The following is a 57,671-nucleotide window of genomic DNA, read 5'->3' as shown; positions in this document are numbered from 1 at the left end:
CTGAAAAGTGGCCTGCAAACCTACCGCCAGCCATATCGAAACATGTCAGCCATGTTCAGGAAACCCGCTTTAATGATGCGGACATACTCTCTGCGCATCTGTCGGTTCAACGCTCGGCAGGCCCGTTCACGCAACGCCGCGAGATGGACATTGTTCGCTTTCCGCTGCTCATGAATGTGCCCCCCGCCCCACTTGTCATGTTTTCTCACCTTCATCACCAAAGTGGCTTTACCCTTTACCTTCCGCCATCGAAGCAAAATCCGGCTTATCGTTATTCATTGTGGTCTTCGACTCCGGTGTTAAGTGCGTCTAACCGGCTTACCTGTGAAACTGAAATGATTAACCTTTTACATTGCAAAGCCTCGGCACTCAGTTCAGATATTCATCGCGCATCAGATATTGTCGAAAATGACACTCAACTGAACATTCCTATAGCACATTACCTTTTTGCTTCTGATCTCGATGGCAGTCGCGTTGCTGATTATCAGAAACTCGCATGGGTAACAGCCACCAGTTGTGACCCGCTCCCATCGCCAGCAAGCTTTATCTGGATTACTGGGCATTGTCGAATCAGGGCAAAACAAATGATAGGGAGTCGCGCCGCGCCAGCGTTACTGGTGGTTGAAAATGGACATCTGGAGTTGGAAGACCACGCGTCGATTTTCGGTATGGTAGTGAGCCTGCGGGTGAACAACCAATTTAGTTGGAAAGTGAAAATGGCAGAAAATACGAAGATAACCGGAAGTCTACTGGTGAATCATCCGACCTCATCTGACAGCCACTTTAATGTGGTTTATGACCATGCATTGCTCAGGCAACTGCAGCACAGTCCCGCACTACAGCAACTTGCAGTTATACCTGGCACAGAGAAGCCCGGCACAATGAATTAAACACAATGAATTAAACACAGTGAAATAAACACAGCTCATTTACCATGAACCAAGAGAGTGAAAACGTATTTATGCACATTCGAACTTCGCCACTATTGGGCTATCAGACCGGTTTTTCGATGTTTGAACTGATCCTCACCATTATCATATCGAGCAGTGCAGTGTGCAGCACAGTGACATTGCTTTACCAGCTACAACTTACATCACAGGCTCTGCCTGAGACCGGTGAGATGACATCACGTGCTGAAAACGCGCGGGTAATACTGCAATCATCAACGGGCAATGGTATGCGAGATGTGGCTGAGTTCAGCGTTTTCACAACAAATCAGGATGGAAGATTAAGCGCGAACACACAGAGTATCGATCCTGGCTCTGCATCAGGTAAGATAAACTATTCACTTGGCTGGACAACCACAGATATTTTCTCCGACGGCATTTCCCTAGACACCGCCAGGCAAACCAATGCACCACCATTCCCCTTATTGAAGTCAGGAAACATTACCGTTGCATGGAAAGATCATGATGGAACATCAAAGGCAATTACCACGCCTTTCAACCGACGGCATCCATTAACCAACGCGCTGGTTGATAAGATCTCGCGGCTTAATACTATTAGGCCATGATGCATCAAAGTGGTTGAATCGTTAGCAAGACCAACAGAATTCGCTGCTTTCAACGCTACCGCTATTATTTTCGTCCCACCCTTTTCGGCCATCGCTGAAATAAACCAGGATGCCGTCAGTCGCCTGACTTGAACCGGATACAGGTGTCGCTCTGAGTTCGTAAGCTACGCCATTGGCTGCTTCAATGGTGAGATTATAGCGCTTGTTAGCTGCATCCTCTGAAGCCGGAGACCAGGATGAAAACACTTCAGGACTTCCCGTGTCAGAACCACTGGTAGCAGCTCCGGCATAACTGAAGTTTCCGGTGTGATGCCGTTCCATTGCCGCAGCAAAGGCCATCAAGTCTGCCTGCGCCGACTTTCTATAACTCTCCTTAATGACGTTTTGGTATGCCGGATACCCTACTCCCACTAAGATACCCGCTATCGCAACGGCAATCATCAGTTCGATTAGCGTGAACCCCTTATTTTTACTGCCTTTTACTGCCATTTCTACTGCCTTTCTTTCTCTGTCGTCCAGCTATTTTGTTGTACCCGTTCGAATCGACCAAAAATGTTCTGCGCCAAACAGGCAAACGCTGAAGTACATGGTTGTTCATTACCGTCGCTATCGACGTCGATGACCGCCGAAACACATTCCGTACCCAAGCACACCACCGGTTGAACAATTTCTTCAATCAGTATTTTCGTTTCCGGCGCAATGCCCGTTTGCTTAAGTTCGGCATAGCGATCGCTTTTATCAATGTCACCATTGTTATTGAGATCATCCACTGCACTTCCGGTTAGCATATCCACAAGATACGCTCGACTATTCCCGGTTGGCGGCGCGCAGGCACTTTCCGAACTGACCGCGGGCACATAGGTTGTGAAGAAAATCTTGTAATCAATGATCAACGGTGATGAAAGTACTTTTTCACCCGCCGTAGTTAAGCGGATAAACCATCCATCTTTACTGGCCAATTCAGCGATGGCTGCCGCTTGCGTATTGGTATCACTGCTGCTAAGCAGTGACTCAGTGCCATCGTACAAGGTACTTTCTGTTGCCAGCGTATCGAACACATAATGCCCGTCGGCATCATGCTTAAAAACACCTTTGTCTTTGAGGAAATAGAATCTGTCATTCACATCGGTGTCCAGCGGCGCAGCTCGCCAGCCTGAACCAATCGCAACACCGTAAAATAACTCATCACCCAGGGCGACTTCAGACACATCGGCGCCATAATAGAAGCGACGATTTTCAGGCTTGAGTGTGCCGCCAAAATCAGCAATCCGGGCACCTTTCATAAAGTCAGAACCCGTTTCACCATTGTAGATATCCATACGGAACAGTTGCCCGCCCATATCAGAGACATACATATGGTCGGCAAACCCGTCGTTGTCGCGGTCAATCACTGAAATACGGCTGGGAATGCTGTATTGCATTTCCGCAATATTAAGATTCGCATCTTCATTGCTCACTTCCCACAGCAATGCGCCCGTATCAGCGTCAAAAATGTACACCGCGTTACCTAGTGCATCGCCATCACGCTCATCTTTTGTGTCATGACCTTCTTCATAACCACCACCGATAATCATCACGTTCTTTTCGGTACTACCGTATCGAACCTTTGTAATCGTGGGGCGCGACCAGGTTTGGCCAAGTTTCTCAAGACCGGGGGAGCCCCCTTCAATCTTGAACAACAATTTAGGCGAGTACTTACTGGTTACATCAAATGCGTAGTAATTATTCCCGCCTCGACGCATGCCGACATACAAATAGGTACTGTTGCCTACGGTGCGCAGAACCATGTCACCATCTAAACCATAGATATGATTAAAACTGGAGGAATTAACATAGAAATCGTGCAGGTTAGAAAGCAGATCCCGCGGGATGATTGCAAAATTTTCTTCGCCGGTTTCTGTATCAAAAGAGTGAAGAAAACCTTGGTTTGTGGCAACAAAAATAGCTGAATCTGTGGCCGAGTAGTTCACAATTACCGGTTGCGAGTGAATAGGATCGCCCATCTGTAAACGCACATCGGTTGAATCGCCGTCGCCATCGGAGTCCTTTACGTCCACCCCACGCGACCATTTCAGCAGTTCGTGCCGCAGAGACAAGGGGTCTGGCTGCGCATCAATGGCCAGATCACTGGTGGTGATTAACGGATTGTTTTCACTCAATTCATTCAGTGTAGAAGCGATAGTTCCCGGTGTATCGAATACATACAGATTTCGACTAATATTCATCTGACTGGCTGCACCGCCCTGGCGCACATCGTTTCCATCTTTCAACGTTGACCAGTAACTGTGAGAAGCATCCGAGAAGAACCCGGTTACAGAATCAACTGCATTGGCATTATTCTTATCCAGAACAGTTTCACCACTGATTTTGTATTTCTTCAGGTTGCCCGGCCAGATAGTGCCTTCAGAGGGTTTGAATAAGGCAAAGTAAAGCTCATCTTTGTGGGTAAGACGATTGAGTTGGTTAACAGCAACACCTGGCGATACGAACGTGGCATTAATGTCTTTCACCGAACGTAGAATGGTTTGAAATGCGGTGAGCAGGTCGGCACTGTTGTCCACCTGATAAAAACCACCGCCACTTTGCAACGCTAACTGATTTAAGAAGTTATTCGCCTGTGTATTGGCCGCAAAACCAATGGTGTGAGTGATAACCCGGCGGTCAATTACCGAGGTTTCTGATTTGCTGATATTGTTGACTAAATCAAGACCGCATTTTTCTCCACCACTCCCAGTGCAGCTTTTGCCCAGCATTGACTGAATCTTGCTAACACTGTGATTACTATTGGCCTCGCCATCTGAAAGCAAAACGATGTGGTTGTTGGTTTGACATTGTAAATCCACCACCGGTGAAATATAGGTGGCACCCGCTGGAATGTATTCATTGATACAGTCTGAATCGCTTAGGTTCTCTTCATCACAGCCGTTAGGTCGCACGGGATCAGCACCGGTATAGGAAGAGCGGTGGCTAACGCGGGTATTGCGTCGCACGGTACCACTCACTGAGTAATTACCCCGGGTCAGACCATAGTCTACAGAAAGTCCACCGTAGTAACGGGCGGCTTCGTACAAGGTATCAACGATGGGTGTGTAACCACTGGCAGATAACTCGTCAACTTTACCAATCAAGTGCTCACGAACGGTGGCAGAAACGCCCGGTGTCGCATTACCATTGAACTCAATATACAGTTGCGGCGCTCTGGACGCACTGCCGTTAACTGAATAGGCACCGCGGTCGCCATAGAAATCGCTGAGTATCATCATCATATCGTTACCCGCGCTCCAGCCGCCACGGTTTACAATTGACTGAACAATCGAGGTAATATCCGGGGTCTGGTATGTCCAATTCTCATAGAATCGAGGCACCGTCCAGTTCACGCTGCCCGTTTTAGGCATATTACGCAGCATGTATCGGCTGTAAGGGCTGAAGTCATCGGCATCATCTATTGCTGCACCGGAAATCTTCAAGGACGCGTTACCGCCATGATAGCTGTAACCCGTGAACAGCATGTAGGCGCGGCTGATCACGGCATCTTTAGGCACATTGATATTGGTGAAACGCATACCGATGTAGCTGTTGTAGTTGGCATTCATCGTCAACTCTGTGCCCGTAGACTGGCGGCCATTATTTTTCTCTTCGGCGTTATCCTTAGTTGATGAAACCTGATAGAGCCCCTCCCCCGAAATACACCCGGTGGCGGTAGATTCATCATAAGTCACCACTAACTGAGGCGCATCGGTGGTGCCATAATCAGCTGCCCGGGCACGACGCTCACTGGAAGGATCTGAGCTCGTGCCTTCAATAATTAAGCTTAACGCTTGCCCACCGCACCATGCGGCCTGCCCGACAATTTCCTGAATGACCGGAGAAAAATCTGGCGTAATCACCATCTCGTCCGTTACTGGAAAGGCATTGTCTTGATCCCAGATCACTTCTGCTGCTGTTGTAGGGCGAGCCGTAATGTTGCCACTTGACGCTGTAAACGGCTGGCTATTTGCAACTTTTTCACCCCGAATGGTGATCACTGATGCTGCGGAATTCAGTTGGCTGGAGGTCAAACGCAAAAAGGCGCTGGTGATGGTTGCTCCCTGAGGAATATTCAGATCAGTAAACCGCAAGCCCGAGGTCACGGTCGAGGTGCCGTAGGTTAGTCTTAGGGAGTTGGCAGTGGTATCTACAGAGCCTGAGCGCTCTGAAGCATCATCGCCACTATCAGCTGTCGATGTTATCAGTTCAGGATTAACAGAAGAATCGATGGCCTGAAGTGGGTACAGCACGGGGCCACCATAATCAGAAAAACGCATTAAACCCGCGTTGATATTCGTAGATTCGCGCAGTGCGTCTTTAAGCGCATTTTGTACTCTGAGCATGCGGGTCTGACTGGTATTGTCATACGCTTGCATACTGCCCGACGTATCCATGATAAACATCACGTTAGGCTGATACGTTTTCGCCGAATTCGCTGTGCCCAGATAAATGTCTAAGTCGTCTCCCCACGCAGCAAAGCCAATGCATGACCACATCAGAAACGAAACTAAAAAGCGATAAATGTTTTTCATGGTCATTACTCCTACTGCGATGCGGGGGCTACAACGGCAGCCGTGACCGTATTGGCTACGACACTGTTTCGCTCGGCAACTGCGCCACATCCTTTAATCACGAAAACGTGACAGTTTACATTGCTGCCACCAATGACATTGCTCGAACCGCGACAAGCTTGTTCGCGGACAAACGCAGTGCGCGACCAACTGTCGGTGCGCATGTCATTTTGATAGTTGCCGGTATTGGTATGCTCTGCGCCAACAGACAAACCTGCTGCGGTTACCCGGCGGGTTGTCCAGCGCGCGTCATTGCACATGAGGGTATCGTTCTCAGGGTCGAAAACTGCAGCCTGCCGGGCCTCAGAAAGCGGATCGGTTCTGGCCGGGTCAACCAGCAAAATTTCATCTTCAGCTTCGAAAAACACCCCGGCCAACGCCGCTTCGGCGGCGTCAAAGGCCATACCTGAACGCTGCATCGTCACGGCCATTTTATTTTGGCCAAGACTGGATGACACTGCGCTGACCCCTAAGATGGTAAGAGAAATCAGCACCAGCAATGCCAGAATAAGCACCATTCCCTGCTGGCGACCATTAACGTGCATCACAGACTCCTCACAAAATTCTTCATGTTGCGCAGTGCCAGGGTTTGGGTAAACACCTGATAGTACCGGTCGTTATCGGTTTCAATGGCGGCTTCATTCAATACAGCGATGTCACGAGGTGCAATCTGACTGACTTCAGAGCGGTCGCTCATCAATAAAATTCCAAGCCTGATCGCCACTGCCTGACGCCCGGCTGTTCGCAATGCGGGTAACTGGCTTGCAGTCACATAGCGCACCGCTTGCCCTTGTGAAGTGGTCACCGAATCGGTCACCCCATACTGCACCTGAAAACTTTCCACGTTATCCATCAGGATCACCGAACGACTTGCAATAGTGGAAGCACGAAGGCCCCTCAACACTCGGCCGTCATAACCGGTGCAATAAAGTTTGTTGTCATTAACGTAATAGCGGTTAACGACATGAAATTGCGTACCATCAGGATAACCAAAGCGATTACCTGTGCAGTCTTCGCTGCCCAGTTGATTTACCACCAGTTCGTCACTGACGCCTGATGCACCTTGTTTAGCCCCTAAGTTGATATCAGACAGATAGTCTCCCGACAGGCCGATGGGGCGATTTTGTACAAATGCGGCTTCAATCGCAGAATCCACAGTGCCGTCAACCGTCGTTACAATAGAATCATATCGCCCTACTTCCATCAGCTCGCGGCCGAAACGCGCCATGATAAAACGTCCAGACTCTTGCACCTGTCCCACCGATTGATTAAGAGAGTTGGTGACTCTGGAGCTGATCATGGTTTGAATTACCGCACCACTTATCACTAGCCCTAAAACCAAGGCAATCATTAACTCAACAAGTGAAAAGCCGCGCTGGTTCATAGGGTGACATCCTTAACCACGCAGGCATTACTGGTATTTGTATCGTTGCATCGATTATTCAGAGAGTATTTCTGATTGGCAGAGTTTGTTACTGGCCAGGTGAGTATGATGTGAATGCGGGATCCGGCTGAGCAGGTATCCGTATCGCCGCCGTTGCTGTCGGTACAATTCACATTAAGCGTAATCGTTTTGTTGGTCTGCACTGCAGAGCAAGACAATGACCACGCGTCGTACTGCGCCATTTGCGCTTCACTACACGTTCCACCTTCACAGTCTGGTATGGCAGAAGGGCGCGCTAAACAATGGCAAGCGTAGGGATCATCAGAGCCGCAGGAAAGCTCTGCAAAGTTATAATTGTTGGCAACAAAATATTCGTTGTTAACCACCAGGCCATCGCCAGCCACCGCAGGACGTGTGGCTGCCCGAAGGCGTTCGGCTACCTGCTCTGCAACCAGTTCAGACTGTGTTCGACTAATTGCATCGCGATTAGCAAATGAGCCAACAAACTGTAATGAAGCAACGCCGAGCAGGCCAATGGCGAGCACGAACAGGGTAATGAGGACTTCAATGAAGCCCACACCAGACTGACGCTGTTGCAACGTATGCTGACGCATAACCTGAATACCTATGTCGAAGTTGCCGAAAAATAAACCTTTCCCGCAATAATCCTACATTAAGGGCGGTGTTTGATAAGTATCAGCAGGGGGTAATGGGTATTGAATAGTATAATTCACGGGGCGAAATTCGCCCCGTTGGAGGGGAAAAACAGAAAAATTATTTAGCTAACTTGTTTTACGCGTAGCTCTTTAGGTACTGCAAATTCTACGTTTTCTTCGCGTCCAGGACGCTCAGATGCAGTTTCTGCGCCCCATGCTTTGAGTTGCAAAACCACACGCTGTACCAATACTTCAGGCGCCGACGCACCAGCTGTTACGCCAACATGTTGAACGCCTTCCAGCCATTCCTGTTGAATGCTGGTTTCATCAGCAATCAGATAGGCTTTAGCGCCAATCTTCTCGGCTAACTCACGCAGCCGGTTGGAGTTAGAGCTGTTTGTCGCCCCCACCACCAGCAGCACTTCGCAGTCACCAGCCAGTTCACGCACCGCATCCTGACGATTCTGGGTCGCGTAGCAGATATCATCTTTACGGGGGCCGGAAATCGCCGGGAATTTTTCACGCAGCGCATCAATCACGTCTGCTGTGTCGTCCACCGATAACGTGGTCTGGCTGCAGAAGTACAGGTGCTCAGGGTCTTTCACTTCCAGTTTTGCCACATCGTCTGAGGACTCAACCAGATAAATGCCACCTTCGTCATTGTCGTACTGACCCATGGTGCCTTCCACTTCCGGGTGTCCGGCGTGGCCGATGAGAATGCACTCGGTGCCGGTTTTACTGGCCCGGGTCACTTCCATATGCACTTTGGTTACCAGCGGGCAGGTGGCGTCAAACACTTTCAGACCACGAGATTCCGCTTCCTGACGCACCGCCTGTGACACCCCGTGGGCAGAGAAAATCACAATACTGTCATCAGGCACTTCATTAAGTTCATCAACAAACAGCGCACCGCGGTCTTTTAAGCCATCTACCACAAATTTGTTGTGTACCACTTCGTGGCGCACGTAGATAGGCGGGCTAAACATTTCCAGCGCACGTTCTACAATGGTAATGGCACGGTCTACACCGGCGCAGAAACCACGGGGATTAGCGAGATGAATTTGCATTACTGACTCCGTTACGCCTGTTCGGCGCTGTTGATCACATCAACAATTTCAACATCAAAAATTACTGTTTGCCCTGCAAGCGGGTGATTGAAGTCTACGGTAACAGAATCTCCCGCAATGCTGCGAACAATGCCAGGGACTTCCGCACCATTTGGTTGCGCAAACGCCACAATCATGCCTTCTTCCAGCTTGAGTTCGCTGCTAAAACGGCTGCGTTCCATATGATGAATGCTGTCTGGATTTGAATGACCAAACGCATCTTCAGGGGCCAGTGTGAATGCTTTTTTGTCGCCCTTGATCAAACCAAGCAAACAAGCTTCGAAATTTGACGTTAAGCTACCGTCGCCCATAACCAGTTTTGCAGGCTTATTGGCCAGACGCGTGCTGTCAGCGGCAGAACCATCTTCTAGCTTAAGATCGAAGTGCATAATCACTTCAGATTTTTCATTGATCACGTTATCTGTCATTACAAGCTCCTACCACTCATTTTGCGCGGGTTTGTTCGGACGATTTATTGCTGTCTTTATTTGTCAGCATGTCCCAAACCAGCAAGGCCGCACCGATAAAAATCGCACTGTCAGCCAGATTAAACGCAGGCCAGCTCCAGGAGCCCACGTAAAAATCAAGAAAATCAATTACAAAACCATGTACCAGCCGGTCGTAGACGTTACCAATAGCACCGCCCAAAATGAAGCAGAATGCCACGGGCAGCAAACGCTGCTGTTTGTCTGACTGCTTCAGCCACCACAGGATAACTGCACTGACCACAACAGCAATGCCGGTGAAAAACCAGCGTTGCCAACCTGAGGCGTCATGAAGAAAGCTGAACGCCGCACCGTAGTTACGCACATAGGTGAAGTTAAAAAATGGCATGATCTCAACAGATTCAGACAATGCCATGTTGCCGATAATTTCGTACTTGCTCCACAAATCCAGCGCGATAACCACTGCGCTAATCCATAAAAAGCGCAGCCCGGTATCGGTGAGTAATTTAGGCATACTGACGCGTTTCCCCTTCGCCGTCTACGTTGGTCACACAGCGACCACACAGTTCAGGGTGTGCTTCGTGGCTGCCCACGTCTTCGCGGTGGTGCCAGCAGCGCACGCACTTCTCGCCAGCGCTCTTTTCCACTTCAATGAACAGACCATCCACATCAGTGGCTACTGCAGACTCAGGCTTATCAGCAAGCGGTGCCAGCGCTACACCAGAAGTGATAAGTACGAAGCGCAGTTCGTCTTCCAGCTTACCAAGGACATCAAGCAACGCTTCATCAGCATACAGTTTGATGTTGGCTTCCAGTGAACCACCCAGCTTACCGTCTTTACGGGCCTGCTCCATGGCCTGGTTAGCGGCATCTTTTACCGTCATAACTTTGTGCCAATAAGGGTCGTCGAAAGCACCTTCGGTGGCAAAACCGCTCAGGCCTTCATACCAGGTTTCGGTGAACACAAATTCACTGCGCTCACCGGGCAGTGCTTCCCAGATTTCCTGTGCAGTAAAGCTGGTGATTGGTGCCATCCAGCGAACCAGTGCTTCAATGATGTGGTACAGCGCGGTCTGACAGGAACGGCGGGCATTGCTGTCACCCTTAGCGGTGTACTGACGGTCTTTAATGATATCCAGATAGAAACTGCCCAGCTCAATTGAACAGAAGTGCATCAGCTTCTGGGATACCACCAGCATGTCGTAATTACTGTAGGCTTCGATGAGTTCCTGTTGCAGTTTTTCGGTGCGGGCAACAATCCAGCGATCCAGTGCCACCATATCTTCTGCGGCAACCGCATCGGCTTTCGGATCGAAACCATTGAGGTTCGACAACAGGAATCGGGCAGTATTGCGCAGACGACGATAGGCATCAGCAGCACGCTTAAGAATTTCGTCAGATACCGCAATCTCACCGCGATAATCTGTTGATGCCACCCACAGACGCAGAATGTCAGCGCCCAGTTTATTCGTTACCTGCTGTGGTGCAATCACGTTACCGATAGACTTGGACATCTTACGGCCCTGTGCATCTACGGTGAAACCGTGGGTCAGCACTTCTTTATAAGGTGCGTGGCCGTACATGGCAGTTGAAGTCATCAGTGAAGACATAAACCAACCACGGTGTTGGTCTGAACCTTCCAGATACAGGTCGGCACTGGCAGGAAGGTCATCGCGACGCTCTACCACAAAATAATGGGTTACACCTGAATCGAACCATACGTCCAGGGTATCCAGTACTTTCTCATACTGGTCTGCATCGGCACCGAGCAGTTCTGCATCGTCCAGATCCCACCAGGCCTGAATGCCCTTCTCTTCCACCGCTTTTGCTACAGTTTCGATGATGGAATCAGTTTGTGGGTGCAATTCGCCGGAAACGCCATGTACATATAAAGGAATAGGCACGCCCCAGGTGCGCTGGCGGGAAATACACCAGTCAGGACGACCCTCTACCATTTTTTCAATGCGGTTCTGACCCCATTCTGGGATCCACTCGGTTTTTTCAATTTGCTCCAGTGAGGCTTTGCGCAGACCTTTCTTATCCATGCTGATAAACCACTGCGGGGTTGCACGGAAGATGATTGGCGTTTTGTGGCGCCAGCAGTGCGGGTAACTGTGCTCGTAATTCACGTTCAGTAACAGATTGCCGTTTTCTTCCAGCTTCTCAATAATAGGCTTATTGGCTTTAAACACGAACATGCCGGCGAACAGCGGCGTCTCTTCGTTGTACACACCGTTATTACCCACAGGATTGTACACTTCGATGCCGTACTGTTTGCAAACATTGAAGTCGTCCACACCGTGAGCAGGCGCAGTGTGTACCAGACCGGTACCGGAATCCGTAGTGACGTGATCGCCGAGAATAAACGGCACGGTGATATCCAGGAACGGATGATTAACAGTAAGTTTCTCCAGCGCCTGACCAACACAAGTCGCAACAGTTTTGTAGTTTTCCACGCTGTAACGGGACATACAGCTTTCAACCAGGTCTTCCGCCAGGATGATCCAGTCGCCGCCATTAAGTTCAACCAGCGAGTACGTCAGTTCCGGGTGCAGGCTGATGGCGCGGTTAGCAGGCAGTGTCCATGGCGTGGTGGTCCAGATAACCGCTGACGCTTTATGCGCTTTTAAGTCATCGGCAGACACGCCAAACGCAGCAGCAATGGCGTCTGTATCAGCTACCGGGAATTTCACGTCGATAGCTGGCGACACTTTATCTTTATATTCAACTTCCGCCTCTGCCAATGCAGAACCACAGTCTGTACACCAGTGAACTGGCTTGAAGCCTTTTTCCAGGTGGCCCGAGTCTACGATTTTGCCCAGCGCGCGAATGATGTCGGCTTCAGACTGGAAATCCATGGTTTTATAAGGCTTATCCCAGTCGCCAAACACGCCTAAACGGATAAAATCTGCCATCTGACCATCGATTTGCTTTTGCGCGTACTCACGGCACTTCTGACGGAACTCGGCGGCAGACACTTTTACGCCAGGTTTACCGACTTTCTTTTCTACCATCAGTTCAATAGGCAGACCGTGACAGTCCCACCCTGGTACGTAAGGCGCGTCGAAATCAGACATACCTTTGGCTTTAACGATAATGTCCTTGAGGATCTTGTTTACCGCGTGACCAATGTGAATATCACCGTTCGCATAAGGAGGGCCATCGTGCAGAATAAAAGGTTTTTTACCTGCCTTTGCTTCGCGAATTTGCTTATACAGGCCTTTTTCCTGCCAGCTTTTAAGCATCGCCGGTTCTCTTTGCGCCAAGTTACCGCGCATAGGGAATGGCGTTTCCGGTAAATTCAATGTCGGTTTGTAATCGCTCATAAACTCGTTATTTCCGTCCACCTGCCGTTGCGAGTTGCCCGCAACAATTTGATTTAAAACTCAGGCGATACCGAAAAGGGCTTTTGCCGCTTCCGCATCGCGCTGTATCTGTTGTTTCAGTTCGTCGAAAGAGTCGAACTTTTGTTCATCACGGAGTTTTTTCACCGGATAAACCTTGATCTGTTCACCATACAGGGTGCCTGTATAGTTGAAAATATGCACTTCTAACTGGGTGCGCTTGCCCTGCACCGTTGGCCTGGCGCCCACGTTAGCAACGCCATAAAAACGCTCGTCCTGGACATCCACGGTTACCGCAAATACGCCGTTAATGGCCGGGCGGGACCGTTTCAATAATACGTTTGCAGTAGGAAAGCCAATAGTGCGACCTTTCTTGTCACCGTGCACAACCCGGCCATCGATAACAAAAGGTCGTCCCAACATGTTACCGGCTTTTTCAAATTCACCTTTGGCGAGCACTTCACGCACTGCGGTAGAGCTTATGCGGCAATCATCCACCATAAAGCTCTGCGTACTGACCACATCAAAGCCCATGGCTTCACCGGCACGTTCTAGCATGGAGAAATCGCCGCGACGACCACGGCCGAAGCGAAAATCATCTCCCACAACGAGAAATTTTACGCCAAGACGCTCAACCAACAATTCTTCAATGAAGGTATCCGCTGTTTGGCTGGCAAAATATTCATCGAACCGAACGCACAGCAAACGGTCTACCGACTGTTCTTTGAGTAACTGGTATTTTTCCCGTAAGGTGCTCAGTCTCGCCGGTGCCGTGTCCGGGCTGAACAGTTCTTCTGGTTGTGGCTCAAAAACCATTACAGCGGATGGCAGCCCCAAACGTCGGGCCTTTTCATGTACATTCGCCAGCACAGCCTGGTGCCCACGGTGTACGCCATCAAATTTACCAATGGTGAGAACACACCCACTATGTTCGGGGCGCAGATTATGAAGACCGCGAATTAATTCCACTTGCTGCAGGTTTCCTGTTCACCGAAGGCTAATTTACAAAGCTCGCGATTATAAACGACCCGCCACGTAATACCAATCGTTGCGCACTGTTTATCCGCCAATTGCCTTAAAGTGGCGAATTCGAACGCCCAGAATCAGCAAAATGGTGAAAAATACAGCAGCGGCACAGCCAATTGTCAGTGCCACGTGAAAAATCTGCTCGGTGAGCGCAAAGTCATAAAAGGCATCGCCCACATCGAAGTACAAAATCACCGCCGCCAGCGCCACACTCGCCAGTATCACTTTTACCAGGAAGAATACGGTTTCCTTCGACGCCTGATACACCCCCATTTTATGTAAGGTAACGTATAACAAGCCGGCGTTTAGCGTAGCGGAAAGTGAGGTGGCAATGGCCAGACCGATATAACCATACGGAATGGCGAAAATCAGGTTAAACACCATATTGGCAATCATGCACCAGATGCCGAATTTCACCGGCGTTTTGGTATCCTGTCGGGAATAAAACCCGGGCGCTAATACTTTCACCCACATGAAGCTGATCAGGCCGCAGGCATAAGCAATCAATGAGTAAGATGCCATTTTCGCGGTTTCCACGCTGAATTCGCCGCGCTGGAATATCACCGTCATCAAGGGTTCTGCCATAAAAGCCAATCCCACAGCAGCAGGAATGCCCAGTAGCGACACCATACGAACACCCCAGTCCATATTGCCACTAAAAGCCGCGGGATCTTTTGCCACATGATTGCGGGACAACGTGGGCAAAATGACAGTGGCGATAGCAATGCCAAATAAGCCCAGTGGGAATTCCAACAAACGGTCTGAGTAATACAGCCAGCTGATTGAGCCGGTTACCAGGAAACTGGCTATTAAGGTGTCGAACAGCAGGTTGATCTGACCCACCGACACACCGAATAAGGCAGGTATCATTAATGTGCGTACTTTGACGACCTGAGGGTCATGCCAGCCCCACTTCGGCTTAACCAGTAATCCTGCGCGGTACAAAAAGGGGATCTGAAACGCCAGTTGTACAATGCCGCCTAAGAAAACGCCCCAGGCGAGGGCAAACGCAGGCTGGGAAAATACCGGCGCAAGAAACCAGGCGCAGGCAATAATACATATGTTCAGCAGCACTGGCGTAAAAGCCGCCACCGCAAAGCGATTCATAGTGTTGAGAATCGCGCCAGACAATCCGGTAAGGGTAATAAAGGCCAGATAAGGAAACGTAATTTTCAGCATCACTGATGCTAACTCAAATTTATCCCCAGCCTCCTCGCCTTCCAGCCAGGCAATAAACCAGCCGGTACCAAATAATGCCGTTAACACTGGTGAGGCGATAACACCGACAATAGCTACCACAAAGACTATCGCGCCCAGCGTTCCGCTGACCCGGGCAATAAAAGCACGCATTTGCGCTTTGTCTTCGTCATGGTGAACTTCGGTTAATACAGGAATAAAGGCTTGGGCGAAGGCCCCTTCGGCAAAGAGGCGACGCAAGAAGTTAGGTATTTTATTGGCGAAGAAAAACACGTCGGCCGCCGCACCATCTCCCATGAGCCTGGCCACCACCACGTCTCGGACCAATCCCAGAATACGTGACAGGAACGTCATGACACTCACAATAATTCCTGATTTTAATAATTTTCCTGACACACTCGCCCTGCTTTTACCTGCAAAAATTCAGACCGCCACTATAACGGAAGCAAGGGTCAGGCGAAATCTCCACGATTAAATAATCTACGTCGAAACAGCGTGTTAAATTAAACATGAAAAAAACATGACAGACAGATGAATTCCCCCATTTGCCCTGCTATAATCCGCGCATCTCACGGGGGATGCCTTTATTGCGCAATCTCAATAACTATTTTTCCTGCGGTGTCGGGCAAAATAGTTTGACATTTGGTCGCCGGATGAGCATAATCCGCACCCTATTTTTTAGACATGTATTTATTTTGGGAGTTACACCTTGGCTAACATTAAGTCTGCTAAGAAACGTGCAATTCAAGCCGAAAAGCGTCGTCAGCATAATGCCAGCCGTCGCTCCATGACTCGTACAAGCATCAAGAAAGTTGTTGCTGCTATCGCTGCTGGCGATAAAGAAGGTGCACAATCTGCACTGGCAGCTGCTACTCCGATTCTTGACAGAATGGCAACCAAAGGTTTGATTCACAAGAACAAAGCTGCTCGTCATAAGAGCCGTCTGGCTGCGCAAATTAAAGCGCTGTAAGACATCTGACGAGAAGAAAAAAAGCGCCGCAGGCGCTTTTTTTATGTCTGAAATTCAGCATCAGAAAGCCCTTCCCCTCTTCGGCTCTGTTCATTGAGTGCAATGATTGCCAATGGATGCCAGCGCGTGTCATCGCTAGTTAAATATCCTCATGGTTTTCTACATGTAAAAAAAAGCCTCTGCAAAATGCAGAGGCTTTCTATTTATCGCTATAGCGAATTACGAAGTCAGATTAGAAATCGTAAGATGCAGTGAACTGCACGCGACGCGGTGTTTGGTACGTCTGCGCCAAGCCAAATGATGCACTATCATCGTTAGCCGCAATCTCAGCCACTTCGTTGTAACGTGTTGCTGTGGATGCGTTGAAGACGTTAAATACGTCTACAGCAAAGCGGATTTTCTGGTCCTGGATATGCAGGTTGTAAGTGAAGTTTAAGTCTAAACGTGCAGTCCATGGCGTTGTACCCATGCTGCCACGTGGGAAGTATTTGTCACCCACCCAGTAAGTATCACCGTATTGGTAAAGATCTGAATCTGGCGTGTAACCGGCGCCCAGCGCAGTCCATGGACGACCAGAAGCAATGTTCAGGTTAGCACCAATCAGGAAGTCTTCCGTTACAGCGAAAGCACCGTAAACTTTGATGTTGTGACGACGATCCGCAGGCAGATTACCGTACGCACCATCCATCAGGTATGGGTAGTCCCAATCCTGCGTTAAGCCTGCATCGTCCTGACCATTATCAGATTTAACAAAACCTTCGGTATTACCGTAGTTGTGCGACCAGGTATACAAGGCTTTCAGTGACCACACTTTGTCCCATGTTTTTTCGATGGTTAAATCAACTGCAGTGTAACGACGTTTAGCATCTGGGTAACCTAGTTCTTCAGCCGTAAAGCTATACTCTTCAGTAACACCATCGCCATCGAGGTCGAAGTTGAAAGTGGCACCACTGCCCGGGTTAAACAGGAACCAGTTTTCACCCAGGTAGTTTCCGTCTTCATCAGTAAAGATATAAGAACCATCGTCAATCTGGTTGCCCAGATCGCGATAAGTCGCCTTGATGCCCCATGACCAGTCATCATTAATTTGAGCCTGGTAGCCAACAATCACTTCATCATTGTACATTGGGTCTAGGTTCTTATCCGCCAGGGTGTTAGACGCTTTTGCAGTACCGTCACCGCCGTTAGAGATAGCAGGATCACCCAACTGATTGCTTAATCCTACTGGCGTACCGTCTGCATTCAAACCTTCATACTCGTACCAAGTTTGAATATAGGTTTCTGCACCTGCCAAACGAATGTTGGTATTGGCAGCAACAGGCAAATAGTAACGACCTGCCGTCATGTATAACTTGCTTTCGCCGTCGCCATTAATATCCCAGGACGCGCCAAGACGTGGTGCAATCTGGTTATCGATAGATACGAACTCGTCGCCTTCCGCATTATAGTTGGTGAAGCTGTCGTTACGCAGACCCAGGTTCAGCGTGACGGTATCAGTAACAGCCCACTCATCTTCAATGTAGATAGCCCAGTTTTCTACTTCAAACTCGCCGATATTCTCATAGTTACGAACGCGAGTTGTCTTCATGGTTTCAGGTAACACATAGCCGTTAGGCAGTTGTGAACCAGCTTCATACGTACGGTAGTAGTAGTAGATGCCACCCGAGTTAAGCGTTGCGGCATTTGCTGTGTTGGTTTCAGAGTCGTAACCAAACTTCAACGTATGATTGTCACCCACGTACCAATTGAAATCTAAACGCATTTGTTCACGTTTGTCTTCATTTGCGCCAACGGTAGTAGTTACATAACACGTTGTACGAGAAGCAGTATCTGCGTCGTAGCCCACCGGACAATCATCAAAATCTGAGTAATCCGTTTCTGAGAACTTCACCACACCGTACATAGCAGACATACTGAAATCATCAGTCAGGTTACCGGTATAGCGCAATGCATAACTTTCACCACCACGGGTATGGTAAGCAACACCGCCTTGTTCATCAAAGTTGCCGTCGTCGTTGCTATCGTTGTAAATGGTTTCTGAATACGTACGTTTATCGCTGAAACCCCATAACATCAACTGGTGGTCATCGTTGATATTCCAGTCGATTCTCGCCAGATAATACGGGTCATCATCTTTCTCTACGCTCAGCGTGCTCACTGAATCATCGTTACGAGTATCGTTATCACGAGCGGTGTAGATACCATAGAAGAAGAGTTTGTCTTCAATCAGTGCACCGGAAGCATAAATATTCGTTTCCAGTGAACGGGAATAATCACCACCGTTGTTTAGGTACAGATCGCCAATACACTGGCCATCAGCATCACCACAACGATCGTTCTGACGGTAAACCGAGTTTGGTGCCTGCTCAGTGAGTGACGCTGGAGAATAAATGGTTTGAACGCCGAAGTGGAAGTCGTTAGTACCTGATTTAGTTACCGCAGAGATAAGGCCACCTGTTGAACGACCAAACTCAGACGAATAACCACCGGTCTTAACCTGGAAACCATCATAAGCAGTAAACGGAATCGTAGCACCACCCAGACCATTTCGGAAGTTGGTCAAATTAAGACCATTCACGTAATACGCGTTTTCAGCAACAGAGGCACCACCAAACGATGCTTGATCGCCAAAACGGCTATCGCCTTCAGTCGCACCCGGTGCAAGCAGCGCTACAGAAGTCACTGAGCGAGCAATAGGAAGAAGATCAAGCTCTTCGGAACTGATGTTTAACGATGACTCTGTAGACGATACATCAACGGCACGAATTGCCGTACCCACCACACCAATGTGCTCAACATCACCTTCTGTCATAGGAACAGATAGCTGAGCGGTTTTACCAACACCGATAATCACGTCATTGATTTGCGCTTGCTGGAAGCCTGGCTTTGACACGGTAATAGTATATTTGCCAACGGGAACGGTATTGAGGTTGAACTCGCCGTTTTCATCAGCTTCCAGGATTCTTGAATAACCCTTTGATGGATCCGCAATGGTAATGGTTGCGCCTGCCAGCGAGCCGCCGGATGCTGAGACAACGCTACCTTTGATAGCGCCGTCAACGTTATCTGCCATGGCAGGCATAGAAGCACTTAAGGTCATCGCCACGGCTACGGCGGTCAATGAACCCTTAAATGACCCCTTAAATGAATTGGAAAAGCTTTTTTTCATTATTGTTTCCCTGTGAAACTTTATTGTTTGTTCGTTGTTATTTCTTACACAGTAACTGCGTACCCCTGGTTTATTAATTAAGCTAAATTTTAAACTCAACTAAAACGGGGCGAATAATTAACACAGCAATCCAAATAAGTTCAATTTTTGAATTAACATAATCGACAAAACAACAAGAAAACAGCTTGAAATAAAAAACTAATTCACTATTAATAATTTATAAAATAACTATAAATAAAAATAAAGCGCATTTTTTAATCGATTAAAATAAAACTACCACAAAAGAAAAAATCATTTAAAATCAATGAAGTGAAAATTTTAAGTAAAGGTTATAGACTTTAATGAAAAACGAACAAATATAAAAAACAAGCTTAAACAAAATTTAAAATAAATATACATAAAAAATTAAAAGACTAAATTTAGAACAACAATTAAAACCTAAAATAAAAATGAATCACCACAAAAAATCAAATAGGAATCATTTGAAAAATCAGAAATAATAACGCCATTTGCTGTTGTCATTAATCCGTCATTCAACCTTCACCTTGTTGTCAACGAACAGTCACCTGACTGTAAATTAACCAACCTAAGATATCCTTCCAAAGTTACTGCTTTGGAAATGATGATGAAACCTACCCACTACCGCACACTCTGGTTGTCTGACATCCATCTTGGCAATAAAGATTGCAAAGCCGAGTATCTTCTCAACTTCCTCAATAACGTCACCGTCGATACGCTCTATCTGGTTGGCGATATTGTTGATATGTGGGAAATGCGTCGTCAGTTCCGCTGGCCAGAAGCGCATAATCAGGTGCTACATACTTTTATGAAAATGAGTCGTGAAGGCACCAAAGTGGTATACCTGCCGGGTAATCATGATGAGCCCTTGCAGTCATACTCAGGCATGGACTTTGGCGAAATTGAAATTCGTCGCGAGTATGTACACACCACAGCGCAAGGAAAGCAGTACCTCATTCTTCATGGCGATCAATTTGACGCCGATGTCACCATTGGAAAGTTTCACGCCTGGATCGGGGATAAGGGCTATGACTTGTTGCTGTTTCTAAACCGCTGGTACAACCGGTTTCGCCAGTGGCGTAATAACGACTACTGGTCGTTGGCAGGCTACATCAAAAAACACATTAAAGGGGCAAATACTGCCATTGCTCGTTACCGTGAAGCGTGTTGCAACCGAGCTCGAAAATTACAGCTTGATGGCGTGATTTGCGGCCATATTCACCATCCCGAAAGTACCATGGAAGACGGTATTCACTATATTAACGATGGAGACTGGATTGAAAACTGCTCAGCCTTGGGTGAAGACATGAGCGGCAATCTTAAACTCATCAGTTGGATAGAGCAGATGCAAGCACAAAGTACAGTAACCGAATTCAAACCACAGACGAAATCGACTAAAGCAGCCTAGCCAGATCAGGCACGCGGCTTCGACAAAATGATGCGCTTGTCACTGAAGTGACACGAAAGTGCTCAAAAAACGTCACAGTCGATTGCTAACGTACGGTTAAAAATATAGGAATAGAATTATGTTTACTGTCGATGATGTACTCACCCAGCATTATCCGCAGGTGGTGGATAAGCCCTGGTTATTCAAGTCGCTCTCATTTGTTTTACGCCATCTTTTGCACGAGCGGGAGATCACTGAATTCGGCGAAACCTACCCTCACTACGAAGACATCGATTTTGTTGAACAGGTGCTTGAATACTTTAATGTAAGCTACTCCACCCGTGACGTTGAAAAAGAACGGATCCCCAGCGACGGTCGTGTAGTAATTATCGCGAACCACCCTATTGGCTCCCTCGACGGCTTGGCCTTAATTAAGCTGGTAAGTGAAGTGCGCCACGATTTGAAAGTCGTTGCCAATCAAATGTTGATGGCGATAGAGCCTCTGCATAACATGTTGCTACCGGTAAACAACATGCAGGGTGGCACGCCCAAACAGCATCTCGAAGCCATTCATAATCACCTTGCCGGTGAAGGTGCTGTTCTGATATTTCCTGCCGGGGAAGTGTCGCGATTACGTCCTCAAGGTGTGCGTGATACACGCTGGCACACTGGGTTTCTGCGAATAGCAAAACAAACCAAATCACCAGTGTTACCGGTGTATATCGATGCGAAAAATTCGCCGCTTTTTTACAGCGTCTCTATGGTGTACAAACCCCTGGCTACAGCGCTACTGGTGAAGGAAATGTTCAAGCAGCGTAAGAAGCACCTGCCTATGCGCATTGGTGAAGTGATCCCTTACGAAGCTTACAGCCAGCTTACACTGCCGCTGAAAGAACAAGTGCAACTGTTTAAGCGACACCTTTATCGCATTGGATCTAACCGTAAAGGTGTTTTGGCGACACAAGCGCCCATTGCTATGCCGGAAGATCGCAAAGAGCTTTCCAGAGCTATTAAGCAATGTGAACATCTTGGCCACACGTCAGACGGAAAACACATTTATCTCTATCAGCATCAGGGTTACTCGCCCATCATGCGCGAGATTGGTCGATTAAGAGAAATCGCCTTTCGTGCTGTAGGTGAAGGCACTAACCGTCGCCGCGACATAGACCAATATGATTCCCATTATTATCACCTGGTCTTGTGGGACGAAAGTGATTTAGAAATTGTCGGGGCTTATCGATTTGGCGACGCGAAATTATTGAGTGCTGAAGGCCATCCTACCGGGCTTTATTCCGCGACCCTGTTTAACTACAGCGGCGATAACGAAAAGCTTTTTACTCAGGGCTTAGAATTGGGACGCAGCTTTGTGCAGCCCCGTTACTGGGGAAAGCGTAGCCTTGACTACCTGTGGATGGGAATAGGCGCATTTCTGGCCCGCTACTCACAATACCGATATCTGTTTGGTGCTGTGTCTATCAGCAACGCCTACCCCCAACCCGCTAAAGATTTACTGGTACAGTTTTATCGTCAGCATTTTCCGGCCAAATTCGGCGAAGCGACATCCCGGCTGCCCTACCAGGTATCTGCAGACGTGATTGAAACGTTCAGCGGTGAAGACTATAAAAAAGAGTTCACCCTGCTGAAACACTTACTCGCCAACATGGGCGTGAACGTGCCAACCCTCTACAAACAATACTCTGAAGTGGCTCACGATGGCGGTGTCGCCTTTCTCGACTTCAACGTAGATCCGGATTTCAACGATTGTATTGACGGGCTTGTGGTAGTGGATATGGATATGCTCACCGATAAGAAGCGCAAGCGCTATTTACAATACACCGGGCTTTCAAAAACAGCCTGACTTGACGGCTGCTCAGATCACGCGCCCAGCTATGCTGGGCGCAGTGCTTTTACCGCTGTAAACCTCTCAAGATAACGCTTAATAGTTTTACTCAAGATATTTCTGCGTTCGACGTTTTAACCCACGTCATTTCAGTGAACAAAAATTAAACTTGCAGTTTACTATTACACATGTAATCTTAATTAAGACTACAGACGTAATCGGTAAACAAACATGAGTGAAAAACACAATAAGCCAGATATTTCCAATGCAGAATATGACGTACTTGACGTGCTTTGGGAAGGTTACCCCGCCTCAGCTAGCGAGATCATAGGTCGTTTAAACGAACGCAAAGCCTGGCATGAAAAAACCGTAAAAACCTTGCTTGGACGACTGGTAAAAAAAGGCGTTCTCAGTTTCGTGAAGCAACAGCGACAATACCTCTACACCCCGTTAATAGCACGACAAGCATACCGGGAAAGCGAAACCGAAACCTTTGTAAGCCGCCTTTTCAAAGGCAAAGTCGCCCCATTGGTCGCAGGTTTTGCGAACCAAAAAAATCTGTCTAAACAGGATGTGGATGAACTCAAAGCACTCATAGCAAAATGGGAAAAAGACAATGACTGAATGGTTGATTGCCCAGCAGTACATTATTTCAGTAGCGGCATTACTCTTGATAGCGATAGAGAAATGGCTACCCGGGAAAATCGGCGCGCTGCGCAGTTATCAACTGTGGTGCTTGTTCCCCGCCATGCTTCTGGCAAACAACCTGCCGCTTGATTTCATACCTCACAGTACAAGCGGTATAACAAACTATGTGGTTGGCATGAAGCCCACGACTACAATGCCAACGGCATTTCCCTTTCTGACTCTATGGGCTTTAGTTGCGTCATTAATATTTACCTCGGTGATTATTCAGTATTGGCGATTATCCCGTTCAATCAATAAACGCGACATGACGGTATTCGGAACCAACATAAAAACGTCTGAAAAAGTCACCTCTCCCCTGCTGTTCGGCATCGTGTATCCAACGATAATTCTACCTGCCGATTTTGCAGAGCAGTTCAGTACCTCGCAGCAGGAGTTGATCATTAAACACGAAACGGTTCACCTGCGCCGGGGGGACAGCTTATGGAATGCATTGGCTTTACTCACCCTTTGCCTGTTCTGGTTTAATCCCCTCATTTGGCTGGCCGTGAGAGCATTCCGAATGAGCCAGGAATTAGCGTGTGACGAAACCGTTCTAAAAAATTCGACCAAAGAAGTAAAAGTCGATTACGCCAAAGCACTCGTTCAGTGTGCGGGCAACAATGCTTACAGCAGCTCGCTGTACCCTACTCTCGGAGATAAAAAGACCATGATGAAACGACTAGAAATGATATCTGCACCGATAAAGACAAATAAACGCATCACAGTAGCGACCATGCTCACCGCACTATTGCTTCTGGGTAATACTGCATTAGCGAACATGCCGTCACCGTCAGAACATGACGATAAAATTAACATGGCCACGCCGGTTATTCGAATCGACCCGGTGTATCCTCAGCAAGCCCTCAGTGAGCATATTGAGGGAGAAGTTGTCCTTAAGTTTGATATTAGCGCCACAGGCAAAACAGACAATATTACGATTGTCAGTGCTTCGCCCGCAGGCCTGTTCGATGAGAGTGCTAAAACAGCCTTGGCGCAGTGGCATTACAAACCCCGTGTTCAAGGAGGAAAAGCCATGGTTCAAAAAGATTTACTGGTAAAAATGAAGTTTAAACTGAAGCAAGAGCCTGAAATTGTCCGGGTAATGCCTAAGCAAGACTAACCATAGTAAGAATTGATAAAGGGGCTATATGCCCTTTTTATCATATTGGATTTTCATCACTCAGCATAATCCACGATTTCCCGGGTATCAGGCCGGATTTCTACGCGGTGGCCCGACACATCCAACTGCACGTTTCCCGTCGTTGGGTCCCGCTCGATTACTGTACTTTTGCGGTAGGTATCGTAACCAAGAATACTGCCAGGCTTTAACAGCATGGCTAAGTCGATATTATTAGGCGCGTCCTGAGCAATCTGCGTCAGTGGCATACTGTAGTCGTCGATGCCAATATTTTGTGGTCGGTCAGCGGCATGGGTCAGCAGTGGGAGAAATGCCAGGCTTGCAGCAACGATTCCTGTGTACGCTTTCTTCATCTGGTCGTTCTCCTATATATACCGTTTAAGCGCCTCTACAACTTTCGTATAACACACTTTGCTTGATACATGTTTCAGCAAGAACTATTCCAATCGGAAAAAACCTTTAAGATCAATGGCTGGTAAAAATCAGGTTAGCACTATGGTGTTTTTTACCGTATTTTTGCATCATATTTGCAACACCTCAGGGAAAATTTTACCGTGATAAAAATTATTGTACTTGTTCCTCTACTACTGAGTTTGCTGTGGTTTGCTTATTTAAGAGCAAATAAGTGGTCACTCTCTCAGGGCAAACAGGGATTCCTGTATATTCTCGTCCTCTCGGCGGTGATTGCTGCGTTCTACACAGTGATGATGGTTCTCACCCACTAGCGATGCCAGTAAAGGGCAATTGCGTTTTCTACAGGCGAAAAAAAGGGTGCGAATATCGCACCCTTATTCATTTATTCGCGGCAATGCTATGTTTCTTAGCAAAGCGCCTCGTATCGATAGTGTTTAACGAGTGGCCGCCGTCTCAATATCAGCACCTTCACGCAAAGATTTTACAAACGCAGCATAAGCCGTTTGACTATTCGCACCGGCAAGGCGTTGTTGGATAGCTGCTACTGTTGCATCGTCTGCGGCTTCTGGCGCTTTCACGTCGAGCAGTTCAATCAAGGCAACATCGCCACTGCCAAGACGTGCGACGCGACGAGATTTGCCTTCTGCTGGCGCAAGCGTAAACAGCGTGCTTACCACATTGGCAGGAAGCTGCTGATTAGCGCGATTCACGTTTTCTGCAGTTTCCCAACTCAGCGAACGGTTTGCTAATGCGTCATCAATCGTATTACCTGCATCCAGTTCAGCAAGCTGCGATTCGGCCCAACTCTCAGCAGCCTGCTGAGACTTTTCAGCACGCAGTGAGGCTGTGATGGCATCGCGCACTTCGTCAAGCGCTTTGGTTCGCTGCGGCTCATGCTCGCTCACACGCACAACCACAACGGTATTCGCATCCATTTCAATCAAATCGCTGTTAACCTGCTCTTCAATTAACTCAGGAGAAAATACGTCACTGACAACCTGAGGGTTATCAATAGCGGCGGGTACTTGATTACGACTGAATTGCTCTGTGGTTTCGATTGATGTATTCGCCACGGCAGCCACTTCGTCAAGTGTGTCTGGCACTTCAAAAGCAACCTCGGCCATACGAGACTGTAGTTCGTAGAACTTATCTGTGGCACGTTCGGTGGTCAGGCTTTCTTTAATGCTATCTTTCACTTCCGCTAGCGTTTTAACGGTTTCCGGCTGAAGCTCAGTCAACTTGATAATGTGGTAACCATACTCTGTGCGCACCACGTCAGTAATATCACCAACGGATTCGAGAGCGAATGCTGCGTCATCAAATGCATCATCCATTTGGCCCGGCATGATAAAGTCTAAATCACCGCCTTCTTCTGCAGAGCCAAAGTCATCAGAATTTTCTTCTGCTAACGTTGCAAAATCAGCGCCGTCTTTCAGCTCAGCAAGCAGAGATTCCGCTTTTTGCTGGGCTTCTTCGCTGTCTTCTTCTGACGCAATTAAAATGTGCGAAACACGACGACGCTCTTCGGTACGATACTGATCTTTATTCTCTTCATACCAGGCAGCAATGTCTTCGTCAGAAACCGATACATCGCCTTTAAGATCATCAACAGACAGCTTCACATAAGAAACAGCGACTTTCTCTTCGGTATCAAACGCAGTGATATTAGTATCGTAGTAGCTTTGAATATCGGCATCAGTAATATCTACTTCATCAGCAAACGGGGCTGAATCGATGACAAGATATCGGGCATCACGTGTTTGTGCCTGAAGCGCATATACACGCTTGGCTTCGCCCGGTAGGGCAAAATCAGATACACCCAACGCGCGGGTCAGTTGCTCACGGGTTAACTGTGTGCGCAGCAAATCTCTGAAATCACTCGGCTGATAGCCGTTCTGACGCAGCAGCATCAGATAACGATCGTTGTTAAATTCGCCGCCGCTTTGAAACTCAGGCATATTACGAATGGTGTTACGAATTTGCTCGTCACCCACTCTCAAACCCAGCTCTTCCGCTTTTTGTAAAACCAATTTCTCGTCTATCAGGCTGTCTAATACGCCGCCACGAAATTGCTGAAGATAACCTTCGTCAGCAAACAGTGCTGATACGCTCTCACCGTACTGCGATTCCATGCGACTACGCTGAGACTGATAAGCTCGCTCTAATTCATTCAGACTGATTTCTTCGCCATTTACGGTTGCGGCAACTGTCTCGCCTGAGCTATTCAGGTAGCTGCCAACGCCCGCGAACACAAAGCTCAGCACGACCAAACCAATGATGATCATCGCCCAGGGGCCCTGCGAACCTTCTCGGATTCTTTCTAACATGACTTACATTCAACTCCGTTGCTTACTTCTCAAAGCCCACGGTCCGTACGATGCGGTGTGGACAAAATATGCCAGATTATATCGATTCCCCCCGCCAAACGCGACATTACCATCAGTCTATTTGCAAGAATCATCGATTAATCCAGTCAATTTGCCGGGATGGACTGCGGGAGCTTAGGGGTAGGACAAATAAAAAAGGCGATGGTTCTGACCATCGCCTTTTGTCAAATCTTGTTTGCTTAGTTACAAGCGTCTTTCAGAGCTTTACCAGCTTTGAAAGAAGGTACTTTAGCAGCAGCGATTTGGATTGTGTCACCAGTCTGCGGGTTACGGCCAGTGCGCGCAGAGCGCTCACGAACCGCGAACGTACCGAAACCTACCAGTGCGACCTGATCACCTTCTTTAAGCGCTGCGGTAACTGCATCAGTGAATGCATCTAATGCACGGCCTGCAGCAGCTTTAGAGATATCTGCACCAGCAGCGATTTGGTCGATTAGTTGAGACTTGTTCACAATTATGATCCCCTTCGATTGTTATTATACTGTTTGTCCGAAAACAGTGATTGTCTTTTCGAACGTTATAACAAGCTTGATTAATAGATTCAAGTACAGTGTTACAATTATTTAACGTTTAATGATTCGCTGCAATCCCTTTAGAGACAAGGCTTCAAGCGAGTACGTTGTAAAGGTAACACAACTTCTGAGAGTTGAAAGCCCTAAATTTGAAAAAATCATCGAATTTAAGGCTTCAACGTTTATTTTTTAAGCAAAAACAAAAAAATGACGCTGGATCCCGCGTGTTTACTGCGATCCAGCTTTCTCTAGCTGTCACTTTTCAGTGACAACCTTAAACGACTCAACAGGCTCCTGAAGCGCAATATCGAGCACCTCATCAATCCATTGAACCGGATGTATCGACAAATCCGCTTTCACGTTGTCTGGAATTTCTTCCAAATCACGCTCATTGTCTTTAGGAATAACCACCGTTTTAATACCGCCTCGGTGAGCCGCCAGTAACTTCTCTTTCAAACCACCGATGGCCAATACTTCCCCGCGTAGCGTAATTTCACCCGTCATGGCCACTTCACACTTCACCGGATTACCCGTAAGCGTTGATACGAGCGCCGTACACATAGCAATACCCGCGCTTGGCCCGTCTTTTGGTGTCGCACCTTCAGGAACGTGTACGTGAATGTCACGTTTTTCGTAGAAATCTGCATTAATACGCAGTTTTTCTGCACGACTTCTTACCACCGTCATCGCAGCTTGAATAGATTCCTGCATCACATCGCCCAGTGAACCGGTAGATGTCATTTTGCCCTTCCCTGGAACTGCAGTGGTTTCGATAGTCAACAAATCACCACCAACCTGAGTCCATGCAAGACCAGTTACCTGACCAATCTGGTTGTCTTTGTCTGCTTTACCGTAATCGAAGCGCTGAACACCGAGGTAGTCTTTCAGGTTTTCCTGCGTCACCACCACTTTGTCTTTACTCTTGCTAAGCAAAATGTCTTTCACGGCTTTGCGGCAAACTTTCGAGATCTCACGCTCAAGACTTCGCACACCCGCTTCACGGGTATAGTAACGAATCATACCAATGATGGCAGACTCAGTGATATCTAACTCTTTCGCTTTAAGACCGTTTCTTTCCATCTGTTTTGAAATCAGATGACGGGTAGCAATATTGAGCTTTTCATCTTCGGTATAACCCGATAAACGAATCACTTCCATACGGTCTAACAACGGACCTGGAATATTCATGCTATTTGAAGTTGCCACGAACATGACATCAGACAGGTCGTAATCGACTTCCAGGTAATGGTCGCTAAAGCTGCTGTTTTGCTCGGGGTCGAGCACTTCTAATAACGCAGACGATGGGTCACCACGCATGTCAGAAGACATCTTGTCGATTTCATCTAATAGGAACAGCGGGTTTTTCACCCCTACTTTCGACATTTTTTGAATCAGCTTACCGGGTAAAGAACCGATATAAGTACGACGATGTCCACGAATTTCCGCTTCGTCACGCACACCACCCAGTGCCATACGCACATATTTGCGACCAGTCGCTTTGGCGATAGACTGACCTAATGAGGTTTTACCTACACCTGGAGGGCCCACTAAACAAAGAATTGGGCCTTTAAGTTTTCTGACGCGCTTTTGAACAGCCAGATACTCAACAATGCGCTCTTTGACTTTCTCCAGACCGTAGTGGTCTGCATTCAGTACTTTTTCAGCCAGTGACAAATCTTTCTTTACTGCACTGCGTTTATGCCAAGGAACATTCGTTAGCCATTCAATATAGCTACGTACCACTGTGGCTTCCGCCGACATTGGTGACATCATCTTCAGCTTCTGCAACTCAGCTCGCGCCTTGTCTTCGGCTTCCTGAGGCATCTTCGCTTCTTCGATCTTTTTACTCAGTGCTTCAAATTCGTCAGGGGCGTCGTCAAGCTCACCCAGTTCTTTCTGAATGGCTTTCATCTGCTCATTCAGGTAGTACTCACGCTGGCTTTTCTCCATTTGCTTTTTCACACGGGTACGAATTTTCTTTTCGACCTGTAGCAAATCAATTTCACCTTCCATCAGTGCCATCAAATATTCGAGACGTTCGTTCACGCCTTTCATCTCTAACACCTTTTGTTTTTCAGCGAGCTTCAATGGCATATGCGCCGCCATGGTGTCTGCCAGGCGAGCCGCATCTTCGATACCATTTAAAGAAGTGAGCACTTCAGGCGGGATTTTCTTATTCAGTTTGACGTAACCCTCAAACTGCGACACTGCCGAGCGAATAAGCACTTCCTGCTCGTTCTCAGGAAGCAGTTCGTCTTCAACACGGTTTACCTGAGCAACAAAGAATGGCTCAGCTTGCTCATAGCTGTGAATTTCTCCACGCACGTTACCTTCAACCAGCACTTTAACGGTACCGTCGGGTAACTTGAGCAATTGTAAAATCGTCGCCAACGTACCTACTTCAAAAATATCATCCGCCTCAGGCTCATCAACACTGGCGTCTTTCTGAGCGACTAGAAAAATTTGTTTATCATTTTCCATTGCCGCTTCAAGGCAACGAATGGATTTTTCCCTACCAACAAATAGCGGTATGACCATATGGGGATAAACGACTACGTCCCGTAAGGCAAGTACGGGGATCTCAATGCGATCTTCACGCTCTACTGTCATACGTGTTCTCTGTATTGTTCATAATGTGAATTGATATGGGGATGCACAGGCAAAGTTCAATCAATCCTGTGTTAAACCTTGTTACTTTAACCATTATCGATTTTTAATGATGGTGCAACCTTTTTGTGTGGTCGACAGAAATGAAGTCAGCTAACTGTTCATTTATCCAACTTTGTACTGCTTAGTTATTAATAAAGACAACTATTATTAAATAAATAGAACCTGTTTATTACATGTAAAATACAAAAATGCGTTAATATTTAGTCATATCCCAGACTTTATATTTGTACTGAAACTTGTTATGAAATTGTCATCATCCTCATCTCAAGCTGGCTTCTCTCTGATTGAACTGGTTCTTGTTATTATCATACTCGGTGTGTTGGCAGTAACAGCGGCTCCGCGTTTTGTTGACATTCAGGATGATGCACAGGCAGCCAGCGTGCAGGGTGTTGGTACAGCGTTTGGTGCCAGTGTCAGACTCGCGCGTCTGAAATGGCAGGCTAGTGGTTACGCCGGAGCGGTCGATGATCTTGATGTTTTTGGTAATGGCGAGAGACTGGTAGACTTTAACGTTTACGGGTGGCCAGTACAAAGTTACTGGGTGTCTGAAGAAAGTCCTGTGCTGGATAACAGCTGGGACTGCACTTCTGTTTGGAATACGCTTTTAATAGAGGGCAGCCCCACAGTAGCAGAAGATACTTCTGCGGACTATCAGGCAACCTACGTTGATGGCACCTGTACATTTATTCTGGTGAACCAGCCGGCATTTTCTATCTTTTACAGCTCAGTGACGGGCGAAGTCACTGTTGATGCTGCACTGTAACACCATCGTGGACTGCAACGCCTTACTCTAAAGAGTTTAAGGCTAATCCGCACAAACAAAAAAGGCCCTTTCGGGCCTTTTTCATTCAAATACTAAACGCCGTTATTCAGACGCCGCTTTTTTCTCTTCACTCTTGTACATCAAAATAGGCTTCGACTCGCCTTTAATAACAGACTCGTCGATGACTACCTTACAAACATTTTCCATAGAAGGCAGTTCGTACATGGTATCAAGAAGTACAGCTTCTACGATTGAACGCAAACCACGAGCACCGGTTTTCCGCTGCATCGCTTTTCGCGCAATAGCATTAAGCGCATCGTCACGGAATTCAAGCTCTGTTTCTTCCATGGCAAACAATGCTGCATACTGTTTAGTAATCGCATTTTTCGGCTCACGGAGAATTTGAATTAACGCTTCTTCGTTCAGCTCTTCCAGACTGGTTACCACTGGCAAACGACCAATAAATTCTGGAATAAGACCGTATTTCACCAAATCTTCCGGCTCAACACGTTTGAACAAATCGCTCAGTTCACGTTGGCTTTCTTTAGACTTCACTGACGCACCGAAACCAATACCGGTATCTTTGTTGGCACGTTGCTCAATCACTTTATCGAGACCCGCGAATGCGCCACCACAGATGAACAGAATCTTCGACGTATCGACCTGCAGGAACTCCTGCTGCGGGTGTTTACGACCGCCCTGAGGAGGCACCGAAGCGACAGTACCTTCAATCAGTTTCAGTAGCGCCTGCTGAACACCTTCACCAGACACATCACGGGTGATCGATGGGTTGTCAGACTTGCGGGAAATCTTGTCGATTTCATCGATATAGACAATGCCGCGCTGGGCTTTTTCTACGTCGTAATCGCACTTCTGAAGCAGCTTCTGAATAATATTCTCTACGTCTTCACCTACATAACCCGCTTCGGTCAGCGTTGTCGCATCGGCCATAGTGAAAGGCACATCCAGCAATCTTGCTAAGGTTTCTGCGAGTAGGGTTTTACCACTACCTGTAGGACCAATCAGCAGGATGTTACTTTTACCTAACTCCACGCCTTCATGAACATCACCATTACGCAGGCGTTTGTAGTGGTTATATACCGCTACAGACAATACCTTTTTGGCATGCTCCTGACCAATAACATAATCATCGAGATGAGTATGAATTTCCTGAGGTTTAGGAAGCGCATCCTGTTTTTGCTTAGGTGCAATTTCCTTAATTTCCTCACGAATGATGTCGTTACATAACTCGACACACTCGTCACAAATAAAAACGGACGGTCCTGCTATCAGCTTACGTACTTCATGCTGGCTTTTGCCACAAAAAGAGCAGTACAAAAGCTTGTTATCGCCGTCGCCGTTCTGCTTGTCACTCATTACACTTTGCCTCTGCCTTTCCTGAACAAATAGATTTCGTGCGGGTACACGAGTTCAGGCTATCTATAACTATACTACTTAGTGGCGGCTGCGTCAGATCGATTTGTTAAAATCTGATCGATCAGGCCATATTCCTTGGCTTCTGCTGCACTAAGGAAGTTATCCCGATCCGTATCGCGTGCAACTTTTTCATAATCCTGACCAGTATGTTCCGCCATCAGACGGTTCATTTTTTCTTTAATAGACAGAATTTCTTTCGCGTGGATTTCAAAATCCGACGCCTGTCCCTGGAAACCACCTAGCGGCTGGTGAATCATCACGCGAGAATTAGGCAGACAAAAACGCTTGCCCTTCGCACCACCTGACAACAGGAACGCGCCCATACTCGCAGCCTGACCAATACATACTGTACTTACGTCTGGTTTAATAAAATTCATGGTGTCGTAGATTGCCATACCGGCAGTCACTGAACCGCCTGGAGAGTTGATATACAGGAAGATATCTTTCTCTGGATTCTCGGCTTCAAGGAATAACATTTGGGCGACAATCAAATTCGCCATGTGGTCTTCGACCTGGCCCACTAAGAAAATCACATTTTCTTTCAGTAGACGGGAATAAATATCGTAGGAACGTTCACCTTTAGACGTCTGCTCGACGACCATCGGCACCAATGCATCTTGTGGTTCAAATGGGTTTATCATATCTACCTTGATTTCTTAGCGTTAAAAACAAAAATGCCCGGAAGGTTCCGAGCATTTAAGCAGTTGCTGACAGGTTAAGTCAATCAGAGGGTAATAAATTACGCCTGTTTGTTCATAACCTCGTCAAAAGCTTTGGTGACATCCTGAGTTTTGGCATTTTCCAGCACCCAATCAATCGCCTGCTCTTCCAGTGCGACGTTGCGCATCTGGTTCATCAGTTCTTCGTTAGCTTTATAATAGTCCACAACTTCCTGAGGATCTTCATAAGCTGACGCTGCAGACTCAATTAAAGCCATTACTTTTTCGTCATCTGCTTTCAGTTCGTTCTGCTTGATCACTTCACCTAACAGCAGACCGATGCGAACACGACGTGTTGCATTGTCAGTGAACAGTTCAGCTGGCAGTTCTGGCATGTTGGCGCCGCCGCCCTGTTGGCTGAAACGTTGTTTAGCCTGTTCACGCAGTGCGTTTACTTCTTGATCGATCAGTGCTTTAGGCACGTCAAATTCGTTCTTTTCAAGAAGTTTAGTAATAACATCTTCTTTTACGGTAGTTTTCAGTGTTTGAGTCAGTTCGCGTTCCATGTTTTTACGCACTTCCGCTTTTAATGCCTCAACACCACCTTCTTCTACACCGAAGAGCTTAGCAAATTCTTCATCAACGTCAGGTAATTGCTTACCTTCAACTTTTTGAACTGTTACGTCGAATACCGCTTCTTTACCTTTCAGGTTTTCCGCGTGGTAGTCTTCAGGGAAAGTCACTTCAACTTTCACTTCTTCGCCTTTCTTCGCGCCTACCAGTGGCTCTTCAAAGCCTGGGATCATGCGGTTCTGGCCCAGTTCCAGTGTAAAGTCTTCTGCTTTGCCACCTTCAAATTCTTCACCGTCAACCTTACCTACGAAGTCGATAACTACACGGTCATCTTTTTTCGCTTTACGCTTAACTTCTTTCCAGGTTGCGTGTTGCTTTTGCAGTGTCTCCATCATGTTATCGAGGTCAGCGTCGGAAATTTCAACCACTGGCTTCTCAATTTCGATGTCTGCTACGCCCTGAACTTCAACTTCAGGATACACTTCAAATGCTGCAACGAACTCTAAATCCTGGCCATTTTCATCTTTAACCAGTTCAAAAGAAGGCATGCCTGCAGGATTAATTTTTTCCTGAACAATTGCCTGGTAGAAGTTTTGTTGCATTACATCGCCAGCAACTTCCTGACGAACAGCTGCGCCGAAACGCTTCTGGATCACGCTTACTGGTACTTTACCAGGACGGAAACCGTTGATGCGTTGCGTTTTTGATAGTTGTTGAAGACGCGCTTTAACCGCAGAATCAACAGAATCTGCTGGAACGGTAATAGTAAGACGGCGTTCTAAACCCTGGGTCGTCTCGACTGAAACTTGCATTTTGTTACCTCAACTGTGCGTCTTAAAGTGACGCTTTGTTTGAATCCCCTTCCCGTCCTTGCCTGATTCGGCGCGTAACACCGGGGTTAGAGGGACTGTTATTCAACAGTGTTAAACCGTTGTTTAATCACATTGGTTAAAAAAAGACGCGGTAGTATACAAGCAGCTTTTTGCAGAGTCGAGAGGGTTTGGCAACAAATCACAGGAAATTAGTCTGTTGACGCAAGATTTCTGCGAAGATGTAGAAAATACAGGGAAAATTGGGAAATAAATGGTCGGTGAGACAGGATTTGAACCTGCGACCCCTTGGACCCAAACCAAGTGCGCTACCAAACTGCGCCACTCACCGAGCAGAATTTTTTCGAAGACGTAAGGAATGCGTCAAAGAAAGCCAACCGATATTGGCTAAAGGTGATTTGCACTATTCTTCCCTATTAAAGGAAGAGTGGGGTGGACGATGGGACTTGAACCCACGACAACCGGAATCACAATCCGGGGCTCTACCAACTGAGCTACGCCCACCACAGGATAGTGCATTTACAAACATCGCTATTCTACGACATAAATAACTGTTTGTCAGTCATTTTTTCCTGCCAGCTCGCTATGGCGCGTCCGGCAGGATTCGAACCTGCGACCCACGGCTTAGAAGGCCGTTGCTCTATCCAGCTGAGCTACGGACGCCCGACGAATCGACGTTTGTAAAAGTGGTCGGTGAGACAGGATTTGAACCTGCGACCCCTTGGACCCAAACCAAGTGCGCTACCAAACTGCGCCACTCACCGACTGTGTAAGGCAGTAATGTTCCCTGCCGTTACGGGGTGCGAATACTATAGCCAACATCCCAACTCGTCAAACACTTTTTTCAATAAAATTACTGACCGCTCACAAACCGCGCAATCCTCTTTTTTTTTGACCAATCTGCTGCTCTTTTATGCACATATTCACTTTGGCAAGGTGTCGCAACATGTGAAACAATATAGAGAGTAACGTAATGATATGAGAAGAATACATTCATGAGTGCCCACCTTATTGATGGCAAGGTCATTGCCAAACAAGTTCGCCAGGACGTAGCGACTTATGTTGAATCACTGAAAGAAGCCGGAAAGCGATGTCCGGGTCTGGCGGTTGTATTAGTAGGAAGCGATGCAGCTTCTCAAGTTTATGTATCGAATAAACGTAAAGCTTGTGAAGAAGTCGGTTTTGTTTCCCGCTCATTCGATTTACCTGCAGATACTTCAGAAGAAGAATTGTTATCTGTCGTCGATAAGCTGAATGACGATCCTGAAATCGACGGTATCTTAGTACAGCTTCCATTACCTGCCGGTTTGAATGCTGAGCGTGTGCTGGAACGTATTGAACCGCACAAAGACGTAGACGGTTTCCATCCCTACAACATTGGTCGTTTAGCGCAGCGTATCCCCGCCCTGCGCCCTTGTACGCCCAAAGGCATCATGACCATGATTGAAGCCACAAAACGTCCTGTGAAGGGATTAGACGCGGTTATTGTGGGTGCCAGTAATATTGTTGGTCGTCCAATGGCCCTTGAATTACTGCTTGCAGGCTGTACGGTGACAACGTGCCATAAGTTTACTCAGGATCTGAAATCCCATGTGAGTCGTGCAGATCTATTGGTGGTTGCAGTGGGCAAGCCTAACTTTATTCCTGGCGACTGGATTAAACCAGGTGCCATTGTGATTGATGTGGGCATCAATCGTGTTGCTGATGGCTCTTTGGTTGGAGACGTCGACTTCGAAAACGCCAGAAATCGCGCAGGTTATATTACCCCTGTTCCAGGCGGCGTAGGCCCGATGACGGTTGCAAGCCTGATCGAAAATACTTTAGAAGCTTACGTTAAGTACCATTCATGAAGCTTGAAGACCGGGTGGCCATTGCCACCCGCGAATGGGTAGCTAGCGTCGTTATTGGATATAATTTTTGTCCTTTCGCCCGCCCCGTTTTTGAACCTGACCGAATAAAATACGCCGTAGATCATAGCGATAACGTTGGGGATGTATTGGAAACCCTCTACCAAAGCTGTCTCGAATTGCGTGAGAATGACAACATCGCTACCACGCTGGTCATATTCGACAACTGCGCCCAGAACTTTGACGACTATCTCGATGTGCTGGCCATGGCAGAACAACTTATGGAGCAAAGCGGTTTTAGTGGTGAGTTTCAATTGGCCAGTTTTCATCCTGACTATCAGTTTGATGGTGAGGATGAATCGTCACCGGGGAATTTCACCAACCGGAGCCCTTACCCCACCCTGCACATCATTCGTGAACACGATATTGAACAGGCTATGCGGGGTAAAGAAGATTCATCGGCGATATACGAACGCAACATGCGTAAAGCCGAATCCCTCGGCTGTGCACATTTCGCCGGCATTCTTGATGACCTAAGAAAGCGTTAATACTGATATACCGTACGACAACGCTTTCTATCGATGTATCGAATTAACCTTGAACCATCATGTCGCGGCTAAGTAAAAACGGCCGCGCCTGACTTTCTGTTAAAACGAATTTCCACTCCGTAAACCAAGGCTTCGCACCTGGCACCTCAAAACGAAGTTCGTAACCGGCTTGTTTACCTGACGCGATGTAAGCCATTACCTCAGTGCCATCCTCAAGAGTAAATACAAGTTGGCTTAGCTGGGCCTGTTGATCCCATTGCGCAGGGACATATGGCGAAACGGCCTCAAAGTTAAAAGCCAGCATTTTATCAACGGCCTGACCAATCACAGTGGGGTAACGTAGCGTTTCAGTTGGTGCTAGATCAGATATTTGCCAACCATCCACACTTTCACCATGGCGATCAAGATTAAGCAACGGCGCACCATTCAGCGCGATAACGATGTCACGAATTGCCGTACTGGTGAATGGCAGTATGTCTCTAGTTAACCAACTGCTGCGATTTTCAGGCAACCGATAGTTTTTATCCACCAGCACACTGGTCTGGCTCTCCGGTTGGCGAACATAGGTACCTCGTCCTCCTGCTGCCTGACGTCCCACTAACAGTGATGTGGCATCATTGGCACCACCGGTTTCAATCAACACAGATTGCGCGTCTTCGTCACGCACACTTTCGACCCCTAGGCGATGATAGAAATCAGGTTGAGAGGTTTTTAATTCCACCACACCAGTTTGTGACAAGTCGATAACCAGCCTTGCCAGTTTTTTGGTGTCGACGGGAAAAGTCATCACGGTATCTAAGTGGGTCGCTATCCAGCGATCAGTGTCTTTCACCGCGGAAAAAAGCACGCCTTGGTGATTCTCAATTTTTATCCTTTGAAAATCTTTCGCTGCATTTTCCAGCTCCAACTCCAGCTTGTGACCTTCAAACGCCATCACTTCGTTATTGCCACTTTGCAAATAAAGCCACACTGAAGCACCGGTGCTGACTATTACTAGAAGCAATAAAATGATAATACGTAGATTCATGTGCTTGCTCCTTTCATGTAGGCCTTACCAGCACGGCGTTTAAATAAAAATGCCAACAACCAGATCAGGATTATCAATATGGCGGGAGCCACGACAATGTTGAACAACTTCAATTTGTCGCCGAGTTTGTCGATTTCGCGGTCTAACTGAAAACGCACTTCCCTTAGCGCCTGACGGATCTCAAGTCGCTTAGCTAAGTGCTCGTCGATGGTAGCCTGCTGCTGTTCGGTATAAACAATAGCTCCGCTCATACCTTGTTGCCCTTGCATCTCACGCAGCCGCTGTTCTGTTTTGGCCAGCTCTGCCTGTAGCCTTTCTTCTTCTTCGCGATAAGAAGCCTGCGCCGCGGTTTCCAAACTATCCACCCGGCTGAACGGGCGTGCAAAGGTTCCACGGGAACGAATACTGATTAATGCATCACTGCCTGCCAGATTTTCGATAGCGTTAACCACAAAATCCCCGTTATTCGCAAACGGCGTAAACACGGTATCACCGTAAAACGCCGATTGCTGCACCCAGAAACGGTCTGCCAACATATCGGCATCTGCAACAACAATGAGGTTCAGATTCTCGGTCTCTGCAACATAGTTTGCCGCGCGTTGTGGGTTTTGCGGGCGCTGATAAAACGACTTTGCTTTGCCTTGGTATCGTGCTGCTAACGTGTAGGTTTTCGTATTACCGCCAAAACCCCGGTGTAATGCCGAAGGGTTGGCAGTTTGCGCATAATTATCGGCATTAGTGAGGCCTGCATTCAACGTCGAGCGCATTAAAGGTTGCATCTTCAGTCCGCCGCCACGAACAGCCTCTAAAGCACCAAACGATGCACCGTTTAGGGAATCAAGGTTTGCGGTTACCACATCTTGTCGATCAAGCTGATTAGCCGTTAATCCAAGGATCCCAAAGTGCTTTACCATTGCACCATTTTCTTCCTGCAAATCGAACGCGAGTTGCGCGTCGAGCACAACATTTGTGAGGTCGACTTTCACGCCCCACCCCCGCAGTAAGGGCAATGAAGAGCGATTTGCCCCCACTTCCCGCAATGCAGCTAGCGCGCCGGTTTCATAATGAGGGTCAACGAAAGCTACAACCCGCCCGTTGTGCATGGCAAACTGATCGATGGCATACAGCAACTCATCCGATAGTGCCTGTGGGTGCATAAGCATGACAACGTCAGTGTCTTCCGGCAATTGCCTGTTTTTGCTACTGACCAACTGCACATCGTAAAGCTGAGAGAGTTGCTGATAAAACACTGTTGGCGCGGCAAATCGCCCGCTCAGAGGGTCCTGCCCGCCCGCGACGGGCAGGTCAGTTACCAACGCTAAACGAATCTCGTCAGGCTGGCTAAGTTGATAAATTAACTTACTAATTTCGTATTCGAGGAACTGCGCATTTTTTTCATCAAAAAAGGGAATCGCGAACTGATCATCAAGTAAATTGGTACCGGCCAGCCCGAAATAAACGGATTCACCGGCATTCCCTACGGCAGCGCTGGTAAGCCCGAACTGGTTAGCGCGGTCTTCATTTTCAGAAAACGGAATAGGGTCAACAACCTGCAATTTCACTTTACCATTCGACGCTTGAGCATATTCCCGTAACAAGCTCTGCACCCGGTTTGCATAGTTACGAAGGCGAGTTTTCCCGGTAGTGGTCGTGTCTGAAAAGAAAAAGTACAGTGTGACCGGCTCGTTTAGCCCCTCAAGTACATTTCGTGTTCCCTGAGACAGGGAAAACACCGAATCCTCGGTTAAATCAACACGATGTCGACTTAGCAGCTGGTTGTTCAAATAAACCAACATGACAAACAGCACGGCCAACAGAAATAGGCTGATTAAGGCAGAAATCTTTTTCATCGTCATGGTTAGTCCGCCTTATTCTCGTCAATGATAATAACACTGGCAAACAGCCACGAGGCCGTCACAAGAACGAAGTAAGCCACATCAGAAGCAGCGAGGACGCCCTTCGCCATCGCATCAAAGTGAGTAAGAAAACTGAACGAAGCCACCGTATCCACGACAAGATTGCTTGCCCAGTTTTTAAACGCATCGATGACGATGTCTGATCCACTCACCACAAAGATAAAACACACTACGACAGACAGTACAAACGCCACCACCTGACTACGACTTACTGCAGACAGGCACTGACTGATTGCCAAAAAAGCGCCAGACATCAACCAACTGCCAATGTAAGCCGCAACAATAATACCGTTGTCCGGTGAGCCAAGGTAATTCACGGTTAACCACAGTGGGGTTGTCATGAGTAAGGCCAGACCAAGAATCGTCCAGCAAGCTAAAAATTTACCGATAACCGTTTGTGTAGTAGAAACCGGTAATGTCATAAGCAATTCAATGGTGCCGGATTTCTTTTCTTCTGCCCAACTACGCATGGCGATAGCAGGCACCAGAAACAAATATAGCCAGGGGTGGAAATCAAAAAATGGCAGTAAGTCTGCCTGTCCACGGGCATAAAAATCGCCCATAAAGAATGTACAAACACCGCTTAACACAAGAAAAATAGCGATATACACATAGGCAATAGGAGTGGCAAAAAAGCTACCGAATTCCCTGCGGGCAATAGTTAGACTGCGCATTACAAAGCCCCCTTGCCAATGGTGATTTCGCGGAATACGTCGTCCAGGCGACCGGTTTCAATAGTGAACTTATCAACCGGCAGGCGGAAATGGCTAACGTGTTCGGTCACCGGCGCCATGATGAGTTTACCTGGCTCGGGGAACAAGGTGATATCACCGGTTTCGCGGTCGATTTCCATTTCTTCCACCCCATCGATTTCGGCCAACCCTGAGATATCTGCGGCATAACTGAAATGGAGCGTGATTGCCTGATGATACCTTGAGCGACACTGCAGCTCGTAGGGCGTACCGTCGAACAATTTTTTACCCTCGTGAATGATCATTGCCCGGTTACATACCGCACTCACTTCTTCGAGAATATGTGTTGAGATAATTACAATTTTTTCTTTTGATAGTTTCTTAATTAACTCACGCACTTCATGCTTTTGATTGGGGTCGAGGCCATCAGTGGGTTCATCAAGGATGAGAATATCGGGATCATGAATAATGGCCTGAGCAAGACCAATGCGATGACGAAAGCCTTTAGATAATTTGTCTATCTGGCGATTCAATACATCGCGTAACTCAACCTGCTCAATCACATTCTGTAATCGCGCTTTGCGACGTTTGCCTTTAAGGCCCCGAACGCCAGCGATAAAACACAGGAACTGAAACACCGTCATATCACCGTATAACGGCGCGCCTTCAGGTAAATACCCGATCACTTCCTGCAATGCTTTCGCATCACCCGGCATATTCTGCCCGTTTATTTCGATGGAGCCAGAAGTGGGTTCGAGGAAACCTGTCAGCATTTTCATGGTTGTGGATTTGCCGGCACCGTTGGGTCCTAGAAATCCTACAATTTCACCGGGCTTTATGGTGAAAGACAATTCATCAACCGCTTTCAGGCGATGAAAATGTCGGGATAGATTGTCTACAACTATCATAGCTTTCCGTCTGCTACTGCATATTTGTTCTGACATCTGTAGGAAACAGATGATGTTTGATGTCGTTTGAGCTGCAACTTTTATGCTCTGCGCACAATCGGGCCATCAGTTTGCCATATCTGTGCGCGTCTGACACGACCGGAATAGGAATTCAGAAATAAAAAAAAGCCTTACCGGAAAACCGGTAAGGCAGAGTGTCTGGGTTCCAGGGAGACCGAGAACCAACCCAGAAAGGCCCTCGGGGAAATAACCAGGCACACGTTACCGGCAAATTGTGAGATAATTATGACAACTGATAATTTTCACTAATGAGATGCTCCGGCCATGGCGCTACCGACAGATATTCTGCCAATCGGTACCATTGAAACCCCGTTCAAACAGAAATTTGCAATTCCCAGACAGCCAAATCTTACCGACGCCCGAGGCACGATTACGTTTGGCGATGAATTCGCCGATCCCCGCGCCTTCGATGACATAGAAAACTACAGCCACCTGTGGCTGCTATTTTATTTCCATGAAACCGCAGAGCGAGGGTGGAAGCCCGCAGTGAAAGCCCCTCGCCTGGGCGGGAATGCCACTACGGGTGTTTTTGCATCTCGCAGTACACACCGGCCTAACAGCATTGGTATGTCAGTGGTGAAGAATAACGGTGTAACAATAAAAGATGGCAAAGCAATACTGTGTGTTTCCGGTGTTGATTTAGTAAGTGGCACGCCAATTTTGGATATTAAGCCCTACATTGCTTACGCGGATGCTATTTCTTCAGCCACCGACAGCATCACCGCCGTTGCCCCTATTCCCGCGCTCGAGGTGACCTTATCTTCTCAGGCACAACAGCGCTGCCAGCAGGTGCGCAACGACTTTCCTGACCTGGAATCACTGATTTGCGAGGTACTGGCACAAGATCCCCGCCCCGCGTACAAACAAAAGTTACAAAGCGACCCAAAAACCTACAAAGTCATGCTCTATAATTTTGATATTAGCTGGCGTGTAACAAACGATGGCGTGGTCGTTGAAGCTATTGATCGCACGGCATAACCGGCGTTAAACACTAAACCGGAAAAACGACTTTTTCGGACATTTTTATACTGCTAGAATGGCGCCGTTTTTTATTTCTGTATAGGATGAACCACCGTAATGCGCACGAGCCAATATTTGCTGTCTACGCAAAAAGAGACGCCTGCAGACGCTGAGGTTATCAGCCACCAGCTGATGATCAGAGCAGGCATGATCCGCAAACTAGCTGCTGGTCTCTACACCTGGTTGCCTAGCGGTCTGCGTGTACTGAACAAAATTGCTGATGTGGTACGTGACGAAATGAACAAGGCCGGTGCCGTTGAGGTACTGATGCCTGTGGTTCAGCCTGCCGATTTATGGGAAGAATCCGGACGTTGGGAAGAATATGGCCCGGAGCTGTTACGGATTAAAGATCGTAATCAGCGTGATTTCGTTTTAGGCCCGACACATGAAGAAGTGATCACAGCCCTGGTACGCAATGAAATTAGCAGCTACAAACAGTTGCCGCTCAATCTGTATCAAATTCAGACAAAATTCCGTGACGAAGTTCGCCCGCGCTTCGGTATTATGCGTGGCCGCGAGTTCACCATGAAAGACGCTTACAGCTTCCACATGGATGAAGCGTCATTGCAAGAAACCTACGATAAAATGTATCAGGCATACAGCAACATCTTCACTCGCTTGGGCCTAGATTTCCGTGCTGTTATCGCAGACTCGGGCTCTATCGGTGGTGCAGTTTCTCACGAGTTCCACGTACTGGCTGATTCCGGTGAAGACGATATTGCCTTCTCTACCGAGTCTAACTACGCCGCGAACGTTGAAATGGCAGAAGCCGTTGCGCCAGCAAAAGCGACAGCGTCTGGCGCCCCAGCAGAAGTAATTGATAAACCTTCTGGTATCAGCGTAGAAAACTTCCTGGCTAAGCAGGATACCGCACTGAAAGTGGTATTAGTAAAAGCGAAAAGCGAAGAAGATGCGGCGGATAAATGGGTTGCATTAGTACTGCGTCAAGAGCACACCCTGAACGATGTAAAAGCTGAAAAGCTTCCTCAGGTAGAATCACCTTTAGTGGTGGCCAGTGACGAAACAGCCAAAGAAGTGTTCGGCTGCTTCCCTCTTTTTGCCAACCCGACCAACCTTAACCTCGACGTTGTGGTTGATCGCAGCGCTGCTGCCGCCGCAGATTTTGTTTGTGGTGCGGGTGAAAATGCGAAGTTCATTGTTAATGCAAACTGGAACGGTGACATTGAAGTGGCGGATATTCGTGACGTGGTTGCGGGCGATCCATCACCTTGCGGCCAAGGCACGCTGGAAATCAAACGTGGTATTGAAGTTGGCCATATTTTCCAACTAGGCGACAAGTACTCTAAAGCCATGAACTGTGGCGTACTGAGTGAAACCGGCAAACACCAAATCCTGACCATGGGCTGTTATGGTATTGGTGTATCTCGTATCGTGGCCGCCGCCATTGAGCAAAACCACGACAAAAACGGCATCATCTGGCCAGAGCCTATTGCACCGTTCACTCTGGCACTGATCCCGATGAATATGCATAAATCTCAACGCATCAAAGACGCAGCCGAGGCGTTATACTCTACACTTACCGCTCAGGGTATTAATGTATTGTTTGACGACCGCAAAGAGCGTCCGGGTGTTATGTTTAATGACATGGAACTCATTGGTGTGCCGCACAGTATCGTGGTTGGTGAGCGTAATCTCGATAACCAGCAGGTTGAATATAAAAATCGCAGAACCGGTGAAACCGAATTACTTGACCTGAGTCAGGTTGCGGAATTTATCGCTGCTCTGTAAACGGTCAGTCACGCCGCCGGGCAAGGTCTGCCCGGCTTTCGAATGCACCAGGAGAACGCATGCAGATAACCTTTTATGGTGTTAGAGGGTCAATTCCTACGCCAGGTCCTGAATACGTGCGCTACGGCGGAAACACAGCTTGCGTGCATGTCGAGCTAGACGATGGTACCGATATCATTCTTGACGCCGGTACCGGTATCCGTCGCTTAGGCAACCAATTAATTCAAAAGAACACGCCCATTCATCTTCTGCTTTCCCATAATCATTGGGACCATATTCAAGGCTTTCCATTCTTCACGCCCATTTACCAAGAAGATCGGGAAATCAATATTACGCCCGGCCTTACCAGCCTTCCAGAATACGACCAGATCCTGCAGCAAATGCAGGGGTCGGTTTTCCCGGTTCCGGCCAGCGCACTGAAGTCGAAAATAACCGTTACCCCGCTACCAGACAGCACCACCAGCTGGCGTATTGGTAGTGCGCACATCTCACGACTGCCGATGAATCACCCGGGAAGAGGCAGCGCCTACGCAATTACCGAAAATGGTAAGAAATTCGTTTACATGACCGACAACGAATTGTATCCCCCATATAAGAAAGAAACCGACTTTTTAACGTTTGTAGAATTCACCCGCGATGCTGAGGTGATTGTGCACGATGCCCAATACATGCTCTCAGACATGCCGGCAAAATCCGGTTGGGGACACTCAGTCGCAGAAGAAGCGGTTAAGCTCGCCATGGGGTCGAATGCGAAACGGATTGCGCTGTATAGCCACGATCCTGACCGTACCGATGATGACATCGATAAAGTTGTAGAGCACTGCAAAGATTATATTGCCATTGCAGAATCGGAACTGGAATTGTTTGCCGCTTTTGAAGGACAAACGCTGAAACTTTAAAAAAGGAAATTGCTGATGAAAGCACGCGTTTTTACTGCCGCGCTTTGTATTGCATATTTGTCTGCCACTACCGTTTTTGCGCAGGAAAGCGAAACCGAACAATCCAATTCTGATGCACAGAAAAAAGCGCCGGGCATTTTAAGCTCGCGGTTTGAAGCTGACCACAGAGCCTTGGATAATTACTTCGCGATTACCCAACACCGCCAGAATTATATTCTCCCTATCACCTACGTCACCAATCCGAATTCTGCAGGGAATCAGGATTTGACACCAGAAAACGTCGATAGCAAAGAAGCTAAATTTCAGCTTAGTGTAAAGCTGCCTTTGTATCTGCAGGAGGATACGGCGGACGGCATGTATCTTGGTTTTACCGTGACTTCTTTCTGGCAGGTGTATAACAGCGAAGTTTCCAAGCCTTTTCGCGAAACCAATTATCAGCCTGAAATTTTTTATCAACGTGAAGCCACTATCAATATTCTTGGCTACGACTTTAATGCGCTGCAGTTTGGCTTTAATCACATGTCTAACGGCCAAAGTGGTGAGCGTTCTAGAAGCTGGAACCGTTTGTACGCGTCGGTGTTGTTCAGTGACTACGATGATCTGTATTACCTGAAAGCCTGGTATCGCATTCCTGAAGACACCAAGGAAGATGAATTTGATCCCGCAGGCGACGATAACCCGGACATCAGTGATTATTACGGCCGAGCAGAATTTGGTTACGGAACCCGTTTTGGTAATTTGAAATTGCTCGCACTGCTAAGAAATAATCTTAATTTTGGCCATAACCGCGGCAGTATTCAGGTTGATTTAACTTACCCGCTTTCAGACCGCTATGAAATTCTACTGCAGTATTTCAACGGCTATGGTGACTCGCTTATCGACTATAACCGCAGCCAGGAGCGCATAGGCCTTGGCTTTCAGCTTACCTTTTTATAAGCAAGCCTGATTCAGGCAATAACACCTGCAGCCCGGTAAAGTTGCAGGTGTACCTCCACCAATGCTGCAATGTCACGCTGGTAACCACCGCCAATTACGCACGCCACCGGAATGTTCTGTCGCCGACACGTGTCCAGCACCATACAGTCACGGGCATAAACACCTTCGGTTGTCACATGCAACAAACCTAAATCGTCATCAATGTGGATATCTACGCCGGCATCATAAATCACGAAATCCGGCGAACACTGACGAAAAGCCAGGTGTAAGGTTTCATCCAGTACGTTTAAATACGTGTCGTCGCCAGCACCTTTTTCTAGTCCCATATCAATATCTGAGACTTGCTTTCGATGGGGAAAGTTTTTCTCACCGTGAATAGACACAGTAAAAATATCGCGGTCGTTTTCCGCCAGTTTCGCCGTACCGTCGCCCTGATGCACATCACAATCAAAAATCATGACAGAATCGATATCCCTTCGTTGAAGCGTTTGCCGGGCCGCAAGATACAAGTCATTAAAAAGACAAAAGCCCGAACCAAAATCGTCGAAGGCGTGGTGATAGCCTCCGGTAAGATTCAGTGCAATACCCTGCTCTATTGCCAGTTCCGCAGTGCGACAGGTGCCGCCCACCGCTGTGAGTGAGCGCTGGATAAGCTGCTGTGACCAGGGAAAGCCAATGCGCCGCATCGCTTTTGGGTCCAGATTACCATCGCATAGCGCATCAATATAATCTGGCAAATAATGCGCTTTAAGGCTCTCTCGCAATATGGGTTTTGGCTGAGTAAAGTACTCTGCAGGGACGCCCTTTGCTGTCAGCGCATCGAAAATACCCTGATACTTCTGTATGGGAAAGCGATGCCGCACAGGCAAATCAAGCTGGCTATATATGGGATGAAAAACGAGTGGTGGTAACGATTGATTGTGCATACCCGGTTACCTTATCACGAGATAACCGGGAAAAGTATAATACTTAGCTGGTGAGCGATGAAACGACTCGCTGCACATTGGTCTCCATTTCTCGTACAGCGTCGGAAATATCGTTGCGACGGGACAACTCATGGTAGCGCTCCGACGAGGAAATGGATGAATTAATGACCTCTTCCACTCTACCAAGCACAACTTCTTGTTCATCGGCTGCCGCATTTAGCGCATCAACCACACTGGCAGTTTCTTTTATGCTTTGCACAACCAGATGCAGCGTTTCTAATGCAACTGAGGCTTCTTTCGCGTTGATATCTGCCAGTGATTTTCCAGCTTGCATTGCGGTCACCGCACCGCGGGCTTCCGACTCAAAACTTGATAAAATGTCATTAATTTCACGGGTAGATTGCTGCGTTTTTGCAGCTAGTGCACGCACCTCGTCGGCAACAACCGCGAAGCCTCTACCATGCTCACCTGCACGGGCAGCTTCAATGGCCGCATTCAATGCCAGCAGGTTTGTCTGATCAGCAATTTCATTAATCACATTCACGACTTTAAGAATATTGTTACTTCTCGATTGCAGGGCATCAACAATATCACTGGACTCGTTAACTGTTCTGGCTAATTGGCTAAAGCCTTCGTTTGCCTTACTGAATGTTGTGAAACACTCTCCCACGTTGTCTTCCGACTGCTTCGTCGCCACCGCCACCTGGTCGGTAATGGCCACTAGACTCTGTACAATTTCTCCGAGCTTTTCGGTACTGGTATTCAGTGACTGACTATTGTGGTGTTGATCTTCTGCGCCGTTAAGAATGGCGGCACTGACATCCCGTAATGTTGCTACAGCAATGCCCACTTGAGACTCCGCCTGGCGAAGTTCATGCACCGACGTTTTTAATTTCTCCTGAAGCGCACGGGCTGAATTGGCCAGTACACCGAGTTCATGATCGCTCTCATAATTAAGTGCATTATCATAACGACTGTGCGCCAGGCCAGAGATGAACCCTGCAATATTTTTAATCGGTTTAATAAGCTGATTACGCAGGCGATTAATCACATACACGGCTGTTAACGCCGACAATGCGAGTGCAGCGAAAAGGATAATCCACAACGTGCGACGGGTATCCGTGCGCATAGACGCAAAGGCATCAAAAGATTGATTCGCAATGTCCTTGGCCACCGTTTCCAGTAATTGAGCTGGCTCCCGGTCGATACCTTTTACATAGGCATCCCCCACCTTTGCATTAAAGCCGGCATCGACAAATGCCTGATACCCTTCGCGATATTTGGCCGCCATTTTGTCATGTGCAACCAGAAACGCGCGAATATTGGTTTTTGTCGACGGATTAATAGACGTATTGTTGAGGAGTAACTTAAACCCGCTCTGCACTTCCTGTTCACGCTGCTGAAAACGCTTCCAGTATTTTTTCCGGCTCTCGTCATCATAGCCACGAAGCAGCGTGTTTTTCCATTCTTGCACCTGCGTTTTGAAGGTGTTGAGAATGGCAGTCACATCGCGCTCAGATTGCACCAGACTGTTTTCCATTTCGTCGAACTGATTAAGCACCGCGAAGGACTTATATAACGAAGCGACGTTTAACAAGACGAGAATAATGAGTGCGGCCATAACGGGCGTCATGACCAATCGGCTGATACTGGCGTATTTCAACATGGGAACCTAATAATACAAGATTTAGAGTGTGGTATAGACTTTAGTATTAGAAGACAGAAATATGACAGAGATGTGACAGAGTACGGAAACCGTTAGCGTATTAAGTATGAGACGAGGGCATCAAGTATAAATGACCGGCGCAGTCGTGTTGCGCCGGCACGGAACATGGTAACTACTCAGCTTCGAAAGGCGCCAGAACAATTTTACCAATGGCAGAACCACTCTCCAAAATGCGATGTGCCTCAACCAAATTTTGCGCATTCACGGGTCCAAGATGGGTATTAAACGTCGTAGTTAACTCACCCTTGTCGAGCAGGGAACTGACTTCATTAAGGATCTCATGCTGACGCAACACATCTTGAGTATTGAACAACGGCCGCGTGTACATAAATTCCCAGTGTAACGAAATGCTCTTACGTTTTAACAAGCCCACTTCAAGAGCCCCCGGATCATCAATCAGTCCAAAGCGGCTTTGTGGCTTCATCAAATCCACCAGCGCTGCAATGTGTACCTGCGTGTGAGTAAGACTGGCGACAAAATCTACGCCATCTAGCCCCAGCGCCTGGTATTGTGGCGAAAGATCTTTGCTATGGTCGATAACGTGATGGGCGCCCATCTTTTTCACCCACGCCTGCGTTTCGTCACGAGATGCTGTGGCAACAATGGTAAGAGACGTAAGCTTTCTGGCCAACTGAATAAGAATCGAGCCCACACCGCCTGCAGCCCCTGTGATTAATAACACTTGCCCTTTACTGTCGGTTCCCTTGGCAACCTGTAAACGATCGAATAGCAGTTCGTAAGCCGTGATGGATGTCAGCGGCATGGCTGCAGCTTCACAATCATTCAAATTTACCGGGGCTTTACCGACAATGCGCTCGTCGACAAGTTGATACTCCGCATTGGTGCCAGGGCGAGAAATATCACCTGCATAAAACACGCGGTCGCCTGCCTTAAATAACTGCGTGTCTTTGCCTGTTTCTACAACGGTACCCACCGCATCCCACCCAAGCACTTTTATCTCTTCGGCAGACGCGGATACCGTGCGACGAATTTTTGTATCTACCGGATTTACCGACACGGCCTCAATTTTTACCAACAAATCCCGTCCTGCCGGAACAGGTTTAGCGATATTGACCGCCTGAAACGCATTCTCTGTCAATGTTTCTGTAGCTTGTTTATAGCCATATGCGCGCATGATTCGTTCCTTAGCGTTTAAATTCAGGTTGCAGATATTGGTTACCTTACCGTTACGTCTCGTGCCTTTGCCAGATCAAAAACGCTGCAGTTAACGATACCCACGATAACCGACTAAACTAAGTTAATGGAATGTTAACTAGCAAGTTGTAAAAACAGATTACGTTAATCGCTAAATCTAATTTTCCGCCATCAGAAAACTCAATCATAGTTGTACTGGTTAAGCACTATTAATAACTGTTTAAAGGACATACACATGAAAATGAAACTTTTACCTGTTGTTGCAGCAATCGCTATGGCGTTATCGCCTACTGCGCACTCTGCCACTATGGAGCAAAATGCAAAAGTGGTGGGCGAAGCCCCCAAAGGCAATAAATTCTGGTGGCCTGACCAACTTAATCTTTCACAATTGCGTGCGCACAGCGTGGAATCAAATCCATATGGTGATGATTTCAATTACGCAGAAGCGTTTGAAAACCTGGATCTGGACGCAGTAAAAGAAGATTTACGCGTTGTTTTAACTGATTCTCAACCCTGGTGGCCAGCTGACTGGGGGCACTACGGACCGTTCTTTATTCGTATGGCGTGGCACGCCGCAGGTACTTACCGCACAATTGATGGCCGTGGTGGTTCTGTTGGTGGTCAACAACGCTTCGATCCATTGAACAGCTGGCCCGACAATGCCAGCCTGGATAAAGCACGCCGTCTAGTCTGGCCAGTAAAACAAAAGTATGGCCGCAGTATTTCCTGGGGCGATCTGATGGCGCTTGCTGGCAACGTTGCTCTGGAAGACATGGGCTTCAAAACCTACGGCTTTGCTGGTGGACGCACTGACGACTGGGAACCTGATAATGTTTATTGGGGTCCGGAAGAAGAAATGCTGACCGACCAGCGTCGTGACGAGAAAGGTAGCCTGAAAGGTTCACTTGCGGCCACTGAAATGGGTCTAATTTACGTAAACCCAGTAGGCCCTCATGGTAAGCCTGATCCTATCGCCGCTGCCCACGATATCCGTCTTGCATTTGGTCGCATGGCGATGAACGACGAAGAAATCGTTGCACTTATTGCTGGTGGTCACACCTTCGGTAAAGCCCACGGCGCGAAAAAACCAGAGTGTCTGGGTGAGGAGCCTGCAGCAGCAGCGATTGAACAACAAGGTCTGGGCTGGAAAAACAGCTGTGGTAAAGGTAACGCTGAAGATACCATGACAAGTGGTCTTGAAGGTGCGTGGACCGTCACACCAACCCAGTGGACGATGAACTATCTGAATAACCTGTTTGGCTTTGAGTGGGAACAAACAAAGAGCCCTGCCGGTGCAATTCAATGGAAACCAACTTCACCTTCGGCTGACAAGCTGGTTCCGGATGCACACATTGAAGGTAAGCGTAATCCTCCGATGATGTTTACTACCGATATCGCATTGAAAGAAGATCCTGAGTTCAGAAAGATAGCTAAGCGCTTCCAGCAGAACCCTGAAGAATTTGAACTGGCATTCGGTAAAGCGTGGTTCAAACTGAACCACAGAGACATGGGACCACGTGCTCGCTATCTGGGTGATGAAGTACCTAAGGAAGACTTGATCTGGCAGGATCCTATTCCAGAAGTGAACCACAAACTGATCTCAGAGAAGCAGGCTAACCAGCTGAAGAAGTCCATTCTTGATACTGGCTTATCAGTTCAGGAACTGGTTCGCGTAGCCTGGGCAGCTGCAGCAAGCTACCGTGATACTGATATGCGTGGAGGTGTAAACGGAGCACGTATTGCGCTTGCTCCTCAGAAGGACTGGGCTGTCAATAACCCTGCAGAAGTGCAGAAAGTATTGGGCAAACTGGAATCTATCCAGACTAAGTTCAATAAAAAATCGGGTAAAACCAAAGTATCTCTGGCCGATATGATTGTTCTGGCGGGTGCTGCTGGTATCGAAAAAGCTGCAGCAGATGCAGGTGTTAAAGTCACTGTACCATTCGCACCGGGCCGTATGGATACTACCCAGGAAATGACTGATGTTGAGTCTTTCTCTGTGCTGGAGCCTAAGGCTGATGCGTTCCGTAACTACTACGCCGAAGGCAACACGGCTGCACCCACGGTGATGATGGTGGATAAGGCTGACATGTTGGGTCTGACTGTACCGGAAATGACGGTTCTGTTAGGTGGTATGCGTACTATCGGTGCTAACGCTGATGGTTCAACGCACGGTGTGTTAACAACGAAGCCTGGTCAGTTAAGCAACGATTTCTTCGTTAACCTGCTGGACATGTCCACTAAGTGGGAAAAAACGGATAACGTTGCACTTTACAAAGGTGTTGACCGTGAAACCGGTAAACAAAAATGGACAGCCACACCGGTTGACCTGATTTTTGGTTCTAATACTGAACTGCGTGCAATTGCCGAAGTTTACGGTTCAGCCGATGTGAAGAAAAAGTTCGTAAATGACTTTGTTGATGCCTGGGTAAAGGTTATGCGCAACGATCGTTTTGACTTAAAACGCGGCTAATTCCTCCCCTCTTATACCTCGTAAAACCATGCCCCCTGTTTAGGGGGCATTTTCATTTCCCTTCGATGCTGACTGAACTTGTCAGCAACACATTGCGTAGTATCTCCAACAAACTACACAATCAGGCAATCATTAAAGAGCATCAGGCATGCACAATTGCAGTGGTTTTCTTTAAAATTTTAGCATCAGGATATGCCTGAGCATGTAACGACAAATGAGGCTATAGTTATGAAAACAATTGGTTATGCGGCTCACTCTTCAGACGCCCATATGGTTCCTTATCACTTTGAAAGACGGAACCTGCGCAACAATGACGTGGCCATCGAAATTATTTATAGCGGCGTTTGCCACTCAGATCTTCACACTGTGAACGGCGACTGGGGCGATCAGCCTTATCCTCTGGTACCCGGACACGAAATCGTCGGTAAAGTTATAGAAGTAGGCGCTGACGTAAAAAATTATGAAGTAGGCCAGCACGTGGCGGTTGGCTGTATGGTAGACAGCTGTCAGTCATGTGATCAATGTGATCATGGCGAAGAGCAATATTGCCGTAACGGTATGACTCCCACTTACGGCGCACCAGACCGCATCAATGGTGAAATTACCCAAGGCGGTTACTCAAAACACATTGTAGTTCGTGAAGAATTCGTTTTACGGGTGCCTGAATCATTGGATTTAGCGCGCACGGCCCCCATCCTTTGTGCGGGTATCACTACGTTTTCTCCTCTGCGCACCTGGGGCGTAAAAGCAGGCAGCCGCGTAGGCGTCATCGGTCTGGGTGGTTTAGGTCACATGGCCGTTAAATTAGCCGTTGCCATGGGTGCAGAAGTCACTGTACTTAGCCGTTCCAACTCAAAAGAAGAGACAGCTAAAGCGTTAGGGGCAAAGGGAATATTAGCTTCTACCGATGAAAATGCGATGAAGCAAGCAGGATCTTCCTTTGATTTAATTATCGACACTGTTCCGGTTAAACATGACGTAGATGTTTACATGCCACTTCTCGATATCGACGGCACATTGGCGATTGTCGGCCAGGTTGGCCCTATGGAAGATTTTATGACTGTGCCGTTAGTGATGGGGCGACGCCGCGTAGCAGGCTCACTGATTGGCGGTATCAAGGAAACTCAGGAAGTACTGGATTTCTGTGCTGAGCACGACATTCATCCTGAATGTAAGATGATTAAAGCTGATGAAGTAAATGACGCGTTTGCAAGCCTGGCAAAGGGCGACGTTGCGCACCGTTATGTTATTGATATGGCTAGTCTGAGCGTATAATTAACTACGCGATTAAATCGCGCCAAGTATCTAAATAAAGCATAAAATAAAATAGCCAGTCAGTACTTTTACTGACTGGCTATTTTTTAACTTGCGGATGCGAATAAAGCAAATGCAGCTTTACTGTTGCTCTCTCAGTGGTGATAGCCACTGCACCCTATCAATATTTTCAGCAAACTTTTTGGCTCCAGCCAGCGTGTTATGGCCGTAATCATAAAAGTACTTTTCAAGGTCGGGCCCCACCGCATCACAGTACTGGCTTTCAGTGTCGCAGATGTAATCCATTCTGTTTAATACGATAACACCGGGCACCTCAATGGGCAATTGTGCCAAAGTACGATTAATTTCATTAACATTGCCACTGAAATCAATTCGCTCAGCCAAATGATGCTCAGAGACAGCGTTAAAATAGGCCCGATTAATTGTTGCGGCTAGCTCCTCATTAGATACGTTTGGCGACTCTCGTCGTAATGTGTAGCCAATGAATTCTGCCAGTGTCCATTTCCTCGTCCAGTATTCAGGAAACTCGTGGATATTGGTAAGTACTACCGGCTGCTTTCCAGCTTCGAGAATGAATGATAAGAGCGCTTGTAATGGCTCGACATCTTCTGCGTGATAACGAGACGCGATCATAACAATATCTGCCTCTTTAAAATTCGGCGTTAGCAATAACTCCTCAATCACATCATCAACTTCAAACTTGCGGATAGCCTTACGGGCAAACTGATATTCTGACTCAGCGTAAGCCGAAGCAGAGAGTGCATTAAAGACATCTTTGGAATGAGAATTACCGATAATTAACACTTTCTGACCAGCGCTATCGTCAAACCATAACTCTCCTTCATCCCGACTCTTTATGTATTCCCACGAAATTTCGCGTAACTCGCGGTTGTCCTTACTGTCAGCACTCAATGAGAAATTTTCAAGGCTATTGTATTTCCCGGTTTGCAGTGCAGGCGCGAAGTGGGAAGCTATACTTCCGTAGCAGATGAAAAACGCCATTACACAACCGGAAAAAACAAAGATTCCCTTGCGACCAATATTTTCTCTGCGCCTAAATGGCCCTTCTACATATCGCCAGCTAAACCAGGCAAGCACTAAAGACACAGTAATTAAAACCAGCATTTGAACGGTGCTAAAGCTTTCAGGAGACAGGATCCGCGCAAAAGCAAATATCGGTTGATGCCATAGATAAGCTGAATAGCTGATCAGGCCAATCCATACGAAAATGTTAAGACTTAGCAGACGATTTACCAGCGTCCCAGGTCCGGAATATAAAATAATTAATGATGTTCCAACCACTGGAAACAACGCGTAGAAACTCGGGAAAGGCGTGAACTTGTCAAAACTAAAATTGGCGTACAGCACCATGAGCAACCCAATAATGCCCAGGAGGTTATTTTTTTGCACGCCTTTACTGACGATGAAAAATGCCACCATTGAGCCAGCAAATAACTCCCATGCCCGAAAAGGCGCAAGAAAGAAATTCATCGTGCTGTTATTACGCCATCCCCACTCGGTCAGAAGCAAACTAAATGCGGTCATCAGCGCGATTAAGATAAGTACCCTATTTTTACCGAGACGCCAGAAAAGAAAGAGAAAAACGGGAAACAACAAATAATACTGCTCTTCTACAGCAAGACTCCATGTGTGTAGCAGCGGTTTCTCTTCTGAAGCCGCCTCGAAATAACCACTTTCCATCCAAAACAAGATGTTGGAACAAAAAAGGCTAACAGCCACTAAACTGTTGAGAAATTCTTTGTGATTTTCCGGAGACATCGTCATCCATGCCACGGGGATACACAACAACATAATCAATGAAAGTGCAGGCAATATCCTTCGCGCCCTGCGCTCGTAAAAATTCACGATGCTGAATTTGTCGTTATCGAGTTCTTCTATCAGAATCGTAGTGATCAGATAGCCGCTGATAACGAAAAATATATCAACGCCTACGAAACCTCCCGAGAACAGACTGAATCCGGCGTGAAAAAGTATCACAGGTATAACAGCCAGCGCTCTGAGGCCGTCCACTTCAGGGCGGTACTTCAAACTTATTTCCTTACTGCTTGAGTTAATTGACTCGTAAAATTTTTTTCAACGACACTGTATTATACTGGCCGACAGTTTTGAATATACCACTACAAACCAAGGGCGAATACATTCAACTATTGCCAGTAATAGTTCATCTCTATCTTGAGAGTTGCAAAGGCACCCATCAACCGGCTTGTTTGTACATCCTAATAACGCCTATGATATATATCCAACGATGGACTGTTATTTAAAAAGGTAAAATTTATGTTCTCTGGGCTGGCTGCGTTTCCATTAACCCCTTTGAAGAATGATGAAGTCGATGAGCGTGCCTTTATTGGTCTTCTCAAGCGCTTAGTTGAAGCCAAGGTAAATGCTATCGGCGTACTCGGTTCAACGGGCAATTACGCTTACCTGTCGAGAGAAGAGCGAAAAAGAGTCGCTGAAATTGCAGTTCAACACGCCAATACGACCCCGGTTATGGTGGGTATTAGCGCCTTAAATTTAAGAGATGTGCTTGTTAATGCCCAAGATGCTCAGGCGGCAGGTGCAAGCGCAGTACTTTTAGCGCCCATGTCTTACCAGCCATTGACAGAAAATGAAGTCTTTAAATTATACGAGGCGGTCACTGCTACACTCTCTGTGCCGCTTTGCGTGTATGACAATCCGGGTACAACCCACTTTACTTTCAGTGATGAACTTCACGGACGTATCGCCCAGTTACCTCACGTAAGGTCGATAAAAATTCCTGGCGTGCCTAAAGATCCTCAAGCTGCAGTGGAACGGGTCGACAGCCTCCGCGCGCTGATTCCTGACCATGTGTCTATTGGTGTAAGTGGCGATGCTTGTGCTGCCCACGGATTAAATGCGGGCTGTGAAGTTTGGTATTCCGTCATTGGCGGCCTGTTCCCAGAAATTGCCCAATCCATTACAACGACGGCTTTGAATAATGATCCCCAAGAAGCTTTACGCCTATCACAGCAATTAACGCCAATGTGGGATTTCTTTGCTCGCCATGGAGGCAGCCTTCGAGTGGTGGCTACAGCAGCTGAAATCCAAAGCTTGGCTGATTCTCCCTGTTTACCAAGACCTCTGGACGCATTAGCTGCAGAGGAAAGAATAGCGCTAGCAGCCTTACTTGATAACTTGGGCTTAGCCTAGCCCTATCGTGGGTGGAGTCATTTGGTGCTGGTTGTTAGCGGTTTAACAATTATGACAAACAACACATTACGGCAAAAACAAAAAAGTCCGCAGTTACGCGGACTTTAAATGTGTAAACCCTATTAGTGTAGTACTAATTCGAGGGTAAATTATTCCCACTCAATCGTAGCAGGCGGCTTACCGGAGATATCGTAAACCACGCGGGAAATGCCGTCGATTTCGTTGATGATACGGTTAGACACCTTACCTAAGAAATCATATGGCAGATGCGCCCAGTGTGCAGTCATGAAGTCGATGGTTTCAACCGCACGCAGCGATACAACCCAGTCGTATTTACGAGCATCACCCATTACGCCAACAGAACGTACCGGCAGGAATACGGTGAATGCCTGACTGACTTTGTGGTAAAGGTCGGCGTTATGCAGTTCTTCAATGAAGATCGCATCGGCGCGACGCAGCAGGTCACAGTATTCTTTCTTGATTTCGCCCAGCACACGCACGCCCAGACCAGGGCCAGGGAACGGGTGACGATACAGCATGTCGTAAGGCAGACCCAGTTCAAGACCAATCTTGCGTACTTCGTCTTTAAACAGCTCGCGTA

46 protein-coding genes and 4 tRNA genes (2 of these 50 running past the window's edge) are annotated in these 57,671 nt (G+C 47.5%); 18 read left to right on the top strand and 32 right to left on the bottom strand.

Annotated features, from left to right (window positions below):
* Both ACXAFQ_RS16415 and ACXAFQ_RS16410 read left to right on the top strand, forming a co-directional pair.
* A protein-coding gene (locus tag ACXAFQ_RS16415; RefSeq protein ID WP_474824516.1) for a hypothetical protein crosses the window boundary here: on the top strand, positions 1 to 890 show its 3' portion. 223 nt of this gene lie to the left of the window's left edge; only the last 890 of its 1,113 coding nucleotides appear in the window; its start codon lies off the left edge, out of view; the stop codon is at positions 888 to 890.
* 44 nt (positions 891 to 934) lie between these two features.
* Positions 935 to 1,513, top strand: coding sequence for a hypothetical protein (locus ACXAFQ_RS16410; protein WP_474824515.1), 579 nt, complete (start codon positions 935 to 937; stop codon positions 1,511 to 1,513).
* A gap of 21 nt (positions 1,514 to 1,534) precedes the next feature.
* Here the strand turns inward: ACXAFQ_RS16410 and ACXAFQ_RS16405 are convergent, their stop codons facing one another.
* From ACXAFQ_RS16405 to murJ, 11 genes are all read right to left on the bottom strand, one after another.
* Positions 1,535 to 2,002, bottom strand: coding sequence for a type IV pilin protein (locus ACXAFQ_RS16405; RefSeq protein WP_474824514.1), 468 nt, complete (start codon positions 2,000 to 2,002; stop codon positions 1,535 to 1,537).
* 2 nt (positions 2,003 to 2,004) lie between these two features.
* Positions 2,005 to 6,072 carry a PilC/PilY family type IV pilus protein gene (locus ACXAFQ_RS16400; RefSeq protein WP_474824513.1) on the bottom strand — a complete coding sequence of 1,356 codons (4,068 nt, stop codon included), beginning with the start codon at positions 6,070 to 6,072 and terminating at the stop codon, positions 2,005 to 2,007.
* Between the two features lie 11 nt (positions 6,073 to 6,083).
* On the bottom strand, positions 6,084 to 6,656 hold the full coding sequence (locus ACXAFQ_RS16395) for a PilX N-terminal domain-containing pilus assembly protein (protein WP_474824512.1): 573 nt from the start codon (positions 6,654 to 6,656) through the stop codon (positions 6,084 to 6,086).
* Positions 6,656 to 7,495: a PilW family protein gene (locus ACXAFQ_RS16390; RefSeq protein WP_474824511.1), complete on the bottom strand. Its 840-nt coding sequence runs from the start codon at positions 7,493 to 7,495 to the stop codon at positions 6,656 to 6,658. The genes ACXAFQ_RS16395 and ACXAFQ_RS16390 overlap by 1 nt, the downstream gene beginning before the upstream one ends.
* On the bottom strand, positions 7,492 to 8,109 hold the full coding sequence (locus tag ACXAFQ_RS16385; protein ID WP_070126662.1) for a prepilin-type N-terminal cleavage/methylation domain-containing protein: 618 nt from the start codon (positions 8,107 to 8,109) through the stop codon (positions 7,492 to 7,494). Before ACXAFQ_RS16385 ends, ACXAFQ_RS16390 begins: the two co-directional genes overlap by 4 nt.
* 164 nt (positions 8,110 to 8,273) lie before the next feature.
* Positions 8,274 to 9,218: a 4-hydroxy-3-methylbut-2-enyl diphosphate reductase gene (gene ispH / locus ACXAFQ_RS16380; RefSeq protein WP_474824510.1), complete on the bottom strand. Its 945-nt coding sequence runs from the start codon at positions 9,216 to 9,218 to the stop codon at positions 8,274 to 8,276.
* Between the two features lie 11 nt (positions 9,219 to 9,229).
* On the bottom strand, positions 9,230 to 9,685 hold the full coding sequence (fkpB, locus tag ACXAFQ_RS16375; RefSeq protein WP_474824509.1) for an FKBP-type peptidyl-prolyl cis-trans isomerase: 456 nt from the start codon (positions 9,683 to 9,685) through the stop codon (positions 9,230 to 9,232).
* Positions 9,686 to 9,701: 16 nt separating this feature from the next.
* On the bottom strand, positions 9,702 to 10,217 hold the full coding sequence (gene lspA / locus ACXAFQ_RS16370) for a signal peptidase II (protein ID WP_474824508.1): 516 nt from the start codon (positions 10,215 to 10,217) through the stop codon (positions 9,702 to 9,704).
* A complete protein-coding gene (gene ileS, locus ACXAFQ_RS16365; protein ID WP_474824507.1) occupies positions 10,210 to 13,029 on the bottom strand; it encodes an isoleucine--tRNA ligase in 2,820 nt (939 codons plus the stop codon). Before ileS ends, lspA begins: the two co-directional genes overlap by 8 nt.
* A 60-nt stretch (positions 13,030 to 13,089) precedes the next feature.
* Positions 13,090 to 14,016 carry a bifunctional riboflavin kinase/FAD synthetase gene (gene ribF, locus ACXAFQ_RS16360; RefSeq protein WP_474824506.1) on the bottom strand — a complete coding sequence of 309 codons (927 nt, stop codon included), beginning with the start codon at positions 14,014 to 14,016 and terminating at the stop codon, positions 13,090 to 13,092.
* Positions 14,017 to 14,106: 90 nt separating this feature from the next.
* Positions 14,107 to 15,666, bottom strand: a complete 1,560-nt coding sequence (gene murJ, locus ACXAFQ_RS16355; RefSeq protein ID WP_474824505.1) for a murein biosynthesis integral membrane protein MurJ — start codon at positions 15,664 to 15,666, stop codon at positions 14,107 to 14,109.
* Between the two features lie 313 nt (positions 15,667 to 15,979).
* Between murJ and rpsT the strand changes: the two genes are divergently transcribed.
* Positions 15,980 to 16,240 carry a 30S ribosomal protein S20 gene (rpsT, locus tag ACXAFQ_RS16350; protein WP_474824504.1) on the top strand — a complete coding sequence of 87 codons (261 nt, stop codon included), beginning with the start codon at positions 15,980 to 15,982 and terminating at the stop codon, positions 16,238 to 16,240.
* Positions 16,241 to 16,472: 232 nt separating this feature from the next.
* On the opposite strand, the gene ACXAFQ_RS16345 is transcribed toward rpsT, so the two are convergent.
* On the bottom strand, positions 16,473 to 19,409 hold the full coding sequence (locus ACXAFQ_RS16345) for a TonB-dependent receptor (protein ID WP_474824503.1): 2,937 nt from the start codon (positions 19,407 to 19,409) through the stop codon (positions 16,473 to 16,475).
* 625 nt (positions 19,410 to 20,034) lie between these two features.
* Between ACXAFQ_RS16345 and ACXAFQ_RS16340 the strand changes: the two genes are divergently transcribed.
* The 4 genes from ACXAFQ_RS16340 to ACXAFQ_RS16325 all read left to right on the top strand — a co-directional run bounded on the left by ACXAFQ_RS16340 (position 20,035) and on the right by ACXAFQ_RS16325 (position 24,461).
* The gene (locus ACXAFQ_RS16340; RefSeq protein WP_474824502.1) at positions 20,035 to 20,835 is read left to right on the top strand and encodes a UDP-2,3-diacylglucosamine diphosphatase; all 801 of its coding nucleotides are present in this window, start codon (positions 20,035 to 20,037) and stop codon (positions 20,833 to 20,835) included.
* 118 nt (positions 20,836 to 20,953) lie between these two features.
* Entirely contained in the window at positions 20,954 to 22,672 is a 1,719-nt protein-coding gene (gene olsF, locus ACXAFQ_RS16335; RefSeq protein WP_474824501.1) for a bifunctional ornithine lipid synthase OlsF, read from the top strand.
* 213 nt (positions 22,673 to 22,885) lie between these two features.
* A complete protein-coding gene (locus ACXAFQ_RS16330; protein ID WP_474824500.1) occupies positions 22,886 to 23,278 on the top strand; it encodes a BlaI/MecI/CopY family transcriptional regulator in 393 nt (130 codons plus the stop codon).
* Complete coding sequence (locus tag ACXAFQ_RS16325) at positions 23,271 to 24,461, top strand: M56 family metallopeptidase (protein WP_474824499.1); 1,191 nt, start codon at positions 23,271 to 23,273, stop codon at positions 24,459 to 24,461. Before ACXAFQ_RS16330 ends, ACXAFQ_RS16325 begins: the two co-directional genes overlap by 8 nt.
* A gap of 56 nt (positions 24,462 to 24,517) precedes the next feature.
* On the opposite strand, the gene ACXAFQ_RS16320 is transcribed toward ACXAFQ_RS16325, so the two are convergent.
* On the bottom strand, positions 24,518 to 24,832 hold the full coding sequence (locus tag ACXAFQ_RS16320; RefSeq protein WP_474824498.1) for a hypothetical protein: 315 nt from the start codon (positions 24,830 to 24,832) through the stop codon (positions 24,518 to 24,520).
* Between the two features lie 201 nt (positions 24,833 to 25,033).
* Between ACXAFQ_RS16320 and ACXAFQ_RS16315 the strand changes: the two genes are divergently transcribed.
* Positions 25,034 to 25,204, top strand: a complete 171-nt coding sequence (locus tag ACXAFQ_RS16315) for a hypothetical protein (RefSeq protein ID WP_474824497.1) — start codon at positions 25,034 to 25,036, stop codon at positions 25,202 to 25,204.
* Between the two features lie 123 nt (positions 25,205 to 25,327).
* Here ACXAFQ_RS16315 and ppiD read toward each other — a convergent pair whose 3' ends face one another.
* The 3 genes from ppiD to lon form a co-directional block, all read right to left on the bottom strand.
* On the bottom strand, positions 25,328 to 27,220 hold the full coding sequence (gene ppiD / locus ACXAFQ_RS16310; protein WP_474824495.1) for a peptidylprolyl isomerase: 1,893 nt from the start codon (positions 27,218 to 27,220) through the stop codon (positions 25,328 to 25,330).
* Positions 27,221 to 27,459: 239 nt separating this feature from the next.
* The gene (hupB, locus tag ACXAFQ_RS16305) at positions 27,460 to 27,732 is read right to left on the bottom strand and encodes a nucleoid-associated protein HU-beta (protein ID WP_070126647.1); all 273 of its coding nucleotides are present in this window, start codon (positions 27,730 to 27,732) and stop codon (positions 27,460 to 27,462) included.
* Positions 27,733 to 28,047: 315 nt separating this feature from the next.
* A complete protein-coding gene (gene lon / locus ACXAFQ_RS16300; protein WP_474824493.1) occupies positions 28,048 to 30,402 on the bottom strand; it encodes an endopeptidase La in 2,355 nt (784 codons plus the stop codon).
* 301 nt (positions 30,403 to 30,703) lie between these two features.
* On the opposite strand from lon, the gene ACXAFQ_RS16295 reads away from it, so the two are divergent.
* Positions 30,704 to 31,225 (top strand): pilus assembly FimT family protein, encoded by a 522-nt coding sequence (locus ACXAFQ_RS16295; RefSeq protein ID WP_474824492.1) that lies wholly within the window; start codon positions 30,704 to 30,706, stop codon positions 31,223 to 31,225.
* Positions 31,226 to 31,327: 102 nt separating this feature from the next.
* Here ACXAFQ_RS16295 and clpX read toward each other — a convergent pair whose 3' ends face one another.
* The 7 genes from clpX to ACXAFQ_RS16260 all read right to left on the bottom strand — a co-directional run bounded on the left by clpX (position 31,328) and on the right by ACXAFQ_RS16260 (position 35,488).
* On the bottom strand, positions 31,328 to 32,602 hold the full coding sequence (gene clpX, locus ACXAFQ_RS16290; protein WP_070126644.1) for an ATP-dependent protease ATP-binding subunit ClpX: 1,275 nt from the start codon (positions 32,600 to 32,602) through the stop codon (positions 31,328 to 31,330).
* 74 nt (positions 32,603 to 32,676) lie between these two features.
* A complete protein-coding gene (gene clpP, locus ACXAFQ_RS16285; protein WP_070126643.1) occupies positions 32,677 to 33,303 on the bottom strand; it encodes an ATP-dependent Clp endopeptidase proteolytic subunit ClpP in 627 nt (208 codons plus the stop codon).
* A gap of 98 nt (positions 33,304 to 33,401) precedes the next feature.
* The gene (tig, locus tag ACXAFQ_RS16280; RefSeq protein WP_474824489.1) at positions 33,402 to 34,706 is read right to left on the bottom strand and encodes a trigger factor; all 1,305 of its coding nucleotides are present in this window, start codon (positions 34,704 to 34,706) and stop codon (positions 33,402 to 33,404) included.
* A gap of 272 nt (positions 34,707 to 34,978) precedes the next feature.
* Positions 34,979 to 35,055: transfer RNA gene (locus ACXAFQ_RS16275), tRNA-Pro, on the bottom strand.
* Between the two features lie 97 nt (positions 35,056 to 35,152).
* A tRNA-His gene (locus ACXAFQ_RS16270) sits at positions 35,153 to 35,228 on the bottom strand.
* Between the two features lie 82 nt (positions 35,229 to 35,310).
* Positions 35,311 to 35,387 (bottom strand) — tRNA-Arg (locus tag ACXAFQ_RS16265).
* A 24-nt stretch (positions 35,388 to 35,411) separates the two neighbouring features.
* Positions 35,412 to 35,488: transfer RNA gene (locus tag ACXAFQ_RS16260), tRNA-Pro, on the bottom strand.
* Between the two features lie 231 nt (positions 35,489 to 35,719).
* On the opposite strand from ACXAFQ_RS16260, the gene folD reads away from it, so the two are divergent.
* Positions 35,720 to 36,574, top strand: a complete 855-nt coding sequence (folD, locus tag ACXAFQ_RS16255; protein WP_070126641.1) for a bifunctional methylenetetrahydrofolate dehydrogenase/methenyltetrahydrofolate cyclohydrolase FolD — start codon at positions 35,720 to 35,722, stop codon at positions 36,572 to 36,574.
* Positions 36,571 to 37,119: a DUF1415 domain-containing protein gene (locus ACXAFQ_RS16250; RefSeq protein WP_474824487.1), complete on the top strand. Its 549-nt coding sequence runs from the start codon at positions 36,571 to 36,573 to the stop codon at positions 37,117 to 37,119. Before folD ends, ACXAFQ_RS16250 begins: the two co-directional genes overlap by 4 nt.
* Positions 37,120 to 37,162: 43 nt before the next feature.
* Here the strand turns inward: ACXAFQ_RS16250 and ACXAFQ_RS16245 are convergent, their stop codons facing one another.
* From ACXAFQ_RS16245 to ACXAFQ_RS16230, 4 genes are read right to left on the bottom strand one after another with little or no spacing between them, the layout of a single operon-like run.
* The gene (locus ACXAFQ_RS16245) at positions 37,163 to 38,146 is read right to left on the bottom strand and encodes a DUF4340 domain-containing protein (protein ID WP_474824485.1); all 984 of its coding nucleotides are present in this window, start codon (positions 38,144 to 38,146) and stop codon (positions 37,163 to 37,165) included.
* The gene (locus ACXAFQ_RS16240; protein WP_474824483.1) at positions 38,143 to 40,002 is read right to left on the bottom strand and encodes a GldG family protein; all 1,860 of its coding nucleotides are present in this window, start codon (positions 40,000 to 40,002) and stop codon (positions 38,143 to 38,145) included. The genes ACXAFQ_RS16245 and ACXAFQ_RS16240 overlap by 4 nt, the downstream gene beginning before the upstream one ends.
* A 2-nt stretch (positions 40,003 to 40,004) precedes the next feature.
* Positions 40,005 to 40,736 (bottom strand): ABC transporter permease subunit, encoded by a 732-nt coding sequence (locus ACXAFQ_RS16235; RefSeq protein WP_474824481.1) that lies wholly within the window; start codon positions 40,734 to 40,736, stop codon positions 40,005 to 40,007.
* On the bottom strand, positions 40,736 to 41,662 hold the full coding sequence (locus ACXAFQ_RS16230) for an ABC transporter ATP-binding protein (protein ID WP_474824479.1): 927 nt from the start codon (positions 41,660 to 41,662) through the stop codon (positions 40,736 to 40,738). Before ACXAFQ_RS16230 ends, ACXAFQ_RS16235 begins: the two co-directional genes overlap by 1 nt.
* A gap of 324 nt (positions 41,663 to 41,986) precedes the next feature.
* Between ACXAFQ_RS16230 and tsaA the strand changes: the two genes are divergently transcribed.
* The 4 genes from tsaA (at position 41,987) to ACXAFQ_RS16210 (ending at position 46,326) form a co-directional block, all read left to right on the top strand.
* The gene (gene tsaA / locus ACXAFQ_RS16225; RefSeq protein ID WP_474824477.1) at positions 41,987 to 42,700 is read left to right on the top strand and encodes a tRNA (N6-threonylcarbamoyladenosine(37)-N6)-methyltransferase TrmO; all 714 of its coding nucleotides are present in this window, start codon (positions 41,987 to 41,989) and stop codon (positions 42,698 to 42,700) included.
* A 99-nt stretch (positions 42,701 to 42,799) separates the two neighbouring features.
* Positions 42,800 to 44,491, top strand: coding sequence for a proline--tRNA ligase (locus ACXAFQ_RS16220; RefSeq protein WP_474824475.1), 1,692 nt, complete (start codon positions 42,800 to 42,802; stop codon positions 44,489 to 44,491).
* Between the two features lie 59 nt (positions 44,492 to 44,550).
* Positions 44,551 to 45,390 carry an MBL fold metallo-hydrolase gene (locus ACXAFQ_RS16215; protein ID WP_474824473.1) on the top strand — a complete coding sequence of 280 codons (840 nt, stop codon included), beginning with the start codon at positions 44,551 to 44,553 and terminating at the stop codon, positions 45,388 to 45,390.
* A gap of 15 nt (positions 45,391 to 45,405) precedes the next feature.
* Complete coding sequence (locus ACXAFQ_RS16210; RefSeq protein ID WP_474824471.1) at positions 45,406 to 46,326, top strand: phospholipase A; 921 nt, start codon at positions 45,406 to 45,408, stop codon at positions 46,324 to 46,326.
* A gap of 11 nt (positions 46,327 to 46,337) precedes the next feature.
* Here the strand turns inward: ACXAFQ_RS16210 and ACXAFQ_RS16205 are convergent, their stop codons facing one another.
* From ACXAFQ_RS16205 to ACXAFQ_RS16195, 3 genes are all read right to left on the bottom strand, one after another.
* Positions 46,338 to 47,252, bottom strand: a complete 915-nt coding sequence (locus tag ACXAFQ_RS16205) for a histone deacetylase family protein (protein WP_474824468.1) — start codon at positions 47,250 to 47,252, stop codon at positions 46,338 to 46,340.
* Between the two features lie 43 nt (positions 47,253 to 47,295).
* Positions 47,296 to 48,918 carry a methyl-accepting chemotaxis protein gene (locus ACXAFQ_RS16200; RefSeq protein ID WP_474824466.1) on the bottom strand — a complete coding sequence of 541 codons (1,623 nt, stop codon included), beginning with the start codon at positions 48,916 to 48,918 and terminating at the stop codon, positions 47,296 to 47,298.
* 172 nt (positions 48,919 to 49,090) lie between these two features.
* The gene (locus ACXAFQ_RS16195) at positions 49,091 to 50,113 is read right to left on the bottom strand and encodes a zinc-binding alcohol dehydrogenase family protein (RefSeq protein ID WP_474824464.1); all 1,023 of its coding nucleotides are present in this window, start codon (positions 50,111 to 50,113) and stop codon (positions 49,091 to 49,093) included.
* A 255-nt stretch (positions 50,114 to 50,368) separates the two neighbouring features.
* On the opposite strand from ACXAFQ_RS16195, the gene katG reads away from it, so the two are divergent.
* Together katG and ACXAFQ_RS16185 are read left to right on the top strand one after the other, a co-directional pair.
* On the top strand, positions 50,369 to 52,606 hold the full coding sequence (gene katG, locus ACXAFQ_RS16190) for a catalase/peroxidase HPI (protein WP_474824462.1): 2,238 nt from the start codon (positions 50,369 to 50,371) through the stop codon (positions 52,604 to 52,606).
* A gap of 228 nt (positions 52,607 to 52,834) precedes the next feature.
* On the top strand, positions 52,835 to 53,881 hold the full coding sequence (locus ACXAFQ_RS16185) for an NAD(P)-dependent alcohol dehydrogenase (protein ID WP_474824460.1): 1,047 nt from the start codon (positions 52,835 to 52,837) through the stop codon (positions 53,879 to 53,881).
* A 120-nt stretch (positions 53,882 to 54,001) separates the two neighbouring features.
* On the opposite strand, the gene ACXAFQ_RS16180 is transcribed toward ACXAFQ_RS16185, so the two are convergent.
* On the bottom strand, positions 54,002 to 55,930 hold the full coding sequence (locus ACXAFQ_RS16180; RefSeq protein ID WP_474824458.1) for an acyltransferase family protein: 1,929 nt from the start codon (positions 55,928 to 55,930) through the stop codon (positions 54,002 to 54,004).
* 246 nt (positions 55,931 to 56,176) lie between these two features.
* Here ACXAFQ_RS16180 and ACXAFQ_RS16175 point away from each other — a divergent pair, with 246 nt between their 5' ends.
* Positions 56,177 to 57,070: a dihydrodipicolinate synthase family protein gene (locus ACXAFQ_RS16175; RefSeq protein WP_474824456.1), complete on the top strand. Its 894-nt coding sequence runs from the start codon at positions 56,177 to 56,179 to the stop codon at positions 57,068 to 57,070.
* Positions 57,071 to 57,219: 149 nt separating this feature from the next.
* Here ACXAFQ_RS16175 and guaA read toward each other — a convergent pair whose 3' ends face one another.
* A protein-coding gene (gene guaA / locus ACXAFQ_RS16170; RefSeq protein ID WP_474824454.1) for a glutamine-hydrolyzing GMP synthase crosses the window boundary here: on the bottom strand, positions 57,220 to 57,671 show its 3' portion. 1,126 nt of this gene lie beyond the right edge of the window; 452 of the gene's 1,578 nt are visible here — the last part of the coding sequence; its start codon lies beyond the right edge, outside the window — the gene reads right to left on this strand; its stop codon occupies positions 57,220 to 57,222.

It is taken from the genome of Alteromonas sp. ABH2_165 (genome assembly GCF_056159945.1).
Note: the sequence above shows the minus strand (reverse complement) of the source record. Positions and strands in the feature narration are given on the sequence as shown.

Excerpts from the sequence above, each read along its gene's own strand:
- ACXAFQ_RS16235 (WP_474824481.1), bottom strand. The coding sequence starts at position 40,736 with ATGCGCAGTCTAACTATTGCCCGCAGGGAATTCGGTAGCTTTTTTGCC.
- ACXAFQ_RS16250 (WP_474824487.1), top strand. The coding sequence starts at position 36,571 with ATGAAGCTTGAAGACCGGGTGGCCATTGCCACCCGCGAATGGGTAGCT.
- ileS (WP_474824507.1), bottom strand. The coding sequence starts at position 13,029 with ATGAGCGATTACAAACCGACATTGAATTTACCGGAAACGCCATTCCCT.
- ACXAFQ_RS16405 (WP_474824514.1), bottom strand. The coding sequence starts at position 2,002 with ATGGCAGTAAAAGGCAGTAAAAATAAGGGGTTCACGCTAATCGAACTG.
- ppiD (WP_474824495.1), bottom strand. The coding sequence starts at position 27,220 with ATGTTAGAAAGAATCCGAGAAGGTTCGCAGGGCCCCTGGGCGATGATC.
- clpX (WP_070126644.1), bottom strand. The coding sequence starts at position 32,602 with ATGAGTGACAAGCAGAACGGCGACGGCGATAACAAGCTTTTGTACTGC.
- ACXAFQ_RS16330 (WP_474824500.1), top strand. The coding sequence starts at position 22,886 with ATGAGTGAAAAACACAATAAGCCAGATATTTCCAATGCAGAATATGAC.
- tig (WP_474824489.1), bottom strand. The coding sequence starts at position 34,706 with ATGCAAGTTTCAGTCGAGACGACCCAGGGTTTAGAACGCCGTCTTACT.
- ACXAFQ_RS16325 (WP_474824499.1), top strand. The coding sequence starts at position 23,271 with ATGACTGAATGGTTGATTGCCCAGCAGTACATTATTTCAGTAGCGGCA.
- folD (WP_070126641.1), top strand. The coding sequence starts at position 35,720 with ATGAGTGCCCACCTTATTGATGGCAAGGTCATTGCCAAACAAGTTCGC.
- ACXAFQ_RS16345 (WP_474824503.1), bottom strand. The coding sequence starts at position 19,409 with ATGAAAAAAAGCTTTTCCAATTCATTTAAGGGGTCATTTAAGGGTTCA.
- ACXAFQ_RS16245 (WP_474824485.1), bottom strand. The coding sequence starts at position 38,146 with ATGAATCTACGTATTATCATTTTATTGCTTCTAGTAATAGTCAGCACC.
- ACXAFQ_RS16240 (WP_474824483.1), bottom strand. The coding sequence starts at position 40,002 with ATGACGATGAAAAAGATTTCTGCCTTAATCAGCCTATTTCTGTTGGCC.
- ACXAFQ_RS16395 (WP_474824512.1), bottom strand. The coding sequence starts at position 6,656 with ATGCACGTTAATGGTCGCCAGCAGGGAATGGTGCTTATTCTGGCATTG.
- ACXAFQ_RS16410 (WP_474824515.1), top strand. The coding sequence starts at position 935 with ATGAACCAAGAGAGTGAAAACGTATTTATGCACATTCGAACTTCGCCA.
- ACXAFQ_RS16215 (WP_474824473.1), top strand. The coding sequence starts at position 44,551 with ATGCAGATAACCTTTTATGGTGTTAGAGGGTCAATTCCTACGCCAGGT.
- ACXAFQ_RS16390 (WP_474824511.1), bottom strand. The coding sequence starts at position 7,495 with ATGAACCAGCGCGGCTTTTCACTTGTTGAGTTAATGATTGCCTTGGTT.
- fkpB (WP_474824509.1), bottom strand. The coding sequence starts at position 9,685 with ATGACAGATAACGTGATCAATGAAAAATCTGAAGTGATTATGCACTTC.
- ACXAFQ_RS16385 (WP_070126662.1), bottom strand. The coding sequence starts at position 8,109 with ATGCGTCAGCATACGTTGCAACAGCGTCAGTCTGGTGTGGGCTTCATT.
- ACXAFQ_RS16200 (WP_474824466.1), bottom strand. The coding sequence starts at position 48,918 with ATGTTGAAATACGCCAGTATCAGCCGATTGGTCATGACGCCCGTTATG.
- ACXAFQ_RS16400 (WP_474824513.1), bottom strand. The coding sequence starts at position 6,072 with ATGAAAAACATTTATCGCTTTTTAGTTTCGTTTCTGATGTGGTCATGC.
- ACXAFQ_RS16210 (WP_474824471.1), top strand. The coding sequence starts at position 45,406 with ATGAAAGCACGCGTTTTTACTGCCGCGCTTTGTATTGCATATTTGTCT.
- ACXAFQ_RS16340 (WP_474824502.1), top strand. The coding sequence starts at position 20,035 with ATGAAACCTACCCACTACCGCACACTCTGGTTGTCTGACATCCATCTT.
- ACXAFQ_RS16220 (WP_474824475.1), top strand. The coding sequence starts at position 42,800 with ATGCGCACGAGCCAATATTTGCTGTCTACGCAAAAAGAGACGCCTGCA.
- katG (WP_474824462.1), top strand. The coding sequence starts at position 50,369 with ATGAAAATGAAACTTTTACCTGTTGTTGCAGCAATCGCTATGGCGTTA.
- clpP (WP_070126643.1), bottom strand. The coding sequence starts at position 33,303 with ATGATAAACCCATTTGAACCACAAGATGCATTGGTGCCGATGGTCGTC.
- ispH (WP_474824510.1), bottom strand. The coding sequence starts at position 9,218 with ATGCAAATTCATCTCGCTAATCCCCGTGGTTTCTGCGCCGGTGTAGAC.
- ACXAFQ_RS16175 (WP_474824456.1), top strand. The coding sequence starts at position 56,177 with ATGTTCTCTGGGCTGGCTGCGTTTCCATTAACCCCTTTGAAGAATGAT.
- olsF (WP_474824501.1), top strand. The coding sequence starts at position 20,954 with ATGTTTACTGTCGATGATGTACTCACCCAGCATTATCCGCAGGTGGTG.
- ACXAFQ_RS16320 (WP_474824498.1), bottom strand. The coding sequence starts at position 24,832 with ATGAAGAAAGCGTACACAGGAATCGTTGCTGCAAGCCTGGCATTTCTC.
- ACXAFQ_RS16185 (WP_474824460.1), top strand. The coding sequence starts at position 52,835 with ATGAAAACAATTGGTTATGCGGCTCACTCTTCAGACGCCCATATGGTT.
- lspA (WP_474824508.1), bottom strand. The coding sequence starts at position 10,217 with ATGCCTAAATTACTCACCGATACCGGGCTGCGCTTTTTATGGATTAGC.
- tsaA (WP_474824477.1), top strand. The coding sequence starts at position 41,987 with ATGGCGCTACCGACAGATATTCTGCCAATCGGTACCATTGAAACCCCG.
- ACXAFQ_RS16230 (WP_474824479.1), bottom strand. The coding sequence starts at position 41,662 with ATGATAGTTGTAGACAATCTATCCCGACATTTTCATCGCCTGAAAGCG.
- lon (WP_474824493.1), bottom strand. The coding sequence starts at position 30,402 with ATGACAGTAGAGCGTGAAGATCGCATTGAGATCCCCGTACTTGCCTTA.
- ACXAFQ_RS16205 (WP_474824468.1), bottom strand. The coding sequence starts at position 47,252 with ATGCACAATCAATCGTTACCACCACTCGTTTTTCATCCCATATATAGC.
- ACXAFQ_RS16195 (WP_474824464.1), bottom strand. The coding sequence starts at position 50,113 with ATGCGCGCATATGGCTATAAACAAGCTACAGAAACATTGACAGAGAAT.
- ACXAFQ_RS16295 (WP_474824492.1), top strand. The coding sequence starts at position 30,704 with ATGAAATTGTCATCATCCTCATCTCAAGCTGGCTTCTCTCTGATTGAA.